The sequence below is a fragment of the Bradyrhizobium yuanmingense genome, from assembly GCF_029167105.1.
Taxonomy (GTDB): Bacteria; Pseudomonadota; Alphaproteobacteria; order Rhizobiales; family Xanthobacteraceae; genus Bradyrhizobium; species Bradyrhizobium yuanmingense_A.
Genome location: NZ_JARFML010000032.1, coordinates 1 through 56194, shown reverse-complemented (window position 1 = coordinate 56194; position 56194 = coordinate 1). Strand labels below are relative to the sequence as shown.

The 56194-nt window shown below is 65.2% G+C and carries 52 protein-coding genes and 1 pseudogene (1 of these 53 cut by a window edge); 22 read left to right on the top strand and 31 right to left on the bottom strand.

Translation table 11 applies throughout. The features are described from left to right. Positions 1 to 625, bottom strand: the 5' portion of a protein-coding gene (locus tag P0R31_RS31435) for a 50S ribosomal protein L11 methyltransferase (protein WP_275518435.1). Its footprint begins 263 nt before the window's first position; 625 of the gene's 888 nt are visible here — the first part of the coding sequence; it begins with the start codon at positions 623 to 625; its stop codon lies beyond the left edge, outside the window. 164 nt (positions 626 to 789) lie between these two features. Here P0R31_RS31435 and P0R31_RS31430 point away from each other — a divergent pair, with 164 nt between their 5' ends. Next, on the top strand, positions 790 to 945 hold the full coding sequence (locus tag P0R31_RS31430) for a Flp family type IVb pilin (RefSeq protein ID WP_124160098.1): 156 nt from the start codon (positions 790 to 792) through the stop codon (positions 943 to 945). A 272-nt stretch (positions 946 to 1217) separates the two neighbouring features. Here the strand turns inward: P0R31_RS31430 and P0R31_RS31425 are convergent, their stop codons facing one another. Then, positions 1218 to 2828 carry a phytoene desaturase family protein gene (locus tag P0R31_RS31425; protein ID WP_275518434.1) on the bottom strand — a complete coding sequence of 537 codons (1611 nt, stop codon included), beginning with the start codon at positions 2826 to 2828 and terminating at the stop codon, positions 1218 to 1220. A gap of 216 nt (positions 2829 to 3044) precedes the next feature. Here P0R31_RS31425 and P0R31_RS31420 point away from each other — a divergent pair, with 216 nt between their 5' ends. Next, positions 3045 to 5324 (top strand): fused MFS/spermidine synthase, encoded by a 2280-nt coding sequence (locus P0R31_RS31420; RefSeq protein WP_275518432.1) that lies wholly within the window; start codon positions 3045 to 3047, stop codon positions 5322 to 5324. Between the two features lie 16 nt (positions 5325 to 5340). Here the strand turns inward: P0R31_RS31420 and P0R31_RS31415 are convergent, their stop codons facing one another. The 4 genes from P0R31_RS31415 to P0R31_RS31400 form a co-directional block, all read right to left on the bottom strand. Further along, positions 5341 to 6276, bottom strand: a complete 936-nt coding sequence (locus tag P0R31_RS31415) for a glycerophosphodiester phosphodiesterase (RefSeq protein ID WP_275518431.1) — start codon at positions 6274 to 6276, stop codon at positions 5341 to 5343. Between the two features lie 98 nt (positions 6277 to 6374). Continuing rightward, entirely contained in the window at positions 6375 to 7184 is an 810-nt protein-coding gene (locus P0R31_RS31410; protein WP_275518430.1) for a L,D-transpeptidase, read from the bottom strand. Positions 7185 to 7347: 163 nt separating this feature from the next. Continuing rightward, the gene (locus tag P0R31_RS31405) at positions 7348 to 8109 is read right to left on the bottom strand and encodes an ABC transporter permease (protein ID WP_275518428.1); all 762 of its coding nucleotides are present in this window, start codon (positions 8107 to 8109) and stop codon (positions 7348 to 7350) included. Beyond that, positions 8106 to 9029, bottom strand: a complete 924-nt coding sequence (locus tag P0R31_RS31400) for an ABC transporter ATP-binding protein (protein WP_057026493.1) — start codon at positions 9027 to 9029, stop codon at positions 8106 to 8108. Before P0R31_RS31400 ends, P0R31_RS31405 begins: the two co-directional genes overlap by 4 nt. Positions 9030 to 9316: 287 nt before the next feature. On the opposite strand from P0R31_RS31400, the gene P0R31_RS31395 reads away from it, so the two are divergent. Beyond that, a complete protein-coding gene (locus tag P0R31_RS31395; protein WP_275518427.1) occupies positions 9317 to 10036 on the top strand; it encodes a hypothetical protein in 720 nt (239 codons plus the stop codon). 30 nt (positions 10037 to 10066) lie between these two features. Here P0R31_RS31395 and P0R31_RS31390 read toward each other — a convergent pair whose 3' ends face one another. Continuing rightward, on the bottom strand, positions 10067 to 11245 hold the full coding sequence (locus P0R31_RS31390; protein ID WP_275518424.1) for a cytochrome P450: 1179 nt from the start codon (positions 11243 to 11245) through the stop codon (positions 10067 to 10069). Positions 11246 to 11254: 9 nt separating this feature from the next. Further along, a complete protein-coding gene (locus tag P0R31_RS31385) occupies positions 11255 to 12463 on the bottom strand; it encodes an ABC transporter substrate-binding protein (RefSeq protein WP_275518422.1) in 1209 nt (402 codons plus the stop codon). A 170-nt stretch (positions 12464 to 12633) separates the two neighbouring features. On the opposite strand from P0R31_RS31385, the gene P0R31_RS31380 reads away from it, so the two are divergent. Together P0R31_RS31380 and P0R31_RS31375 are read left to right on the top strand one after the other, a co-directional pair. Continuing rightward, the gene (locus P0R31_RS31380) at positions 12634 to 13050 is read left to right on the top strand and encodes a MarR family winged helix-turn-helix transcriptional regulator (protein ID WP_275518421.1); all 417 of its coding nucleotides are present in this window, start codon (positions 12634 to 12636) and stop codon (positions 13048 to 13050) included. Between the two features lie 175 nt (positions 13051 to 13225). Next, entirely contained in the window at positions 13226 to 14167 is a 942-nt protein-coding gene (locus P0R31_RS31375) for a LysM peptidoglycan-binding domain-containing protein (protein WP_275518420.1), read from the top strand. Positions 14168 to 14258: 91 nt separating this feature from the next. Here the strand turns inward: P0R31_RS31375 and P0R31_RS31370 are convergent, their stop codons facing one another. Beyond that, on the bottom strand, positions 14259 to 15332 hold the full coding sequence (locus P0R31_RS31370) for a tartrate dehydrogenase (protein WP_275518419.1): 1074 nt from the start codon (positions 15330 to 15332) through the stop codon (positions 14259 to 14261). 105 nt (positions 15333 to 15437) lie between these two features. Between P0R31_RS31370 and P0R31_RS31365 the strand changes: the two genes are divergently transcribed. Continuing rightward, a complete protein-coding gene (locus tag P0R31_RS31365; RefSeq protein ID WP_275518418.1) occupies positions 15438 to 16262 on the top strand; it encodes an aspartate dehydrogenase in 825 nt (274 codons plus the stop codon). A 4-nt stretch (positions 16263 to 16266) separates the two neighbouring features. Here P0R31_RS31365 and P0R31_RS31360 read toward each other — a convergent pair whose 3' ends face one another. The 9 genes from P0R31_RS31360 to P0R31_RS31320 all read right to left on the bottom strand — a co-directional run bounded on the left by P0R31_RS31360 (position 16267) and on the right by P0R31_RS31320 (position 24508). Next, positions 16267 to 17571, bottom strand: a complete 1305-nt coding sequence (locus tag P0R31_RS31360; protein WP_275518417.1) for a PQQ-dependent sugar dehydrogenase — start codon at positions 17569 to 17571, stop codon at positions 16267 to 16269. Positions 17572 to 17710: 139 nt separating this feature from the next. Continuing rightward, the gene (locus tag P0R31_RS31355; protein ID WP_275518416.1) at positions 17711 to 17920 is read right to left on the bottom strand and encodes a hypothetical protein; all 210 of its coding nucleotides are present in this window, start codon (positions 17918 to 17920) and stop codon (positions 17711 to 17713) included. A 146-nt stretch (positions 17921 to 18066) separates the two neighbouring features. Continuing rightward, positions 18067 to 18693, bottom strand: a complete 627-nt coding sequence (locus P0R31_RS31350) for a methyltransferase family protein (protein WP_275518415.1) — start codon at positions 18691 to 18693, stop codon at positions 18067 to 18069. A gap of 26 nt (positions 18694 to 18719) precedes the next feature. Then, a complete protein-coding gene (locus tag P0R31_RS31345; protein ID WP_275518414.1) occupies positions 18720 to 19751 on the bottom strand; it encodes an NAD-dependent epimerase/dehydratase family protein in 1032 nt (343 codons plus the stop codon). 27 nt (positions 19752 to 19778) lie between these two features. Further along, the gene (locus P0R31_RS31340) at positions 19779 to 20297 is read right to left on the bottom strand and encodes a DUF962 domain-containing protein (RefSeq protein WP_343299348.1); all 519 of its coding nucleotides are present in this window, start codon (positions 20295 to 20297) and stop codon (positions 19779 to 19781) included. Positions 20298 to 20468: 171 nt separating this feature from the next. Continuing rightward, positions 20469 to 21134 (bottom strand): OmpA family protein, encoded by a 666-nt coding sequence (locus P0R31_RS31335; RefSeq protein ID WP_275518410.1) that lies wholly within the window; start codon positions 21132 to 21134, stop codon positions 20469 to 20471. Next, a complete protein-coding gene (locus P0R31_RS31330) occupies positions 21134 to 21550 on the bottom strand; it encodes a hypothetical protein (protein WP_275518409.1) in 417 nt (138 codons plus the stop codon). Before P0R31_RS31330 ends, P0R31_RS31335 begins: the two co-directional genes overlap by 1 nt. An 88-nt stretch (positions 21551 to 21638) precedes the next feature. After that, positions 21639 to 21926 carry a type II toxin-antitoxin system HicB family antitoxin gene (locus P0R31_RS31325; protein WP_275518408.1) on the bottom strand — a complete coding sequence of 96 codons (288 nt, stop codon included), beginning with the start codon at positions 21924 to 21926 and terminating at the stop codon, positions 21639 to 21641. An 8-nt stretch (positions 21927 to 21934) separates the two neighbouring features. Continuing rightward, a complete protein-coding gene (locus tag P0R31_RS31320; RefSeq protein ID WP_275518407.1) occupies positions 21935 to 24508 on the bottom strand; it encodes an ATP-dependent helicase in 2574 nt (857 codons plus the stop codon). Positions 24509 to 24744: 236 nt separating this feature from the next. Between P0R31_RS31320 and P0R31_RS31315 the strand changes: the two genes are divergently transcribed. Continuing rightward, positions 24745 to 24918, top strand: a complete 174-nt coding sequence (locus P0R31_RS31315) for a DUF1328 domain-containing protein (protein WP_157284741.1) — start codon at positions 24745 to 24747, stop codon at positions 24916 to 24918. Between the two features lie 16 nt (positions 24919 to 24934). On the opposite strand, the gene P0R31_RS31310 is transcribed toward P0R31_RS31315, so the two are convergent. Beyond that, on the bottom strand, positions 24935 to 25441 hold the full coding sequence (locus P0R31_RS31310) for a thioesterase family protein (protein WP_275518406.1): 507 nt from the start codon (positions 25439 to 25441) through the stop codon (positions 24935 to 24937). An 87-nt stretch (positions 25442 to 25528) separates the two neighbouring features. Here P0R31_RS31310 and P0R31_RS31305 point away from each other — a divergent pair, with 87 nt between their 5' ends. Continuing rightward, the gene (locus P0R31_RS31305) at positions 25529 to 26953 is read left to right on the top strand and encodes an FAD-binding oxidoreductase (RefSeq protein ID WP_275518405.1); all 1425 of its coding nucleotides are present in this window, start codon (positions 25529 to 25531) and stop codon (positions 26951 to 26953) included. Between the two features lie 43 nt (positions 26954 to 26996). Here P0R31_RS31305 and P0R31_RS31300 read toward each other — a convergent pair whose 3' ends face one another. From P0R31_RS31300 to P0R31_RS31290, 3 genes are read right to left on the bottom strand one after another with little or no spacing between them, the layout of a single operon-like run. Further along, positions 26997 to 29414, bottom strand: a complete 2418-nt coding sequence (locus tag P0R31_RS31300) for a patatin-like phospholipase family protein (RefSeq protein WP_275518404.1) — start codon at positions 29412 to 29414, stop codon at positions 26997 to 26999. Further along, positions 29411 to 30565 carry a hypothetical protein gene (locus P0R31_RS31295; RefSeq protein WP_275518403.1) on the bottom strand — a complete coding sequence of 385 codons (1155 nt, stop codon included), beginning with the start codon at positions 30563 to 30565 and terminating at the stop codon, positions 29411 to 29413. The genes P0R31_RS31300 and P0R31_RS31295 overlap by 4 nt, the downstream gene beginning before the upstream one ends. Continuing rightward, entirely contained in the window at positions 30562 to 32016 is a 1455-nt protein-coding gene (locus P0R31_RS31290; protein WP_275518401.1) for a metallophosphoesterase, read from the bottom strand. Before P0R31_RS31290 ends, P0R31_RS31295 begins: the two co-directional genes overlap by 4 nt. 107 nt (positions 32017 to 32123) lie before the next feature. On the opposite strand from P0R31_RS31290, the pseudogene P0R31_RS31285 reads away from it, so the two are divergent. From P0R31_RS31285 to P0R31_RS31275, 3 genes and pseudogenes are all read left to right on the top strand, one after another. Then, positions 32124 to 32309: pseudogene (locus P0R31_RS31285) on the top strand (FAD-binding oxidoreductase); the annotation flags it as partial. A gap of 102 nt (positions 32310 to 32411) precedes the next feature. Continuing rightward, complete coding sequence (locus P0R31_RS31280) at positions 32412 to 33692, top strand: Spy/CpxP family protein refolding chaperone (protein WP_275518399.1); 1281 nt, start codon at positions 32412 to 32414, stop codon at positions 33690 to 33692. A gap of 34 nt (positions 33693 to 33726) precedes the next feature. After that, positions 33727 to 34092 (top strand): hypothetical protein, encoded by a 366-nt coding sequence (locus P0R31_RS31275; protein WP_275518398.1) that lies wholly within the window; start codon positions 33727 to 33729, stop codon positions 34090 to 34092. A gap of 51 nt (positions 34093 to 34143) precedes the next feature. Here P0R31_RS31275 and P0R31_RS31270 read toward each other — a convergent pair whose 3' ends face one another. Continuing rightward, the gene (locus tag P0R31_RS31270) at positions 34144 to 35625 is read right to left on the bottom strand and encodes a caspase family protein (protein ID WP_275518396.1); all 1482 of its coding nucleotides are present in this window, start codon (positions 35623 to 35625) and stop codon (positions 34144 to 34146) included. Positions 35626 to 35770: 145 nt separating this feature from the next. Beyond that, complete coding sequence (locus P0R31_RS31265; protein WP_275518395.1) at positions 35771 to 36691, bottom strand: LysR family transcriptional regulator; 921 nt, start codon at positions 36689 to 36691, stop codon at positions 35771 to 35773. A 95-nt stretch (positions 36692 to 36786) separates the two neighbouring features. On the opposite strand from P0R31_RS31265, the gene P0R31_RS31260 reads away from it, so the two are divergent. The 3 genes from P0R31_RS31260 (at position 36787) to P0R31_RS31250 (ending at position 38496) form a co-directional block, all read left to right on the top strand. After that, a complete protein-coding gene (locus tag P0R31_RS31260; RefSeq protein ID WP_275518393.1) occupies positions 36787 to 37230 on the top strand; it encodes a DoxX family protein in 444 nt (147 codons plus the stop codon). Between the two features lie 72 nt (positions 37231 to 37302). After that, positions 37303 to 37506 (top strand): hypothetical protein, encoded by a 204-nt coding sequence (locus tag P0R31_RS31255; protein ID WP_275518478.1) that lies wholly within the window; start codon positions 37303 to 37305, stop codon positions 37504 to 37506. A 12-nt stretch (positions 37507 to 37518) separates the two neighbouring features. Beyond that, entirely contained in the window at positions 37519 to 38496 is a 978-nt protein-coding gene (locus P0R31_RS31250; protein WP_275518392.1) for a hydroxyacid dehydrogenase, read from the top strand. A 6-nt stretch (positions 38497 to 38502) separates the two neighbouring features. Here P0R31_RS31250 and P0R31_RS31245 read toward each other — a convergent pair whose 3' ends face one another. Beyond that, the gene (locus tag P0R31_RS31245; protein ID WP_275518391.1) at positions 38503 to 39669 is read right to left on the bottom strand and encodes an ABC transporter substrate-binding protein; all 1167 of its coding nucleotides are present in this window, start codon (positions 39667 to 39669) and stop codon (positions 38503 to 38505) included. Between the two features lie 289 nt (positions 39670 to 39958). Here P0R31_RS31245 and P0R31_RS31240 point away from each other — a divergent pair, with 289 nt between their 5' ends. The 5 genes from P0R31_RS31240 to P0R31_RS31215 all read left to right on the top strand — a co-directional run bounded on the left by P0R31_RS31240 (position 39959) and on the right by P0R31_RS31215 (position 47619). Next, a complete protein-coding gene (locus P0R31_RS31240) occupies positions 39959 to 42388 on the top strand; it encodes a bifunctional diguanylate cyclase/phosphodiesterase (protein ID WP_275518390.1) in 2430 nt (809 codons plus the stop codon). Positions 42389 to 42647: 259 nt separating this feature from the next. Beyond that, positions 42648 to 43943 carry an MFS transporter gene (locus tag P0R31_RS31235; RefSeq protein WP_275518476.1) on the top strand — a complete coding sequence of 432 codons (1296 nt, stop codon included), beginning with the start codon at positions 42648 to 42650 and terminating at the stop codon, positions 43941 to 43943. A 156-nt stretch (positions 43944 to 44099) separates the two neighbouring features. After that, the gene (locus tag P0R31_RS31230) at positions 44100 to 46682 is read left to right on the top strand and encodes an EAL domain-containing protein (protein WP_275518389.1); all 2583 of its coding nucleotides are present in this window, start codon (positions 44100 to 44102) and stop codon (positions 46680 to 46682) included. A 107-nt stretch (positions 46683 to 46789) separates the two neighbouring features. Continuing rightward, positions 46790 to 47134: a hypothetical protein gene (locus P0R31_RS31225; RefSeq protein WP_275518388.1), complete on the top strand. Its 345-nt coding sequence runs from the start codon at positions 46790 to 46792 to the stop codon at positions 47132 to 47134. A 248-nt stretch (positions 47135 to 47382) separates the two neighbouring features. After that, entirely contained in the window at positions 47383 to 47619 is a 237-nt protein-coding gene (locus P0R31_RS31215; RefSeq protein WP_275518385.1) for a DUF6894 family protein, read from the top strand. Positions 47620 to 47652: 33 nt separating this feature from the next. Here P0R31_RS31215 and P0R31_RS31210 read toward each other — a convergent pair whose 3' ends face one another. From P0R31_RS31210 to P0R31_RS31200, 3 genes are all read right to left on the bottom strand, one after another. Further along, entirely contained in the window at positions 47653 to 47886 is a 234-nt protein-coding gene (locus P0R31_RS31210) for a hypothetical protein (RefSeq protein WP_275518383.1), read from the bottom strand. A 51-nt stretch (positions 47887 to 47937) separates the two neighbouring features. After that, entirely contained in the window at positions 47938 to 48180 is a 243-nt protein-coding gene (locus P0R31_RS31205) for a transcriptional regulator (RefSeq protein ID WP_275518382.1), read from the bottom strand. Positions 48181 to 48276: 96 nt separating this feature from the next. Then, complete coding sequence (locus tag P0R31_RS31200; RefSeq protein WP_275518474.1) at positions 48277 to 48486, bottom strand: cold-shock protein; 210 nt, start codon at positions 48484 to 48486, stop codon at positions 48277 to 48279. A 438-nt stretch (positions 48487 to 48924) separates the two neighbouring features. On the opposite strand from P0R31_RS31200, the gene rpsU reads away from it, so the two are divergent. Next, positions 48925 to 49200 carry a 30S ribosomal protein S21 gene (gene rpsU / locus P0R31_RS31195; protein ID WP_275518472.1) on the top strand — a complete coding sequence of 92 codons (276 nt, stop codon included), beginning with the start codon at positions 48925 to 48927 and terminating at the stop codon, positions 49198 to 49200. Between the two features lie 99 nt (positions 49201 to 49299). On the opposite strand, the gene P0R31_RS31190 is transcribed toward rpsU, so the two are convergent. From P0R31_RS31190 to P0R31_RS31180, 3 genes are all read right to left on the bottom strand, one after another. Further along, positions 49300 to 49578 (bottom strand): DUF1488 domain-containing protein, encoded by a 279-nt coding sequence (locus P0R31_RS31190; RefSeq protein ID WP_275518471.1) that lies wholly within the window; start codon positions 49576 to 49578, stop codon positions 49300 to 49302. A 122-nt stretch (positions 49579 to 49700) separates the two neighbouring features. Beyond that, entirely contained in the window at positions 49701 to 49997 is a 297-nt protein-coding gene (locus P0R31_RS31185) for a hypothetical protein (protein WP_275518381.1), read from the bottom strand. 359 nt (positions 49998 to 50356) lie between these two features. Then, positions 50357 to 50968, bottom strand: coding sequence for a TetR/AcrR family transcriptional regulator (locus P0R31_RS31180; RefSeq protein WP_275518380.1), 612 nt, complete (start codon positions 50966 to 50968; stop codon positions 50357 to 50359). Between the two features lie 128 nt (positions 50969 to 51096). On the opposite strand from P0R31_RS31180, the gene P0R31_RS31175 reads away from it, so the two are divergent. Both P0R31_RS31175 and P0R31_RS31170 read left to right on the top strand, forming a co-directional pair. Continuing rightward, positions 51097 to 52326: a cytochrome P450 gene (locus P0R31_RS31175; protein ID WP_275518379.1), complete on the top strand. Its 1230-nt coding sequence runs from the start codon at positions 51097 to 51099 to the stop codon at positions 52324 to 52326. A gap of 133 nt (positions 52327 to 52459) precedes the next feature. After that, positions 52460 to 56134, top strand: coding sequence for an AsmA family protein (locus P0R31_RS31170; RefSeq protein WP_275518377.1), 3675 nt, complete (start codon positions 52460 to 52462; stop codon positions 56132 to 56134). Positions 56135 to 56194: the final 60 nt, after the last annotated feature.

Here is a 56194-nt window from a genome sequence, read left to right as displayed (position 1 = left end):
GGATCACCCGCACATGGTTGCCAACTTCGTTCAGCGTGGCGTTCTCGGCGGCCACCCGGACCGACGGCGGATCGATGTCGGAAGCCAGCACCGCGCGATGCAGCGCCTTCGCCGCCGCGATCGCCAGCACGCCCGTGCCGGTGCCGAGATCGAGCAGGCTCCTCGGGCGGGAGCTCTTCAGGACATGGTCAAGCAGAAGTAAACAGCCGCGCGTCGTGCCATGGTGACCGGTGCCGAAGGCGAGCGCCGCCTCGATCTCGATGGCGAGTTTGTTCGGCGCCACACGGTCGCGATCGTGGCTGCCGTGCACGACGAAGCGGCCGGCCGGCACCGGGACGAGATCTTCAAGGCTGGCCTTGACCCAGTCCTTGGCTTCGACAGTGTCGAAGACGAGCGTCGCCGCGATCTCATTTCCTGCTGAAGTTGCAACGAGTTCGCGCAGCCATGCCTGATCGGGCGCTGCGGCGAAATGCAACGTGACGTCCCAGCGTCCGTCGGGCCGCTCGAACGCGGCGACCGCCGCATCGCCATCGAAAAACACCTCGGTGAGCACGTCGACGACGTGCTTGGCGTCGGCTTCGCTGCCGATCGCAAAGCTGGCGCGATGGGTCGGGGAAGGCTGCATTCAGGGGTCCGTTGAGTTCAATTTTTGGAACTTTTAACGCCCAGTTTCCGGACAAGTTAAGGGTTCCGCGTTAACGCGCCTGTAGCGGGTGCCCACGTATATTTTCGGATGTACAAGCAAGCCCACGCAGCTTGCAATTGAAACGGAGGCGAGTCTTGAAGCGCATGGTTCAGAAGTTCTGGTCGGACGAGTCCGGTGCAACCGCAATCGAATACGGCCTGATTGCCGCGGGTATCGCCCTGGCGATCATTACCGTGGTGAACGGCCTGGGCACCACCATGAACGAGAAGTTCACTTCGATTAGCACCTCCTTGAAGTAATTTCCGCCGCCATTTCCCAGCGGGGGCTATTTTCTTCAAAGGCTGTTCCTGATCACCGCCCGCTGGGGTTTCCCCTGGCGGGCGAGGTCGTTTTTGCCGCCCGATTTCACAGCTTATCCTCCTGCTTGTCCGGACCTTGTCCACCACTTTTCCCCTGAGCGCCCCGCCGATTTCCCACCGGCTTTCCCAGGATCGCTCCTGGCGGTATCGCCCAGGCCTCCTCTGGCCGCTCACAGGCCTTTCGACAGCCTGTCCACAACCAATCCACAGGCCTATCCACGGCTTCCGAACAGGGCGCGGTGATCCCGCAGGATCGCCTGCGCGGCGTTATGGCCGGGCGCGCCGGTAACGCCGCCGCCGGGATGGGCGCCCGAGCCGCAATGGTAGAGGCCTCTCAGCGGCCCGCGATAATCGGCGTGGCCCAGCATCGGCCGGGCCGAGAACAGCTGGTTCAGCGTCAGCGCGCCGTGGAAGATGTCGCCGCCGAGCAGCCCGAACTGCCGCTCGAGATCGAGCGGAGACAGGATCTGGCGGCCGAGCACGCTCGCCGCGAAGCCCGGGGCGTACTTGTCCACCGTCGCGATCATGAGATCGGCGACCTCGTCGCGATGGTCGTCCCACGATTTTCCGTCGGGAAGCTCCGGGGCGACATGCTGGCAGAACAGGCTCGCGACATGCTTGCCGGCCGGGGCCAGCGTGTCGTCGAGCGTCGAGGAGATCAGCATTTCCACCACGGGCTCGCGGCTCCAGCCCTGCGCGCGCGCATCGCTCCAGGCGCGGTCCATATAGCCGAGACTCGGCGCCAGGATGATGCCGGAGCTGAGGTGATCGCCCCCGCCTGAGAGCGCCGTGAAGGACGGCAGGCGGTCCAGCGCCACATTCATCCGGAAGGTGCCGGAGCCGTTCTTCCAATGCCGCATGCGGGCGAGGAAGTCCGCAGGCAGAGCATCGGCCGCGATCAGTTGCGTGTAGAGCAGCTTCGGATTGACATTGGCCGCCACATACTTTGCGCGGATCGCAGAGCCGTTCTCCAGCACGACGCCGACGGCGCGATCGCGCTCGACGATGACCTCGCGCACACCGGCATCCGTTTCAATCATGACGCCGCGGTCGCGTGCCGCGCGCGCCATCGCCTGCGTGATCGCGCCCATGCCGCCGATGGCGTGGCCCCAGACCCCCTTCTTGCCGTTCACCTCGCCGAAGGCGTGATGCAGCATCACATAGGCCGAGCCCGCGGCGTAGGGGCTGGCATAGTTGCCGACGATGGCGTCGAAGCCGAACAGCGCCTTGACCAGATCATGCTCGAAACGTTCATCCAGCATCTCGCCGGCCGAGCGCGTGAACAGATCCAGCAGGCTGCGGCTCTGTTCCAGCGTCAGGCCGCGCAGAATGTTGGCGCTCTGCAAAGCGTTCACGGCCTCGCGGATCGCGTTGGTGCCAAAACCGTCGAGCAGGTTCGGAGGCGCGCGCAGCACGAACCGCCTGAGCACGTCGGCGATGTCTTCCAGCTCGCGGGCGAAGCCGTCGAGCGCTTCCGCATCATGCGCGCTGAGCCGCGCCACCGAGGCTTTCGTCCGCCCCTCGCCGGTGAGGAGATAGCTGCCATCCGGCGCGGGCAGAAAATTCTGCGCACGCCGCTCGACGATGCGCAGGCCCTGTTCGGCGAGCCTGAGGTCACGGATCACCTGCGGATTGAGCAGGCTCACGGTGTAGGCGGCGACAGAATTGCGAAAGCCGGGGTGAAACTCCTCGGTCACCGCGGCACCGCCGACCACCTTGCGCCGCTCGACCACGCGCACGCGCAGGCCCGCCATCGCGAGATAGGCCGCGCAGGTGAGGCCGTTGTGGCCCGCGCCGATGATGATGACGTCGGTTTCTGACATGAAGAATGCAAGGCCCGGTCTACTGTCATTCCGGGGCTCGCGAAGCGAGAGCCCGGAATCTCGAGGTTCCGGGTCGATGCTGTGCATAGCCCGGAACGACTCTCTTATATCAGGCATTCCTTGCTGCAACATCACGCCACGCTTTATTGCCCGTGCAGGCGCCTTGTGCTCCATTGCGCGCGGTCCGGCGCCCGCCGGGTTTGAGCCGGAGCATTCATGGATTCGATCGTGCAACCCGCCGCCACGGAGCAGCCGTCGTCGGCGCGCAACCGGCTGCTGCTGGCGGTGTACACCGCTGCCATCTTCGTCAGCGCGCTGCTGCTGTTCTCGGTGCAGCCGCTGTTCACCAAGATGGTGCTGCCGCGGCTCGGCGGCTCGCCGGCGGTGTGGTCGGTGGCCATGGTGTTCTTCCAGTCGCTGCTGCTGGCCGGCTATGCCTATGCGCATCTGCTGATGCAGGCGCGGAACCGGATCGTCCCCGTCGCGGTGCATCTGGTGCTGCTGCTCGCCGCCTTCGCGACGCTGCCGCTCGGCATCGCCTCCGCCTATGGCGAGCCGCCGGCTTCGGGCTACGCCTTCTGGCTGCTCGGCCTGTTCGCGGTCTCGATCGGGCTGCCGTTCTTCGCGCTCGCCGCCAACAATCCGCTGCTGCAGGCCTGGTTCGTCCGCACCGGCCATCCGGCCGGCCATGATCCGTATTTCCTCTACGCCTCCTCCAATATCGGCAGCTTCCTCGCGCTGTTGTCCTATCCGTTCCTGCTGGAGCCGATGTTCACCCTGCAGATGCAGAACCGGTTCTGGACCGGTGGCTATGGCCTGCTGATCCTCCTCATCGGCGCCTGCGGCGTGCTGTTGTTGCGTTCGCCGAAGCTGGCGCTGACCGACACGCGGGCCGAAGACGTGAATGCACCCGCGCCCGGCCTCTTGACGCGGCTGCGCTGGATCTTCCTCGCCGCCGTGCCCTCGGGCCTGCTCATCGCCGTCACCGCGCACATCTCGACCGACGTCGCGGCGGCGCCGCTTTTGTGGGTGCTGCCGCTGTCGCTTTACCTCTTGACCTGGGTCGTCGTGTTTCAGTCGCGGCCGCTGCTGCCGCACAAATGGATGCTGATGCTCCAGCCGGTCGCGATCGCGGGTGTCGTCGTCCTGCTGGCTTTCGGCGGCGAGCAGAATCTGCTGCTGACGCTCGGCGGGCATCAACTCTGCTTCTTCGTCATCGCCATGGCCTGCCACGGCGAGCTGGCGCGGACGCGGCCTGCCGCCAGATATCTCACCGGCTTCTATGTCGCGCTGTCGTTCGGCGGCATGGTCGGTGGCTTGTTCGCGGGACTCGTTGCGCCCTTCACCTTCTCCTGGATCGCCGAATATCCGATCCTGGTCGCGCTTGCCGCGCTGTGCCGTCCGTCCGCGAACGAGCGGCTGGCCGCAATCGTCAAATGGTACTGGCTGGCGCTCGCGGCGATCGCGGTGGCGCTCATCGCGCCGTCATATACGACCGGCGGCCTTTTGACCTGGTTCGAGGATCATCGTGTCTGGGTCGCCGGCGCCGTCGGCGTGCTCGCCGCGCTGCTCGCGCTGATCCTCAATGCCGGGCGCTGGAAGATCTTTGCCACCGTCGCGCTGGCGCTGGCGTTGATCCGCGTCTATCCCGCTGACGAGGGTCGCGTCACGACCGTGCGCAGCTTCTTCGGCGTGCACAAGATCGTGGTGACGCCGGGCGGCTATTTCCATGTGCTGATGCACGGCACCACGATTCATGGCGCCGAGCGTTTCCGCAACAATGACGGCACGCCTGTGACCGGCCGGCCCGAGCCGATCACCTATTATCACAAGGACGGCGGCATCGGTCAGGCCGTCAGCGCGATCCGCGAGCGCAAGGGCGCGCCGCTGAAGGTCGCCGCAATCGGCGTCGGCTCCGGCACGCTCGCCTGCGCCGCCGAGCGGGGGGAGGACTGGACCTTCTTCGAGATCGACCAGTCCATGGTCGACGCCGCGCGCGACCCCAGGAATTTCCGCTACATCTCGAGCTGCATGCCGGACATGAAGCCCGTCATCGGCGATGCGCGCCTCACCTTCGCCAAGGAGCCCGACGGCGCCTATGATCTCGTCATCGTCGACGCCTATTCGTCCGACGCGATCCCGATCCACCTTGCGACCGAAGAGGCGATGAAGATCTACAAGGACAAGCTCGCGCCTCACGGCGCCGTGGTGATGCACGTCTCCAACCGGCATCTGGATCTCGAGACCGTCGTCGTCGGCATTGCGGACGCCAACGATCTCAGGAGCTGGGTCTTCAACGAGGATTCCGGCCGCGATTCCGACTACATCTTCTCGACCGACGTCGTCATCTCCGCGCGCGAGGAGGCCGATATCGGCAGGCTCGCATCCTCCAAGCAATGGGAGCAGACCGAAGCCGACGACAGGGCGCGGGTCTGGACCGACGATTATTCCAACATCCTGGGCGCGCTGTATCGGCGCTGGAAGGACGGCGAGTAGGGGACGCGAGCGCGGCCTAAGGCGCCACCGGCGTCCCCGCCGGCAGCGCAATCCCCTTCTCGCCGGCGACCTGCCGCAGCAGGTCCGGCCGGTCCGAGATGATGCCGTCGACGCCGATCTCGATCATCCGCGCCATGTCTTCACGCTTGTTCACCGTCCAGACCACCACGCGCAGCCCGAGCGCGTGAGCCCCCGTAACGAGCGCTGCGGTCACGTCGCCGAAATAGGGCGACCAGATCGCGCCGCCCGCAGCCTTGATCGCCCGCGGCAGCGAGCCGCCGTGATCGGCCGGGCTGAACCCCGCCGTCCACTTCGTCGCCTTGTCGAGCGCCACCGTCGGAGCCGAGCCGCGCTGGATCGTCAGGTACACGGTTGGGATCTTCGGCGCCTGCTGCTGGATGAGCAGCAGGGTCCGCCAGTCGAATGACTGGATCATGACGCGATCCGAGAATCCTTCCGTCTCGATCACCCCGAGCAGCGTCGCGACGAACGCCTGCGGATCAAGCGTCTCATCCGGATGGTTCGGATCGATCTTGGTCTCGATGTTGAAGCGCACCTTGGTGTTGCCGGACTTGCGCACCAGCGCGAACAGTTCGCGCAATGTTGGAATGCGCGTCCCCGGCAGCGCATGCTGGTCGGGGAATTGTCGTGCGTAGGCGCTGTCGGGGCGGATCCGGCCGACGTCATAGGTCCTGACCTCGTCGAGCCGCAGCTTGACGAAGGGCGTGCCGGGCGGAGCGATGTAGGCGCCATCGGGCCGCCGTGCCAGATCGGGATTGAGTCCGCGCTCATGCGCGACGATGACTTCGCCGTCGGCGGTCACGCCGACGTCGAGCTCCAGCGTGTCGACGCCCATCGTCAGCGAATGGGCGAAGGCGGGCAGGGTGTTTTCCGGCAGCAGCGCCCGCCCGCCGCGATGCGCCTCGAGGTCGAAGGCCAAATCAGATCCCATGGCTTGTCCGGCAGTGAGCAGCGAGAGCAGCACCGGGATTGTCGTGGCGCGTGATGGCATGGTGCGTCGACGGTCAAGGGCGGTCGATGGTCGCCGCGTCAGTTCTGATAGTAGTAGCCGCGCGGCTGATAAACCTGCCGCGGCTGCGGCTGATAGTAATAGCCCTGCTGGCCGTAGCTCTGGTCGTAATAGGGCCGCGGCTGCTGCTGATAGACCTGCGCGTCGTAGAGCGGGCGGGTGGCCGAGCGCGGCGCCGGATAGCGCGCGCCGGTGTCGCTGCCGTCGGCCGGGTAGATGTAATTGTCGTCCTGCGGCATGTAGCGCCGCGCGGGCTGCGCCGGCGGGGTCAGGTCCACGGGGGCGCCGGTGATGGTGTATTGGTCTTCAGCCGGCTGCGGGGCGCGGGCCACCGCAGTGTTGTTGCGGCCGCGCGGATTGCGCGCCAGCGCCACCTGTGCCGAGCCGGTCAGCGTCACCGTGGTGTTGAGCACGCCCTGCTGCTGCACCAGCGCATAGAGCGTCGAGGCATTCTGGCGCGACAGGCGCACGCAGCCATGAGATGCCGGCGAGCCGAGCCGGCCGACCGAGTCCGTGCCGTGGATGGCGTGCCCGACCTTGGTGAAGAAGATCGCGTGTGGCATCGGCGCGTCGTCGAATTCCTTGGAATAGTGATCCTCTTCCATGCGGAAGGCCCGGAAGGCGCCGTTCGGCGTCTCGCGCGAGGGGAGGCCGGTCGACACCGGCCAGCGGTAGCGCGCGACCCCGTCGACGGCGACGGTCATCTGCTGGTTGTCCTTGTCGACGGTGATCTCGACCTTGGCCTGCGCGGTGCCCGCGCTCAAAAGCATCAGGGATGTGAAAGCAATAAAAAACGAACGCATCTGACTTCTGGCCTCCGGCCTGTTCATGCTTAGCGCCGCGGCTCTCCGTCCCCCGGCGTGCATTATGCCTGCAGCCCGGCGTTGGTTCCAGCGGCCAGCCTGTCCATCGTTAACCCAGCGCCAGGCGTAAGCAAGGCCGCTTTGTGCCGCGCCGGCCGGCGGCGCTGACATTTTCGCGAGCGCCGCGCGATCAGTTCTTGAGCCGGTATCCGGTTCGGAAAATCCACCAGATCACGATCAGGCAGATCACCAGGAAGGCCAGCGTCATGCCGATGCTGATGGACACGCTGACATCCGCGATCTCGTAGAAGCTCCAGCGGAAGCCCGAGATCAGATAGACGACCGGGTTGAGCAGCGCCACCGTGCGCCAGGTGGGCGGCAGCATGTCGATGGAATAGAAGCTGCCGCCGAGGAAGGTCAGCGGCGTCACCACCAGCATCGGAATCATCTGCAGCTTCTCGAAGCCGTCGGCCCAGATGCCGATGATGAAGCCGAACAGGCTGAACGTCACCGCTGTCAGCACCAGGAAGGCCAGCATCCAGACCGGATGCTGGATATGCAATGGAACGAAGAGCCCGGCGGTTGCCAGGATGATCAGGCCCAGGATGATCGACTTGGTCGCGGCGGCGCCGACATAGCCGAGCACGATCTCGAAATAGGAGATCGGCGCCGACAGGATCTCGTAGATCGTGCCTGAGAATTTCGGGAAGTAGATGCCGAACGAGGCGTTGGCGATGCTCTGCGTCAGCACCGAGAGCATGATCAGGCCCGGCACGATGAAGGTGCCGTAGCTGACGCCCTCGACCTCGGTGATGCGCGAGCCGATCGCCGCGCCGAACACCACGAAATAGAGCGAGGTCGAGACCACCGGCGAGACGATGCTTTGCAGCAACGTGCGCCAGGTGCGCGCCATTTCGAATAGGTAGATGGCACGGATGGCGCGGTGGTTCATGACGTCCTCACGAGGTCGACGAAGATGTCCTCGAGCGACGATTGCGTCGTGTCGAGGTCGTTGAAGCGGATGCCGGCGGCGCGCAAATCGCCGAGCAGGCTGGTGATGCCGGTGCGCTCGCCCTGGGTGTCGTAATCGTAGACCAGCGTCGCGCCGCCGTCACAGAGCTCGAGCTCGTAATGGCTTAGGCTTTCCGGCAACGCCGTCACCTTGTTCTGCAGGTGCAGCGTCAGCCGCTTCTTGCCGAGCTTCTGCATCAAGGTCGTCTTGTCCTCGACCAGCACGATCTCGCCCTTGTTGATGACGCCGATGCGGTCGGCCATCTCCTCGGCTTCCTCGATGTAATGCGTGGTGAGGATGATGGTGACGCCGGACTGCTGAAGCCCGCGCACCACCTCCCACATGCCCTTGCGCAGCTCGACGTCGACGCCGGCGGTCGGCTCGTCCAGGAACAGGATCTGCGGCTCGTGCGACAATGCCTTGGCGATCATCACGCGGCGCTTCATGCCGCCGGAGAGCGTGATGATCTTGTTGTCCTTCTTGTCCCACAGCGAGAGGGCCTTCAGCACCTTCTCGATGTGATCGGGGTTCTTCGGCTTGCCGAACAGGCCGCGGGAGAAGCTCACGGTCGCCCACACGCTTTCGAAGGCGTCGGTGTGCAATTCCTGCGGCACGAGGCCGATCAGCGATCGCGCCTTGCGGTAGGAGGTCTGGATGTCCTCGCCACCGACCAGGACGCGGCCCTCGCTCGGATTGGCGATGCCGCAGATGATCGAGATCAGCGTGGTCTTGCCGGCGCCGTTGGGGCCGAGCAGCGCAAAAATTTCGCCGCGCTTGATGTCGAGATTGACGTTCTTGAGTGCCTTGAAGCCGGACCCATAGGTCTTCGACAGATTGGCGACGGAGATGATGGAAGACATGATGGCCGCGAGGCTGAGGAGCAAAGGCTGGGGGAAGGGGGCCGGACCATCCAGGAGGGCAGGTCGGCGGAGCCCTGAAATAGGAACGCCATTGTCCCTCCGCAATTCCCCGGAGAAAAATGGTCTCAAAACAGGCGCTTTAGTGGCATGTTCCGGGCAAGTGTTGCGCGATGGTCACGGCTTGCCGCTAAGATTGGCGCTCACGCGCCTCTTTGTTGCGTCTGCGAGCGCGCCGTGGCTACGATTCCGGCCAATCGCGAAGCGTATTGTCTCCAGGGAAAAGATCGATGAGACCGAACGGCCGTCACACCGCCGGCGCCAGCCAATTGTCCGCCCTCCGTGTTTGGGCGATGGGCCTGCTCCTGCTGTCAGCTGTTGCCATCAGCCCGACCACCGCCAACGCCGCGCCGAGCCAGGCCGCTGTGGCAACCACGCATGTCTATCTGCTCCGCGGCGTGCTCAACATCTTCTCGCTCGGTCTTGACACGATTGGCGCCCGCCTCCAGGCGCAGGGCATCCCGGTGACCGTCGCCAATTTCGTGTCCTGGTCCTCGCTCGCCGATGAAGCGGCGGCTGCCTACAAGGCCGGTCGGCTCAAGACCATCATCCTGGTCGGCCATTCCTCCGGTGCGACCGCGCTTCCCGACATGATCGCCAAGCTCAATCAGCTCGGCGTGCCCGTGAAGCTCGCGATCGGCCTCGACTCCGTGTTCAAGACCAAGCTCTCGACCGGCGCGGAACGCTACATCAATATCTATATCGGTGACGGCCCCGGCGAGCCGGTGCGGGCCGCGGCCGGGTTCCGCGGCAAGCTCGACAATGTCGACATCCGCGGCACTGGCGTCGGCCACATCTCGATCGACAAGAACGAGGCGATCCAGCGCCGCGTCATCGCCGAGATCGACGCCGCGATCATGCGCTCGCGCGCCCCGGCTGCTCCCGTCGCCGAGCCCGGCGCACCGCGGCCCGCGCGCGCGGCGGCGGCAACGGCGCCGGCACGGAACTGAGCCGTCGCGCATCCTCCAGCGTGATGCCGCCTAAGCTGGCGTCACGCGGACCGGCATGCTCTCCAGCCCGCGCAAGGAATTGTTGAGCCTGCGCTTCGGCTCTGCCGTGAGCTCGATCGTCTTCACGCGCCTTGCGAGCTCGCCGAAGATCAATTCGCCCTCCAGACGCGCGATCATCTGGCCGACGCAGGCGTGGATGCCGGCGCCGAAGCCGACATGGCCGGTCGCGGGCCGCTCGACCTCGAAGCGATCGGCTCTGTCCCACCGCGCGGGATCGCGATTGGCGGAGGCCATGAACAGCAGCACCTTGCGGTGCGCCGGGATCACGTCGCCGCCGATCCCGACATCGCGCGAGGTGGTGCGAAAGAACGTCTGCACCGGTGAATCGTAGCGCAGGCCTTCCTCGAAGGCGTTGCGCGCCAGCTCTGGTTTCTCGTGCAGCTTGCGATATTCGTCCGGATGGGTGGCGAGCGCGAGCAGGGTATTGCCGATGCCATTGACGGTGGTGTCGATCCCGGCAGTGAGGAACGGCCGCACCAGATGCGTCGCCTCGTGCTCGGTGATCTCGCCCTCATCGGCCGCCTGGTAGATCATCATGCCGAGGCTGTCGGGCCGTAGCGCATCGCGCGCACAACATTCCATGATCCAGCTCTGCGCCGCGAGACCTTCCTTCCGCGAAGTTGCGAGGATCTCGTTCTCCGGGCCGAAGCTGTTGAATACGAACGTGCTCCAGGCGAGCAGCTTCTCACGCCCATCGGGGCGGATGCCGATCGCATCCGGAAACACTTTCATCGGATAGGCCTCCGCAAGATCGGTTACGGCATCGAACGTGCCTTTGTCGATCAGCTCCGATACCTTCTTCTCCGCATCGCGCTGGAACGTCTCGCGCAGCTTCCTTGCGACGCCCGGAGATAGCGTGCGGCCGAGCACGCGGCGGCCCTTGTCATGGTCGGGCGGATCGATCTGCAGCGTCAGCGGCTTTGGCAGCGCAGGGTTCATGCCGTGGAGGCCGACACCTTCGCCGCTGATGAACGTCTTCCAGTCTTTCAGCGCTGGCTCGACCTCGGCATAGCCGGCCATCGCCCACACGCCGTAACGCTCCAGCGCGAATGCGGGTCCCAGTGCGCGTAGCGCCGCATAGGCAGGATAGGGATCGATCAGGAAGTCAGGCGCAAACGGATCGACCGGGCTGGATGCGATGCCGCTCATGCTCCGCCTCTATTGCTTGCTGAGCGGGCACTGGCCTTCGCTCTCGGCGCGGAATGCGTCCTCGCCTCTGATGGTGGCGACGACCTTCAGCAGATCCCAGGTGGAGGTCGACTCATCGGGAGCCTTGACCTGCAAAAGATAGAGCGGATGAATCTTGCGTCCATCCTTGCGGATATAGCCCTTGCCGAACAGCGGATCGTCGGTCGGCATCGCCTTCATCGCAGCGACGACGGCCTTGCCGTCCTTGGCACTGCCAGCCTTGTCGACGGCCTTGAGATAGTGAATGACCGAGGCATAGACGCCGGCCTGCATGTCGTTCGGATAGGCCTTCGAGGGAATGCGTTCGGCGAAGCGCTTCGCGAAAGCACGCGTGCCGTCGGTCAGATCCCAGTAGAACGGGTTCATGATCTGCGCGCCTTGCGCAAACTTCAGGCCGAGCGCGGGCAGGCCGTTCATGCCGAGGATCAATCCGACCAGCTTGCGATCCCTGGTCAGCCCGAACTCGGCGGCTTGCTTCATCGAGGTGATGGTGTCGTCTCCGGCATTGGCGAAGCCGATGACGTTCGCTCCTGACGCCTGGGCCTGGAGCAGGAACGAGGCGTAATCGGCCGTTCCAAGCGGATGCCGCACGCTGCCGAGCACCTCGCCGCCGGATGCTTTCACGGCCTCCGCAGCCTGCTTCTCCAGATCGTGGCCGAAGGCGTAGTCCGCAGTGATGAAGTACCACTTCTTGCCGCCTTGCTGCACGATCGCTTTGCCGAGGCCGCGCCCGTAGGAATAGGTGTCGTAGGTCCAGTGCACGGTGTTCGGCGTGCATTTCTCGCCGGTCAGCAGCACCGTGCCGGCGCCGGATCCGACGAACACCTTGTTCTTCTCGGCGCTCATGCCGGCCACCGCGAGCGCGATCGACGAGTTCGGGATGTCGAAGATCGCGTCGACGCTCTCGTTCTCGTACCAGCGCCGGGCGATGCCGATCCCGATGTCGGTCTTGTTCTGGTGATCGGCCGCGACGACTTCCACCGGCTTGCCGGCGGCCTTTCCGCCATAATCCTCGACGGCCATCTTGGCGGCGACGACCGAGCCGATGCCCTGATAGCTCGCGAACGGCCCCGATTGATCGTTCAGGATGCCAATCTTCACGACGTCCTGGGCCAAGGCCGGTGCGGCGGTCAGCACTGCGGCCACCATGCATAATTTATGCAGGAATTTGCTGTTCATTGTCTCCCTCCCATGGGCGGTCTTTGGGCCGCTCTATAATAGTTATATTTTATAGCTATTTTTGAGAGTGTCAATTCGGCCGACGTGTGGCCGCCGGATCGAGGATCATGAGCCCGAGAGCAGTCAGACCCGGAGCGAAGTCCGCTCAGCCATCGGAGACGTCACTGGACTTGCGCGCGCTGCAGCGCACGCCCGGCTTCATGCTGCGGCTCGCGCAGCTGAAATTCTTCGAGGGCTTCTACGAGGAGTTCGCCGCGCTGGGCCTGACGCCGGCGACCTTCGCGATCTTCGTCGTGATTCGCGACAATCCGGGCGTTCCCCCCAGCAGCCTTGCCAGCCTGCTCCGCCTGCGCCTGCCGAACCTGATCAAGATCCTGAACGAGCTGGAATCGTCCGGCTTCATCAAGCGCAACCGCTCGAAGTCCGACCGCCGCGCCGTCGAGCTGATGCTCACGCCGAAGGGCGCCAAGCTCATTGAGGACGGGGCAGGCCTGACGGGGCCGTATAACCGGAAGATGCTGGCCCCGCTCACCGAGGCCGAGCAGCGCACGCTGCTCGAATTGCTCAACCGGTTGCTGCCGCTCTAGCCCCCGGGAGAGGCCCGCCTGAGGCCGACGCTCGCAAACCACGTCCTGCGGCGCGACAGTGGGAGCGGGTGCCGGACGGGAGATGGTCGGTTCCGTGCCCCAAAATCTACCCAATCGGTGGTCACTAAGCCCGGCAGGGGAGGCCGCTGCCTCCCGTGGTGGGACTGCTGGACTGATGATTCATTCGAGGCGACTCCTCGCGCTGGCAGCGATCGTGCTGCTCGCCTTGAGCAGCGGCACGGCCGCTGCCTCACCGCCGAAATCCAAGACCACCGCGGCCGCACCCGCCGCGCCGCCGCCTCCGCCGTTCGAGCCGTTGCCGCCGCCAAAAATCTACCTGTTCCGCGGCGCCATGGGTCCCATCTTCTCGACCGGCATGGATCGGCTCGAAGAGAAGCTAACGAAGGCCGGCTTCTCGGCCAACGTCTACGAATTCACCATCTGCCGGTGGATCGGCGATCGGGCCATCTCCAGCTACAAGGAATCGCCGGCGCCGATCGTGCTGATGGGCCATTCCATGGGCGGGCTGTGCTCGATCGTCATCTCCGAGATGGCGGCCAAGGAGAACATCCCGATCAGCCTCGTCATCGCCATCGATCCCGCGCAAGCGACCGGCGATGTGCCTCTCAACGTCGAGCGCTTCATCAACATCTTCCTGTCCGACAGCGTGCTCGGCGGCGGCGACGTCGTGGCTGTTCCCGGCTTTCGCGGCCATTACGCCAGCTATGACCTCAAGCAGAACGCTCGCGTCACCCACATCAACATCGAGAAGTCCGACGATATCCATCGTCAGATCGTCGAGATGGTGACGCAGCTGCCGCGCATTCCGCCGCAAACGCAGGCCGATGCCGTGCCGCTGCGCTATCTCGTGCCGGCGGATACGCTGGTCGAATTGTGGGATAGTGGCGTGCGGGTGCCGGTGCGCCGCGGCGACACCATGGAGAGTATCGCCGCAGCCAACCGCGTGCCGCTGTGGACGCTGGCGCAGAGCAACTCGCTGCCCGAGAACGCGCAGCTGACGCCGGGCCAGACCATCATCGTCCCCCGCCATCTGACACCGCCTGAACCGGCCGCCGCGATGGCCACGCCGCCGGCGTCACCGGCGGCGCGGAGGTAGGGCCGTTATCTTGCCGCAGAAGGCGGTGCGCTCCCTCTCCCGCTTGCGGGAGAGGTGCAGCGAGTCCTGGGCGACACTCGATCCGATAAGACTAAACATTCGATCCGTGGATCGCATCGATCACGGCGTCCGTGACCTCCTTCGTGGTCGCCTTGCCTCCGACATCCGGCGTCAGCACGCCCGCGGCGCAGACACGCTCGACGGCGGCCATCAGCCGTAAGGCGGCATCCTTCTCGCCGAGATGCTCGAGCATCTGCGCGCCGGTCCAGAACGTCGCGACCGGGTTGGCGATGCCCTTGCCGGTGATGTCGAAGGCCGAGCCGTGGATCGGCTCGAACATCGAGGGGAAGCGGCGCTGCGGATCGATGTTTCCGGTCGGCGCGACGCCGAGGCTTCCCGCCAGCGCGCCGGCGAGATCGGAGAGGATGTCGGCGTGGAGATTGGTTGCGACGATGGTGTCGAGGCTCTTCGGATGCAGCGTCATGCGCACCGTCATGGCGTCGACCAGCATCTTGTCCCAGGTCACGTCAGGGAATTCGCCGGCGACCTCGGCCGCGATCTCGTCCCACATCACCATGCCGTGGCGCTGCGCGTTCGACTTGGTCACGACGGTCAGCAGCTTGCGCGGGCGCGACTGCGCGAGCTGGAACGCATAGCGCATGATCCGCGTGACGCCGACGCGGGTGAAGACGGCGACTTCGGTGCCGACCTCTTCCGGCAGGCCCTTGTGGGCGCGGCCGCCCATGCCGGCATATTCGCCTTCCGAATTCTCGCGCACGATCACCCAGTCGAGATCGCCGACGCCGACATTGCGCAGCGGCGAGGCCACGCCCGGCAGGATCTTGGTCGGCCGCACATTGGCGTATTGGTCAAACCCCTGGCAGATCGGCAGGCGCAGGCCCCACAGCGTGATGTGGTCGGGCACGTCGGGGGCGCCGACCGCGCCGAAATAGATCGCGTCGAACGTCTTCAGCTCGCTGAGACCGTCCGCCGGCATCATCACGCCGTGCTTTTTGTAATAATCCGAGCCCCAGTCGAACGTCTTGACGTTGAAGGCGAGATCGCCGCTGCGTCTTGCGAGAGCCTCCAGCACGCGGACGCCGGCCGAGATCACCTCGGGGCCGATGCCGTCGGCGGGAATGGCTGCGATCGAATGGGTGCGCATGGGGAAGGCTCCGTTCGGGGGAAATCGGCGAATTGCGTCGGTAGAAGGCTGGCTTATACAGAAAACGATGCGGTATGACATCGGTCAGCGAGAAAGCAGGGTGTGATGACCGAACGGAATGTATCGGGTGAATTGCGGGTGGCCGTTGCCGGGCTGGGCTCGATCGGCACCAAGATCGCGACCGCGCTCGATCAGGGCATCGAGGGCCTGTCGCTCGCGGCCGTGGCCGTGCGGGATCCCGCCAAGCATCAAGCCTTCATCGACGGCTTGCGTCGCCCACCGATAATCCTGCCGCTCGACCAGCTCGGCGAGGCCGCCGACATCGTCGTCGAATGCGCGCCGAGCAGCCAGCTGCGTGCGATCGTCGAGCCGGCGGTGAAGCGCGGCAAGGCCGCAATCGTGGTCAGCGTCGGCGGCCTGCTCGACAATTTCGATCTCGTCGATCTCGCCCGCGCCAATGGCGGCCGCATTCTCGTGCCGACCGGCGCCCTGATCGGCCTCGATGCCGTCAACGCCGCCGCAATCGGCACCATCCATTCCGTGAAGATGGTGACCCGCAAGCCGATCGACGGCTTGAAGGGTGCGCCCTTCATCGTCCAGAACAACATCGACATCGACAATCTGCGCGAGCCGCTGAAACTGTTCGAGGGCAGCGCGCGCGAAGCGGCAAAGGGCTTTCCGGCCAACGTCAATGTCGCCGTTGCGTTGTCGCTCGCGGGCATCGGGCCTGATCGCACCCAAATCCAGGTTTGGGCCGACCCGACCGTGACGCGCAACGTTCACCGCATCGAGGTCGAGGCGGATTCGGCGCGCTTCTCGATGGGCATCGAGAACATCCCGTCCGAGAATCCCAAGACCGGCTTGATCACCGCGCTGTCGGTGATCGCGCTGCTCCGCAAGCAGCGCGCCACGCTGTGCGTCGGGACGTGAGCTCCTACGCCCCCGTCACGCGCCAGATCACGTTGCCGACGTCGTCGGCCATCAGTAGCGATTTCCTGTCGGGACCGATCGTGACGCCGACCGGGCGACCGTAGGATTCCCTCTCGTCCGGCGACAGGAAGCCCGACAGGATGTCGCGACCGGGGCCGGACGGCTTGCCGTTCGCGAACGGGATGAACACCAGCTTGTAGCCGGACAGCTTGCTGCGATTCCACGAGCCGTGCTGGCCGATCACCATGCCGTCGCCGAAGCCGGGCAGGGTGCCTGCGGGCATCCAGCACAGGCCGAGCGAGGCTGTGTGGCCACCGAGCGCATAGTCCGGTTGAATCGCCTTGGCGACCATCCCCGGGTCCTGCGGCACGCGGTCGTCCACCGTCTTGCCCCAGTAGCAATAGGGCCAGCCATAGAAGCCGCCGTCGCGCACGGACGTGAGATAGTCGGGCGGCGTCTCGTCGCCGAGCCCGTCGCGCTCGTTGACGACGGTCCAGAGCACGCCGGTCGTCGGCTCCCAGGCAAGGCCCACGGGATTGCGCAGGCCTGCGCCAAAGATGCGGTGCGTGCCGGCGACGAGATCGAGCTCGTAGACCGCGGCGCGGCCTTCTTCGACCTCCATGCCCATCTCGGCGATGTTGCTGAGCGAGCCGACGCCGGCATAGAGCTTCTTGCCGTCGGGACTGGCGAGCAGGCTGCGCGTCCAGTGGCCGGCAGGCTTGAACGTCGTGAGCCGCTTGCCCGGCGCCGTGATGCGGTTGGCATCGGCAACGTACGGGAAAGCCATTACGCCGTCGGTGTTGCCGACATAGAAAGTGTCGCCGACCAGTGCCATGCCGAACGGCTGGCTAAGGTTCTCCATGAACGTGCCGCGCACTTCGGCGACGCCGTCGCCGTCCTTGTCGCGCAACAGCGTGATGCGGTTGGCGGAGACGCCGAGCGCGGCGGCGCGGCGCATCGTCGCCTGCATCGCATAGTGGAACACGCTGCGCGGGGCGCCCGCGATCTGCGTTGCCTCCGCGATCAGCACGTCGCCATTGGGCAGCACCTCGATCCAGCGCGGATGGTCGAGGCCGGTCGCGAACGCATCGACCTTGAGCCCGGGTGCAGCGATCGGCTTCTGTCCGTCGCGCCACCCGCGCGCGGTCGGCATCTTCAAGGTCGGGATCGCACCTTGCGATTTCGCTTCGGGGATGGCGGGCTTCTCGCCCCAGGCCGGCGCGGGCTCGGTGCCCGTCATCTTGCGCCATTGCAGCGCGATGCCGCCGATGAAGGCGACGAACTGCGCGAAGATGCTGGAAAACGTCATGACAAGCCCCCGGTTGCGGGCGCATCCAACTGGCTGACGGGGCCGACGTCAACCTGTGCGGAGCTCAGCAGGGGCCTATTCCCGTGGAATGGCAGCCGATCGAATTTGCATGGGACAGCTTGCGGCGTCGGCCCGGAGATCAACGGCCGATCTGCCGCTCCAGCCGTCGTGCCGCGCGAAAATCATCCAAGTGACGGATGTTCGGCGCCAGCGCCGCTTCCCTGGAGAGCAGATGATAGACCCGCGCCACCGTGCGCTGCTTCTGCTTTGTACGCCCGGGGGGCAGCGCCCGCGCCTTGCGGACGGCGGCGACCGCGTGTGCGCGAAAATAATCGTAGGCGTCCGACATGGCTCGATGCTCTGCGGCCGTTGACAGATGTCGAGGGCTAACGGACCAGCGGAGGTGTGGTTCCTTGGCGAGCCGGATCGTGCGCTCGTGCCCCGGACGCAGCGCCGCGCGTCCGGAACACGAGAGTGAGGCGAGTTGCTACGCGGTCACCGCGGCGACGTGAACGGAATGATCATCGGAACGCGGCGGCAATAGGCGCCATAAGCGTGTTCGCCGAGCTCCTTGGACAGGAACACCTCCTCCATCCGGCCCTTCTGCCACATGCCGAGCGAGATCAGGATCGCGCCGAGGATTGTCGTCACCAAGCCGATCGCGACCCCGGTCACCAGCATGCCGAAGATTAGGCCGGTGTAGATCGGGTGACGGACGATACCGTAAGGGCCGGTGTCGATGACGCGGTGGTCTTCCTTGTGGGTGATGGTGTTGGACCAGAATTTTCCGAGATGCAGCCGCCCCCACCATGCGAAAGCGATGCCGGCGACTGAGAGGACCGCAGCGATGATGATGCCGGTATTGCCGAGCACCCAAAGCGGCTTCCACCCCATGGCTTCCGCAATGAACGGCGTGTACAAGATGCCACCGACCAGGATCGGCAGGCGATAGCGCTGCGACTCCAGCGTCATGACCTGCTTCTTGGTTCGCCCCTGCCAGAACGAGGCGCCGACCCAGCTGACCAGAAAAGCGAGCCAGATCAGGGCGAGCAGTTGCGTCGGCCAGGTCGTGGTCCAGCCACCCCAGGCGACAGAGAGAAGCTTGCTGAAATCGAAAGACATGAAGGTTCTTTGCGTTTGAAGCGGCGTCAGCTCGCGCGCGAGGACAGCGCGTGATGCTTGAGGGCGCCGGAGGGCTGCTGGCCGTTACGGGCGAGCAGGTGGGTGATGGTTTCGCGCAAGACCGGCTCGATCGGACGCGGCGAATAGCCGAGCTCGGTACGGGCTTTGCCGATCGAGAGATCGCTCGCGGCGAGCGCGATCCGCACGCCCTCGGCGGTGCCGTTGGGCGGCCGGCGCGTGATGTGGTCGGCGATGTATTCGAGCATGATCGCGGAGAGCTCGGAGATCTTGCCGGGTACGACGACGGGAAATTGCCGGCGTCCGCTCATCGCCGACATCATGCGCAGGATGTCGCCGAGCGGGACGCAGTCGCCGCCGAGGATGTAGCGCTGCCCGAGGCGGCCGCGTTCCATCGTCAGGACCAGGCCCATGGCGACGTCGCGGACGTCGACCAGGTTGACCGGAAAGTTGAGATGCGGCTGCACCTTCTTCTGCAGGAAGTACCAGAGCATCGCAGTCGGCGGGGTGAGATTGTGGTCGGCGGCGCCTATGGGCATGGTCGGCGTGCCGATCACCAGCGGAAAGCCCGCCTCTGCCGCTTTGGCGGCATGATGCTCGGCGAGCGATTTCGACCGGGTGTAGGCGCCGGGCATCGCCTCGGCCGGCTGCAGCGCCTCTTCGGCGGGAACGCCGTTGAGGTCGGAATAGGGGAACAGGATCGATTCGGTCGAGCAGTGCAGGAAGCGCGAGACGCCGCTCTTCATCGCCGCCGCCAGCACGATTTCGGTGCCGCGGCAATTGACCTCGTGAAAGTCCTGCTTGTTGGCGACCCACATGCCGGGCAGGCCGGCGAGGTGATAGACCTGATCGCAACCGGCGATCGCCGCATCGACCGCGGCACAGTCCAGCACCGAGCCGTGGACGTGCTCGACATCCGCGTTCGCCGCGCTCGGCACACGGACATCGAGAACGCGGACCCGCTGCCCACGGGCGCGGAGCGCTTCTACGAGGTGATGTCCGATGAAGCCACTGCCACCGGTAACCAGGACGAGAGCCATGCAGAAGGTTGCTGTTCGCTTCGAGCGTTATCGGGTTGAAAGGGAATTGGCCGGAAGAGGCGCCAGAATCGCGGCAAGGTCGCGACGGAAACCCAGTGCAATGAATAATTTTGCCATGACGAACATCGGTCCAAGCAAAAGATGCGAGGGGAACGTGAACAACGAGGCCTCGCGCCCCTCAAAAACCTTGTGGCCGATGGCCTGTGCGGCGAGGCCGAGCACCACCAGCGTGGCGAAAATCGCCCACATCGTCGCGGTGCTGACTTGCGCCGCGATGGTCGTCGCAACCGAAAACAACACGACGGAGACGGCCAGAATGCCGAGCCCGAGCGCCGCGTCGAGCAGCAGCCAATAAATCAAGACCGGCAGGGCCAGGATCAGCGCCAGGCTGACGTTGAAACCGAACAGCGGAAGCTTGACCAGCGTCAGCGGCAGCACGGCGCCGGTGAACAGCAGCAGGATGCCGACCACATGCATCGCCGTGTTGCGGGGATCGCGATGGTACTCGACATAAACGGCAAGTTGGCGCTGGAAAAAGCCACCCATTTCGGTCTCATGCAGCACGGGGTCGGGAAGGGCGAACAGAGGCTATAGCACTGGACCGAGCGGTGCACAAACCGGCACTTTTGTCGCGTGAAACCGTCTGCGCGCGCCCGGGACAGGCTGCAAAATAGTCCGCACTTCAAGGGGTTCCGTCAGCCGCGGAGCCGCCTTCGCTCAGCGCTTCTTGGCGGGCTTTTTCGCCGCAGGCGCAGGGGCTGCGGTCGGACGCGGCTCCTCCGGCAGCTTGGCATAAGTCAGGATCTGCAACTGGCCGTTGACGGCGGAGGTCGGCTTGGCCCGATCGAGAAACTGCTCCTCGCCGAGGCCGATCGGATGCAGCCGCTTGGTCGAGATCTTGAAGGTGTTCACCAGGACGTCACGGATCGCATCGGCCCGCCGCTGGCTCAGGATCGCATTGGCCTCGCGCGTCTTCGAATTGGATTCGACGTGGCCGACGATCAGGAAGGTGTAGGGCAGCAGCGAGGCATGAACCAGCGCGTCCGCAATGCGGCCGACGGTCTGGTAGGATGTCGGCTGGATGATCGGCGTGTCGGCGTCGAACTGGATCTGCGCGTTGAAGGCGGGCAGCTTGGCGAGCTCCGGCGCGATCAGCGGCCGGTTCACCGGCCCCGGATCGTTCTTGATCCTGGTCTTGGCGCGCTCCATCACCTGCTGCTTCAGCGCGGGCAGATCGAGCTCGGCGGCCTCTTCGAAATGGTTCAGCTTCGCGACGATGTCGTCGCGGGTCGGCGCCGCCGTCTGCGCGGCGGCGGGGCCCGCGAGCAAAGCGAGGCCCAGCGCGAAGCCCAGTCCCAAGGTGGCGAGTCCGGTCGCGCGCATCAGCGGTACCCCGCGTCGTCTATGGCCCTCAGGCAGTTGTTGCTGATGCCCTTGGGCGTCGAGACCAGGCAGGGGACCGACTTGCTGGTCTCCTTGGTCGAGCCGCCGCAGACCTTGACGATTTCGCGCTGGCAGGCATTCGCCACGGTCACGCGCGCGGCGACGCGCTTCTGGATGGCGTCGAAGACGCCGAAATAGTCGCTCGCGCATTGCGGCGAGAGCACGTCGCGGTTGCGCGACAGGCACTCTTTCAGCCGGTTGGAATCCGGGTTGACGCCGCGGCAATTGGCGACGATCTCAGCGCCGCAGCTCGCCGCCAGCTTGCCGATCGAATCGCCAAAGCTCATGGTCTCCGCCGCCGCAAGCGACGGCATCCCCAATGCCAGCACGATCAATGTGATGGAGCCCCGGACCATGGGGTTTATCTGATACGGGGAAGTTCGCGGTGGTCAAGGGGCGTTCGGCGGAGAACCGTCGAGAGTTGCGCAGTGCGGCGAACAGTCCTCACTCGGCCTCAGCGAGGGGCGGCCAGTCGACCAGGGCGATGGTATGGTTCCTGAGGTCCTCGGCAAACTCCGGATCGGCCTTGAGCTGGTCCAGCGTCCGCGGCGGGGGCAGCTGGCGGCCGTCCTCGATCAGCTCCTGCGCATAGAGCGCCAGCGCCTCGGGCGCATTCTCAAGGGCTTCGTCGACATCGTCGCCGCCGGAGATGCAGCCGGGCAGGTCCGGAAACCACACGCCGACGGCCTCGTCCGGGTCGGTGTTCTCGATGATCGCGACGTACTGAGGCATATCGGGCCTCACGCCCGCTGCACAAAACTGTCCACGACCTTCTTCTCGCCGGCCTTGTCGAAGGCGATGGTGAGCTTGTTGCCGTCGATCTTGGTGACGCGGCCATAGCCGAATTTCTGGTGGAAGACGCGGTCTTCCAGCGAGAATTCGGACGTCGTGCCGGTCGATTTGGCGACCAGCTCGCCTTCAATCGTCAAGGGCCCGCGCCGGCGCGAGGCGAAGCTGCCGAAATCGGGGCCGGATGACGAGGCGGACGAGAACGCTGCGGCCTCTTCCTCGAAGCCGCCGCTTCGGCCGCCGCCGCGATTCCGGTTCGCCTGCGCGCGCTGCCAGCCCGGGGTCGAATAGCTGGAGCCGAACGCCTCCATGTCGTCGAAGCGCGAGGCGCCGTAGCCGCCGCTGCCGCCCCATCCGGAGCCGCCCTTGGATTCGGTGATCTCGACATTGGCCGCCGGCAATTCGTCGAGGAAGCGCGACGGGATCGTGGTCGACCAGGTGCCATGGATCCGGCGATTGGTCGCGAAATAGATCTTTGCACGGCGGCGGGCGCGGGTCAGGCCGACATGGCCGAGCCGGCGCTCTTCTTCCAGGCCGGCGCGGCCCTGTTCGTCCAAGGTGCGCTGGCTCGGGAACAGGCCTTCCTCCCAGCCCGGCAGGAACACGTTGTCGAATTCGAGCCCCTTGGCCGAATGCAGCGTCATCAGCGACACCGCGTCGTCCTCGGCGCCACCCTCGCGGTCCATCACCAGCGAGATGTGCTCCAGGAACCCTTGCAGGTTCTCGAACTCCTCCATCGAGCGCACCAGCTCTTTCAGGTTCTCCAGCCGACCCGCGGCATCCGCCGAGCGATCCTTCTGCCACATCTCGGTATAGCCGCTCTCGTCGAGCACGATCTGGGCGAGATCGGTGTGCGCGGTGACCTCGCGCTGGGCACGCCAGCGGTCGAACTGCGCGACGAGATCGCGAAGCGAGCCGCGCGCCTTCGGCTTCAGCTCGTCGGTCTCGACCACGGCGCGCGCCGCCTCGAACAGGGGAATGCGGCGCTTGCGGGCGTGGTCGTGCAGCTTCTGCACGGTGGCGTCGCCGAGCCCGCGCTTCGGCGTATTGACGATACGCTCGAAGGCGAGATCGTCGGCCGGCGAATTGATGACGCGCAAATAGGCCAGCGCGTCGCGGATCTCGGCGCGCTCGTAGAAGCGCGGACCGCCGATGACGCGATAGGGCAGGCCCAGCGTGACGAAGCGGTCTTCGAACTCGCGCATCTGGTAGGAGGCGCGCACGAGAATGGCGATCTCGTTGAGCTTCTCGCCCTGGCGCTGCAGCTGCTCGATCTCCTCGCCGATGCCGCGGGCTTCCTCTTCCGAATCCCAGGAGCCCGTGACGGTGACCTTCTCGCCGTCCTGGTCCTCGGTGCGCAGCGTCTTGCCGAGCCGGCCTTCATTGTGCGCGATCAGGTGCGAGGCGGCGGCGAGGATGTGACCCGTCGAGCGATAGTTGCGCTCCAGGCGAATGACCTTGGCGCCCGGGAAATCGTGCTCGAAGCGCAGGATGTTGTCGACCTCGGCGCCGCGCCAGCCATAGATCGACTGGTCGTCGTCACCGACGCAGCAGATGTTTTTGGTGGGGGGCCTTTCGTTCGCAGCGGGCAGCGCAACATGATCATTCTCGTCATCAACGGGCCGACGCGAAGCGTCGAGACCCGGTGATCCCTCTTCTGAAGAAGCGATGGATTGCCGGGTCGAGCCCGGCAATGACGAGCTGGAAGAAGGCGCCTGCGACAAGAGCCGCAGCCACAGATATTGCGCGACGTTCGTATCCTGGTACTCGTCGACCAGGATGAACTTGAAGCGCTGCTGGTACTGCCTGAGAATATCCGGGTGCTCGCGGAAGATGCGGATGTTCTCCAGCAGGAGATCGCCGAAATCGGCTGCGTTCAGGATCTTCAGCCGCTCCTGATAGCTCGCATAGAGCTTGCCGCCCTTGCCGTTGGCGAACATCGCGGCCTCGCCCGACGGTACCTGTGAAGGCATCAGGCCGCGGTTCTTCCAGCCGTCGATCAGGCCGGCCAGCATCCGCGCCGGCCAGCGCTTCTCGTCGATGTTCTCGGCCTGCAGCAGCTGCTTGAGCAGCCGGACCTGGTCGTCGACGTCGAGCACGGTGAAGTTCGACTTGAGCTGCGCCAGCTCGGCATGGATGCGCAGGATGCGGCCGCCGATGGAGTGGAAGGTGCCGAGCCATGGCATGCCTTCGACGGCGTGGCCGAGCATCTGGCCGAGCCGGTGCTTCATCTCGCGCGCGGCCTTGTTGGTGAAGGTCACCGACAGGATCTCGGCTGGGCGGGCGCGGCCCTGGCTCAGAATGTGGGCGATGCGCGTGGTCAGGACGCGGGTCTTGCCGGTGCCGGCGCCGGCCAGCACCAGGACCGGGCCATCCAGCGTTTCCACCGCCTCGCGCTGCTCCGGATTGAGCCCGGCGAGATATTTCGGGCCCACTGAGGCGCGCGCACGCGCGGCGATGCCGCCGGCTGCGGGCTGGTGGTCGGGTACGGCTGTGATCTTGCTCGGCTCGGTCATGCGAATCATCGGCCCCACGATGGCACCGCGGGGTGGTGGAAGGGAGCCTTCTTAACAGGGATTGGTGCCTATATGGGGCGCCGGACCGGGTTTTCCACGTGCGCGGCAGGCCGATTTGTTCCAGCTGAGCCTGCGAATTTCGCTCCGGTCGGGACCGGAACTATCGTTCCCGCGTCGAGATTGTCAGGACAGGTGGCGCGGCCAGCCGCGTCGATCGCAGACAACATCAAGACGAGGGTTTGACCATGCTAGGCTGGGTTGTGACGTTTCTGGTTATCGCATTGATCGCCGGCATCCTGGGCTTCGGCGGCGTCGCCGGCGCTTCGATCGAGATCGCCAAGATCATCTTCTTCATCGCGGTTGTTCTGTTCCTGGTCTCGGCCGTCTTCGGCCTCGTGCGCGGCCGCAACAGGATATAGTGCGCCGGATCATGCACTAACGCTTCGAGGGCATCGTCACGCTGCGGCCGATGCCCTCGGGCCGCGTCAAGGCGCTGTGGGACTTGGCGACCCCGGCAATGCGTTGCTGGATGTCGGTCGGAAAAGGCGCGACGCGGCGCGCCTTCATGTCCATGTGCAGCGACATGTTCTCGGACGTCGCCGACAGCCAGCCCTCGGTGCCGTGCCGCATCTCCTCGAATGTGTGCAGCCGCTTGTCGTCGGCGTTCAGCAGCCACACCAGGATTTGCACGGGATCGCCGAGATGGATCTCTCGCAAATAGCGCACGTGGCATTCGGCGGTGAAGGTCGAGCCGTGGCGCTCTGTCTTGTAGACCGGGCCAATCCCGAGCTCGAGCCAGAACTCGTCGATCGCGCGGTCGAACATCACGTTGTAATAGGCCATGTTGAGATGGCCGTTATAGTCGATCCATTGCGGCTCGACCTGCATGATCGAGGAGCGGAACGGCCCCGCATCGGGCGCTGTGGCGGCAGTCTCCGGCATGTTTCCTTCCCAAGCTATGCGTCCGGTCGCTTGACTTGACCGGCTTAATGTCCTTTGCCACGGTCTCTTCTCGTCGGGAGGAATTCCGTGGGTACGACCATCACCAATAATCCGCCGCGGCCGGAGCCGAAAGCCCTCGGGAGCGCGCTGGAGCAGCTTGCCGCGCGCTTCGGCAACCGCCTGATCACCTCGCAGGCCGTGCGCGAGCAGCACGGCCATACCACCACCTGGATTCCCAACCAGCCGCCCGACGGCGTGGTGATGGCGCAGGAGACCGCCGACATCCAGGACGCGGTGCGGATCTGCGCGAGACATCGCGTGCCCGTCATTCCCTTCGGCACCGGCACCTCGCTGGAAGGGCAGGTCAACGCGCCCGCCGGCGGCATCTCGATCGACCTGCGCGACATGAACAAGGTGCTCGCGGTGCATGCCGAGGACCTCGACTGCGTGATCGAGCCCGGCGTCACCCGCAAGGCGCTCAACGAGCATCTGCGCGACCAGGGCCTGTTCTTCCCGATCGATCCCGGCGCGGATGCCTCGCTCGGCGGCATGGCCTCGACCCGCGCCTCCGGCACCAATGCGGTGCGCTACGGCACCATGCGCGACAGCGTGCTGGCGCTGAAGGTGGTGCGCGGCGACGGCGAGATCATCACGACGGGCACGCGCGCAAAGAAATCCTCGGCCGGCTACGACCTCACGCATCTGTTCGTCGGCGCCGAGGGCACGCTCGGCATCATCTCCGAATTGACCATCCGCCTGCGCGGCATCCCCGAGACGATCGCGGCCGGTGCGGTGTCGTTCGAGACCGTGCACGGCGCCTGCCAGGCCGTGATCCTGGCGATCCAGACCGGCATTCCCGTTGCGCGCATCGAGCTGCTCAATGCCGCGCAGGTCAAGGCCTGCAACGCCTATTCGAAGCTGACGCTACCGGAGACGCCGCTGCTGCTGATGGAATTCCACGGCAGCGAGATCGAGGTCGCCGAGCAATCCAAGGCCTTCGGCGAGATCGCGAGGGAATGCGGCGGCGGGGATTTTTCCTGGACCACCAAGCCGGAGGACCGCACCAGGCTGTGGCAGGCGCGGCACGATGCCTATTGGTCGGTGAAGGCGCTGCGGCCCGGCGACAGCATCGGCGTGGTCGCGACCGACGTCTGCGTGCCGATCTCGCGGCTCGCCGACTGCGTCAGCGAGACCGAGGAGGATCTCAAACGGCTCAATTTGCTGTCGCCGATCGTCGGCCATGTCGGTGACGGCAATTTCCACTGCTCGCTGGTCTGCGACACCAATGATGCCGAGGAGATGGCGCGGGGCGAGGAGTTCATGCATCGCCTGGTCGAACGTGCGCAGGCGATGGACGGCACCTGCACCGGCGAGCACGGCATCGGCCAGGGCAAGCAGAAATATCTGAAGGCCGAGCTCGGCCCCGAGGCGCTCGATGCGATGCGGGCCCTGAAGCAGGCGCTCGATCCGCTCAACATCTTCAACCCCGGCAAGATCGTGCCGGCCTACTAGTAGGTATCGATTGCCGCGCCCAAGATGCCTACGTTTCTAACGATCAGGCCGCCGTCGGCCTTGGATAAGGCAGCCGCAATGCCTGGGTGCGGGGCTTTCTTTCGAATTGATCGGCGAGCGCGCTATCGCAGATCAAATAACCGAGATTGATCAGGTCGAACTTGTCTACCGCATCTACCTTCGCGAAGCGCGTGGGCAATGCGGCGAGGTGGGCGGCGCGCTTAGCGTCGAAGCCTTCGCCGTACTCAGCGATGTTGCGAATGGACCAATAGGCGCCGTTCCTTGTTTGCGACAGGAATGCATCGATGACCTGCCGTCGTCGTAGGCTACGCAATTGATGATCGATCACTTCGACCGTGCGGATGGACTGTCTGGCCCAGTCCGTGTCCGGCTCTGGGTCGTCGGCAGACTCCACCGCGCCATCGCAGATGAAGATGGTTTGATGGCGCCGCCAGGCTGCTTCGAGCCCCAGGTTGTCGATGATACTGCCCGTCGCCAGATAGACGCGTTCGCGGAAGCGGGCGTCCTTCGTCTCTGATGGCTCCCATTTAGCATTCTCCAATTTTAGAATAAGAGGCGAAAGCACGGGGGGAAGCGCATTGGATGCCGCCACCGCAGTAGCGAGCTTCACTTTGGGGGTGCGGATCAGGCCGGTGTTGATGTCGCCCATATAGGCTTTGGAAAAGCGGAAGAGCGAGACGCGTTGTAGATTTGTCGCGCTCAAGACCACGATGGGCTCGTCCGGAAGATCCTGAAGCGTCTGATTTCCGAACAGGACCTGCAACTTGTCCGCCATGAGATCCGCCGCGTTCGACCAGGGCGTTGTCAGACCGAGCAGGATCGCGCTAACGTCAATGTTGTAATCGGCAAACTCAAGCAGCGGATTGACAATCATGTCGGCGAAGTTGCTGGCGACACCCCGGCTGTCAAAGCTAAGATCCTTCCAGCGCATACCTAGAAAGCCCGCTACGACCGCGCCGCCGGCGACACCCGAGAAGCGCCCGACCTGCGTGAGATATCCAAGTTCGTTCAGCCGCCATACGGCGCCGACACCGAACAACATTGCCCGGTAGCCTCCTCCCGAGAGGCACACCGCTATGTCTTTGCCTGGCAGTGACGGCGCTTCCTCGAACTCCACGTGCTGGGAAAGAACGGGAGAGGACGATCTCGTCTGCTCGCGCCGAGACTTCCAGTTCCACAGCACCAAGCCGACGGTGTCGTGGCCGATTCCAAAGCAGGGCACGAGATTGCCGAAACCGTCGACCACATTGATCGGCTTCAGCAAGCCTGCGGCGAGTAGGCTCGCCGTTGTGCGTTCGAAGTCCAGCAGTGAGCTTGCGAGGCGCTCCCTGAGTTCGGAGACGGCCTTGATGTCCGTCGTCACGGTGCCGTCCGGCTGACGGCGGATTAACTCGCAAAGCACCTCTTTCCATCGGCTCGCTTCTTGCTCCGCGGCTACCGGCGAGAGGCCAGAGGCTGTTCCTTGCTTATAGAGCGCTTTCTGGACAAAACGCTCGATTGATCCTTCGACGTCTCCGAGTTCGGCCAGATCGGCGCGAGTGATGATGTTGGCAGCGCGCGAACGCATGAGCTCGTAGAGTTCATTGAAAGCGATCTGCAGTGCGCCGAGTCGCCCGAGCGGCGCGTGGCTCAGTTGATCGATGGCTGCATCGACGACGCCATCTTCGATCGAAAAGCCATACTGCTCCGAGGGGCGAATCAGCGCTTCTTTGATCTGTGTCTTGTCCAATTCGCTGAGATAGTAGTCACCGATAGCCGATCCCGTTAGGCCAAGGGGCAGATGTGACACAAACCGACCAAGATATTCCGTGCGCAGCGACACGAGCACCTTCATCGCAAATTGCGCCAGCGAGAATTCGGACAGGAATTCGAAGAACAAGTTCCTTTGTGGTGAGTCAAGCGCCGGATTGGTCAGCGTGAGGATCTCCTCACCCTGATCGACGATCAAGACAAGCGTTTCGGGAACGATAAGGCTGAGCCGTTCCAGCACTTCCAGAAGCGTGCGCGGTTGGCGGCTCGCGGCGCGAACGAAGGCAGCGGCGTCCTTCTCTTCGGGATTAGGGAGCGCCGAGCGTAGGTTCAATGTCCGCGAACCTGCCGGCGTTTCGACGCTGATCTCGTTCGATGTGAATTCGAATATGGCGTTCGCAAGCTTAGCCAGGGGATCCGCGGTACAACTGATAAACACGTCACGGCTCTTGCCTCTCCGTGCGAACGCCAATCGGGTATCGTCTTGTTCGAGGAACGGGATGATACCGGCACGCAGGAATGAAGATTTACCGCAACCTGTGAGCCCATGAAGAATCAGAATTCGTGTGCTGCGGTCGGCCAATTTGGCACCGCAGCGGCGTATATCCCGATCGCGGCCTGCAAAGAGGGCAGTGTCAGCTTCCGTGTAGGATGACAGGCCCTTGTAAGGGGACAGTGACTCAGGCGTCATCTACGGTCTCCAAGGCGGCCGGAGCCGATGATGCCGGTTGAGTAATTGTCGTTGACGTCGCTCACGGCGGGGACGTCGTCTTTTAGCATCCGGAAGCTCGGATGAGCGTAGATCGCATAGATCAGACTGAGCGGGAAGTGATCACGATAGAGACGGTGCATGGCCTCGCCGAGCGTTACACCATCACGAAACAGAAGATGAAGGAGCGATGTGCTGAAGCGCAGCGCGAACACGTCGGGGACGTCAGTCTCCGTTCCGATGAAGCCGACAAGGCCAGTCGTGCTGGATGGCAACAGGAACGTGCCCCTGGCATCTCCGGCTCCAGTCCGGCAACCGTTGATGAAAATGAGACAGCCAGCCTCGGTCTCGCGCTTCGTCCCGGCGAGCAGCACCAGCAACCGAGTTGCCGTGATTGTCTCATCTGGCCCGAGGGCAAGCTTATTGGGGCTCGCGTGGCAGTAGAAGTAAAGCAAGCCGATCTGCGAGGCGTGCGCACGCCATGCCTGCTCGAGCGAGGCGGCCGTGTTGATCGGCGTGCCGTAGCGCTGGTCTATCCAATCGAAGAAGCTGCGTTCGTGCTCAGATGTGACCTGCTCTCGAGCCTTGTCGAACACCGTTTGATGAGCCACACGGAGGACCCCCAGTGACGAGGCATTGCCGATCTGGTCGGGTCGTATGCCGATGTGGCGGACGGTTGCGTCATGCGCGAAGCACCAGAAGTCGCCGTAAAGCTCCCACCGCTTACGTCGGTCGAATCCCTGCCAGTCCTCCGGAAGGAGTTCGGGATCGGCCGGGTAGATCAGGCCCCAGGGAACCAGAACATTCTCCGACACGCGGAATTCGAGGCGGAACGGTTCTCGCAGATTCGCATAGTGAGCTTTGACACGACCGGCGTCTTCTTCACCTCCGACTTGGATGAACAAAACGTCGTAAAGCTGTCTTCCCTTTCGGGCTAGCTTCTTCAAGATTGGCGCCGCTGTCTCGATTTCCGATTTCAGAGAGTGATTGACCAGCTCGAGCAAGACGCTGCGGATTTCTTCCGCGGATTCGTCCACCGCCTGCCGGCTGATGGTGTACGGGGTCCATTCGCTCCAAACGACGCGGAGCTGACCGGCGACGTGATCGCTGATCTCGACGTAGACGGTCTTCACTCTCTTGCCCTCTCGCGCCACAGCTCCATAGTCGCGGTCATCTCTCCCGGCTTTACCAGCACATAGCGGAGCGAGTAGGGAAAGGTCTCGTACGACCTCTGTTGCAGAATGCGCCATGGGCGCGACGGCTCCTCCTTCGCAAAACGGTAGTAGCGCGTCCAAGAGCCCGTGTTGAAATAGGTCAAGCCATGCTGCGCACGTTGGAACGGTTCATGGGTGTGTCCCATCACCGCGGTGTTGATGCCGCCGATCGCGGCATTCGCGGCGCCGTCGTAAAGATCTTCGGTCTCGTTGATGCTGTAGGCTTCCTTCAAGCTCAATGTGCCGGGTTCGGTCCCGAGCAGGGCTTGGTCGTGTTCGCCCAGGTTGGCAACGAGAGCCGGTTCGCGGGCCAGATGGTCCAAGAGGGGCGCGATCGCTGCCGGATCGTCGGCGAGGAAGTCGAGCGAAGTATCGAGCGCGAATCCGCTGTCTTGTAGTCTCCTGGCAAGCTCGTTGCGTTCTGGATCAGTAGCGGACCTAATCCACCTCACCAGGGGATTGGATGGGCCGACGTTTGCCGGAGGATCAATTCCAAGCAGATCGTCCGAACGCGTGAAGGCAGTGTGCGTGACGTATCCCAGCATTTTGGTCACGGCGATTGCGGCATCGAGCGGTGCCCAGCCCGGCGTCAAGGCTGAGGCCCCGAAGATGCGCAGGAAGCGCGAGAATGGTTTCACGTTGTCGACGTAGGGATAGCGCGCATCCAAGCCGTTCAAAAATCGAATCAGAAAACGCGTTCCGACGCACTCGACGAGCCGGTGGTCGCCATTCCTGGCTGCCAAAATCGGAGGCTCGTCGATGCTCCAGCGCTCGTGGCCGTTGACGCGGAATGAGTTGACTTTGTCGTAGCGATGGCCATGCTCGATCAGGAGCCATTCCAGTCCCGCCGGTCGATAACCGCGATCGAGGCAAAAATGGATCCGATTGGAATCGGCGTGCAGGCCCAATCTCCCAATAATGCGAGATCGAACGGCTGGCCAGAAGAAATCAGGGTCGTGATTTCCCGGAAGGATCGTCAGGCGGTGGCTCTGGCTCGCCAGAAACTGCTTCAGAGCATCGAGCGTTCGTGGATGAGCACGTTCGATGTTCGCGAGTTTTTCGAGCGATTGCGCTTGCGTGAAACAAAGCGGAGTTCCGTCAATTGCTTCGTCTTCCAGCGCGGAACCCTCCCAGGGAGATGCCTGCACGAAATCGAGGAAGTCGCCATTGAGAACAAGTTCAGCCGGCCCATGCAGATTTCCGAACCAATCAAGGAATTCAATGAGCTGTGTCTCCAGCTCGTCATCGAAGTCGTCGAGCATTCCATCGCTGATGTGAAGATCGCTGATAATGGCGAGCCAACGGTGCATCTTAGTAATTGCCCGCACGGCGCTGAAAAATCGCCGGCCATTCATGAAAGCCAAATTCAATCACAAATTGTTAGAAAGGTCCATACCGCGGTGCGGCGGCAACCAATGGTTCGGACGTCCGGCGTTGAGATGGAGCGAACCTGATACGTGCCTTTAGACGTCGGTTGCGCCTGGTTGAGCGCGCGCAGGCGATGGACGGCACCTGCACCGGCGAGCACGGCATCGGCCAGGGCAAGCAGAAATATCTCGAGGCCGAGCTCGGCCCCGAGGCGCTGGATGCGATGCGGGCGCTGAAGCAGGCGCTCGATCCGCTCAACATCTTCAACCCCGGCAAGATCGTGCCGGAGGCCTAAGGGCCGGGTGCATCTTTGACCGGGAACTTTCGGCAATCCCGCCGGTTCCAATTCCCGCCAATTTCCGATGCTCAATGGCAGGGCTTTGCGCGGGAGGGTGCGATGGTGCGACCGATCATGGGAATTGCCGCAATGGCCTTTGCCTGCATGCTTGCGGGGGCCGCGTTCGCGAAGGGCGGACACGGCGGCGGCCATGGAGGTGGCCATGGCGGCGGGCGCGGCGGCGGTCACCACGGCGGCCATTTCCGCGGCCACGGCGGCGGGCATGCGCATGGCGGGCATCAACGCGCCATCCGGTTCACAACCGGTGCCCGACGTGGCGGCCCGAACTTCGGTCAGATCCGCAATGCCGCGATACGGCCGGCGAACTTCCGCAACGCCTGGAACGCCAGCGCCTTCCGCAACGGCCGGCTGATCAGCAATCCGGCGGCTCGTGCGCAGATCGCCGCAGCGGCGGCACTCGCCGGCTGGAGCGGTGCAAGCAGCGGATGGTGGCAACATCCCGGCGGCGGCTACGGTTGGGTCGGGCCGCTGTTCTGGCCGTTCGCCTATAACGACCTCTACGATTACACGATCTGGGGCGACGGGCTCGCCTTCTGGGGCTACGGCTATCCGGACATCTATGCCGGCATTTTCGGTCCCTATGGCTATGATCGGCTGTCGGCTTATCTGCCGCAGCAGCCGCAGGGACGGCGGCGGGCGCGCAGCGCGCCGCTCGATCAGCTCTGCGGCAGCGAACGGCGCGCCATCGTCGGCCTGCCGATCGATCAGATCGCGGCGGCGGTGCAGCCGACGGCTGCACAAGGCGCCGCTCTCGATGCGCTCGGCAATGCTTCGATCGACGCGGCGGCGCTGATCCGCACCTCCTGTCCGACGCAGGCCGCAGCGACGGCGCCCGGCCGGCTCGCCGCCATGCAGCAGCGGGTCGAGGCGATGCAGAAGGCCGTCGATCTGGTTCAGCCTGCGCTCGACACGTTCTACGGTTCGCTCAACGACGAGCAGAAGGCGCGCTTCAATGCGCTCGCCGACGATCAGCGTCGTGCCACCGCATCGAACAATGCGGCGCAGACTTGCGCTGTATCCGCCGCGTTCGATTGGCCCGGCGCCATGATCGAAGAACGGCTTCGTCCCAACGACACCCAGCGTGCGGCGCTCCAGGTGCTCCAGGACACCAGCGCCAAGGTCGGCACATCGCTCAAGGCGTCCTGCGAGCCCAATGAGGTGATGACACCGCCGGCCCGCATGGCTGCGATCCGCAAGCGCCTCGATGTCATGCTGGACGGGATCAAGTCGGTTCGGGCGGCGCTCGATGATTTCTACGCCACGCTCAACGACGAGCAGAAGGCGCAGTTCGAGGCGATCGGCCCGCGCCGCATGTCCTGAACGCCGCGAGCAATTGAAGACCATTGGTGGGGCAATGAAGTGGTTCGCGAGGCGAGAGCCGGCAGACGTCTGGGACGAGCCGATCGGGGGGCCGCTCGGCGACATCGAAGCAGCCGACCGGATTCGCAACATCTGCCAGGCTGCGCGGGCGATCGCCGAAGCCGCCGCAGCTTCGGCGCCGACCAGCACGCGCGAGCGCTATGAGCGCGCAGCCCGCGCTGCGATGGAGATCGCGATGAAGATCTCCGACGATCTGATGCGCGACGACGCCGTGAGCCGCATCGTGGATCTCTGCATGAAGGCCGAGGACATCAAGACGGCGCAGATCTTGTCGCGTGCGATCCAGGCGGGCTGGATTCGAGAAGCCGTGCTCCGGGACCATCCGGCCCTGTCGCAATGAGTTCGGCTCGCGCGATTGGCGCGAGCCGAATGCTGCCGGTGCCGGACCGGCTCAGTATCTGCGGTAGCCGCCGCTATTATGGTCGCCGCCGCGGCCGCCCATTCCCATGCCGAGGCCGATTCCCACGCCGATGCCGATGCCTTGCATCACGGCCTCCGGCGGCGGGCCGCGATCCGGCGGCGGCGCGCGCTCGTAGACCACTTGCTCGGACGGCGGCCGTCGCTTGGGCGGCGTCTCGACCACCTTGCGCTTCGGCGGGGTCTCGTCGACGCGCTTCTTGATCACGGGCGGGACCGACGGGTTGACCGGTGTTGCCGGTGTCGCGGGCGTCGAGCACGGGCAGGTCGGCGCCATCGCGACCGCGACGGGCGTCGCCGCGGCGGCGACGGGCACGGCGTAGTTGCGGTTCTGCACGCGCAGCAGCAGCCGGCGCGCGGTTGCCGCGAGATCGCTGCTGCCCCAGTTCGCGAGATATGCCTCGAACGAGGCGCGGGTGTTGATGGCGGTGGCACGCTCCCACGCCAGCATCTGGCGACGCCGCTCCAGCACGGTGCGAAGGCGCGGCGTGCGGGTGTCCTGGGCGTACAGCTCGATATAGGCCTGATACGCCTCCACGGTGTCCTCGGTGATCACGAGCTCATAGGCGACCATGGCCGGCTTGCCCTGCAATGTCTTGCGCCAGTCTTCGACGCTGCGCGTACCGCCGGCGAGCGCCATGGCGGATGCGCCCGGAAGAGCGGGCGTGCTGCCGCCGCTCTCGCCGAAGAACCTGAAATCGGTGGTCAGCGAGGAGCTTTCCCAAGGGATCTGCCGGCCGTCGGTCGACTGCGCCACCGCGACGCGAATGCGCTTGAACATCTCCTCGATCGGCAGGTTCGGTTGCTTGGCGACCGTCAGCACGGCCGTCGTGTAGGGGCTGTCGATGCCGTTGCCGTCCTCGGCCTCGGCGCCGGGCGAGGTCGAATAGGAGATGAACGAGCCGGGCGCGCCGGCCTTGGTATCGACGATCGCAAGCCCGTGGCCGGCGCCGCTGAGCGCGGGGAACGGGTTGTTGCGGCAGGCATCGAGCATGAAGATGCGCGCCCGCGTCGGCAGCGCGCCGAGCGTGTTGAGCATGTCGTTCAGCCGCACGCCCTGCAGCGGGATGTCGGCCTCGCGCTTGGGATCGAGATCGATGGGAACCAGATAGTTCTCGCCGTCGATCTGAAGGCCGTGGCCGGCATAGAACACCAGCGCGACGGTTTCGGGGCCGCTGGCACTGACCTTGCCGGCGAAGTCCGAGATCGCCGCGCGCATCTCGGTCTGCGCCAGATTGGCCGCCGTGGTGACGGTGAAGCCGGCACTGCCGAGCAGCTCCGTCATGCCCTTGGCGTCGTTGGCGGCGTTCGGCAGCTCCGGCACGGTGCGATAGGCCGATTGGCCGATCACCAGCGCAAGCCGCGCTTCGGCGGCCGCGTCCGTGGGCGTCACCAATTGAGTAAGTGCGAGAAGACCGGACGCAAGAAGAAAATTCGAAAAGACTGGACGGCGCATGATGTCACCTCCAACGGCAATGCGCACGATGATGACACCTTTTCTAAGTCCGCGCCATGAGGGCGTCTGTGCGCTGGATCACGTTACCCCGTGCGACAAATCGGGCAGTGGATCTGGCCGGAGCTGCGCCTCAGACCTTGCGCCGTCACGGCAGTCCGCGGTCCCAGGGCGTCACCGGCGCAAAGCGCGCGGCGAGAAAGTCGATGAAGGCGCGCACCTTGGCCGGCGGGCGGCGATCGGGCAGATAGACCGCATGCACGGCCGACGTCTGGATCTCTGGCTGGTCGAGCGAGAGCGCGACGAGCGCGCCTGAGCGCAAATCGTCGGCGATGATGAAGGTGGGTTGTCGCGCAAGGCCGAGGCCGGCCAGCGTCGCCGCGCGCAGCGCATCGCCATTGTTGGCACGCAAGGTGCCGCTGACCTGGACGCGGATCTCGCCCTCGACGCCGAATAGCCATTCCGCCGCGCTCGCCTGCTGCGAAAGCGTGTAGCCGAGGCAATTGTGCCGGGCGAGGTCGGCGACGGTGCGCGGTGTGCCGTGCCTGGCAAGATAGGAAGGTGCGGCACAGACCACGAGGCGGTTCGGCGCGAGCTTTCGGGCCACCATGCTGGAGTCGCGCAAGCTGCCGATGCGGATCGCGAGGTCCCAGCCTTCCTCGGCGAGGTCGACGAGGCGATCGTTGAGACCGAGCTCGACGGTGACCTCGGGATGGATTGCCGAGAACTCCGCGATTGCAGGTGCAATCTGCCTCGTACCGAACACGACGGGGACGTTGACCCGCAGCAGCCCGCGCGGCTCGACGCGTTCACGCGATATCGCCGAGTCGGCGGCCTCCATGTCGGCGAGAATGCGCTCGGCGGATTCCAGATAGTTCCGTCCGGCCTCGGTGATGGAGAGCCGCCGCGTGGTGCGGTGGAACAGTTTTATGCCGAGCCGCGCCTCCAGCGAGGCGACATGCTTGGTCACCATGGTCTGCGACAGCCCCATGGCCCGTGCCGCGCCGGAGAGGCTGCCGGCCGCGGCAACCTTCGCGAAGACCTCCAGGCTGGTCAGGCGGTCGAGCAAGCCGATCTCACTCTGTTGGTGTGAGGTATATTTCAAAAATACCAGATTATCGCCCAGATGAGAATAGATCATCTTGCGGCGCAAAGGAGACCGCCATGATCGATTCCCGTACCGCCCCTTACGCCGCGCTGGTGCTGCGCGTGACCCTGGGCGCGCTGTTCCTGGCCCATGCCAGCCTGAAGCTGTTCGTGTTCACGCCGGCTGGTACCGCAAAATTCTTCGGTAGTCTCGGCTTCCCGCCCGAGCTCGCCTATCTCATTATGACCGTGGAAGTGCTCAGCGGTGTCGCGCTGATCCTCGGCGTCTGGACTCGCTATGCGGCGCTCGCGGGCATTCCGATTCTGCTCGGCGCGATCTTCTCGGTGCACGGCGCGGCCGGCTTCTTCTTCACCAATCCGAAGGGGGGCTGGGAATTCCCCGCCTTCTGGGCGATCGCGCTCGCCACGCAAGCCCTGCTCGGCGATGGCGCCTATGCGCTGCGTCCCTCGCCTGATGTCGCCGCGGCGGGCGGCCAGCTCAGCGGCGCGCATTCGCGCTGACATCACTGCATTCGCTCAAATGTTGCGAGCCGCGGGATCACGATCCCGCGGCTTTCGTTCGTCGTCTGCCTTGTGCAATCCAATCGATATGCGTTCTGCATCATCGGCGTTCACGCTGATCTTGCGGCGGGTGGGCGCCTGCTGATCGGCAACGTGCCGATCGAGCAGACGGTGAAGCCGATCCTGGGCTGTCCTGGCCTCCTGTTCCTCTGCCTGCTAGTCATTGCCTTCGTACCATGGCTCTCGACCGCGCTGCCGCGGGCATTCGGCCAGTGAAGGAGTCTTGTCATGAAGGTTCTGCTCGCGCACACCCCGGAGATGCGGCGCAACTATTACGGCGATCGCAGCCTGAACGGCCTTCGCGCGGTCGCCGAGGTAATCCTGCACGAGAAGGATGAGCCGCTGGACGCAGCCAGCCTGGTGCGCGCCGCCAAGGACGCCGACATCATCATCGCCGATCGCATGACCGAAGGCCGCGGCGAGATTTTTTCGCAATTGCCGCGTCTGCGGGCGTTCGTCCGCTGCGCCGTCGACATCCGCAACGTCGACGTGGATGCGGCCTCGCAGGCCGGCGTGCTCGTGACCCGCGCCGGGCCCGGCTTCGTGCAGGCCGTGGCCGAGCTCGCGCTCGGCTTCATGGTCGATCTCTCCCGCGGCGTGTCGCGGACCACCGCAGATTACCAGGCAGGCCGCAAGCCGGAAGCACGGATGGGCCGCCAGCTCGCCGGCAGCCGGATCGGCATCATCGGCTATGGCAGCATCGGGCGCTACCTCGCCGAGATCGCAAAAGTGCTGCGCATGGAGGTATTGGTCTCCGATCCCTTCGTAACCGTCAGCGATACCGCGATCCGGCAGGTCGGTCTCGACGAGCTCCTCGCCGCATCGGACTATGTCGTCTGCCTCGCCGTCGCCAATGCGCAGACGGAGAACCTGATCGGAGAGGCGGCGCTGGCGCGCATGCAGAAGCACGCCGTCTTCATCAATCTCTCGCGCGGCAATCTCGTCGACGAGACCGCACTGGCGCACGCGCTGCGTGAGGGCCGCATCGCCGGCGCCGCCATGGATGTCGGCCGCGCACCGGACCAGATGCCGACGCCCGAGCTAGCCAGGCTGCCGAACGTCATCGCGACGCCGCATGTCGGCGGCCTGACGCCGCAGGCCATCGAATACCAGTCGCTGGAGACGGTGCGACAGGTCGAGGCCATCGCGAGGGGAGAAATCCCGCAAGGCGCCGTCAACGCCGATCGCTGGACGCGGCGGCCGTGAAGGGTCTCAGAGCCGGTCCACCGCCTTGAACGTCCCGTCCTTCTGGATCACCGTCAGGAACACCTTCGGCGGCGTGTCGAGCATGCGTGTGCCGACGGTGACGATGCTGCCGCTGATGTCGAAACGGCCGGTATCGTTGATGGCGCGCAGCAGGCTTGCGCGGGTCGGATGGGGGCCGGCCTTTTCCAGCGCCGCGGCCGCAAGCCGGCCGGACAGATAGCCTTCCAGCGACACGAAGTCCGGCGTCAGTGCCGGGTCGAACGCCTTTTGCGCTGCCTGGTAGTCGGCGACGAGCTTGAGCGAGCGGTCCCAGGGAAACGGCACCACCTGCGAGACGATGACGCCCTCGCCCTCCGGGCCGAGTTCCGCGGCGAGCGCAACGGCGCCGACGAAGGAGATGTTGACGAAGGTTGGACGAGCGCCGCTGCGGCGGGCGAGCTTGATGAACTCCGCGCACGGTCCATAGGTCCCGACCATGACGATGGCTTCGGGGTCGGCGCGCTTGATCATGCGCCAGGCCTGGCCGACCGCGCGGGTGTTGCGCTCGTAAGTGCCTTCGGCGGCGAGCTCGAGCCCGCGCTTGGCGAGCGCCCGCTTCACGCCGACAAGCCCGTCGCGGCCGAAGGAATCGTCCTGGTAGAAGATGCCGATGCGGGTGAACTTGCGATCCTCGGTGAGATGCTTAATCCAGGCTTCCGCCTCCGCGCCGTAGCTGGCGCGGATGTTGACGACGTTCGGAAGCTCGGGATCGCGCAGGAACTCGGCGCCGGTGAACGGGCCGATGAAGGGCACGTTCCGGACACTGGTGATCGGTATGGTCGCCATCGCGGTCGGCGTGCCCACCGCGCCGATCAGCGCGAACACCTTGTCCTCGTCGATCAGGCGCAGCGTCTGCGCCACCGAACGGTCGGGGTCGTAGCCGTCGTCGCTGCTGATGAGCCGGAGCTTGCGGCCATGAACGCCGCCCTTGGCGTTGACCTCGGTGAACGCGGCGACGACGCCTTGCCGCATGCGCTGTCCCAGCGCGGAGGAGGGGCCTTCCAGCGCCGCGGCCTGGCCGAACAGGATCGCATCCTCGCTGATGCCGGCCTCGTCGCCCCTCGCAGCCGGCATGGTCGCAGCCAGAAGCGCGATGGCCAGGACGACGGATCTCGCCGATCGAAATCGATGCATCGGAAGGCTTTGCCGGATCATTGAAGAAACCCTGCGCCACATTAGCCTTGCGAGCCTGAATAGCTCGCTAAGCGGCGCGACGCAGGTAGCCCGTAGTACACCGGGGAAAACCGGTAACTTATGTCCAGAATGCCGGGATCGTTCGCTCACTTCGTTAACTAATTTCCGCATTGCGAAACGACCGTTTTCCAAAATTGTGCAGTTCTTAACCGCCGTCTTGTTCCGATAGCGGCGCCGGCACCTCAACCAGAGGTTCGGTTCGTCGCGGATAGGGGACGGCGGCTTCAAGATGGGCGGTCGCGATCAGAACGATCAGGATCGGAGACGCAGAGGCGGATGGTGGCGTGCCGCGCCGCTGCTCGGGCTCTATCGTCCTGCGCTCGTCGCGGTCTGCGTCGGCCTGCTGTTCTCGATCGTGGGCGCTGCCGCCGTGGCGCGGTGGGAACATCGCGTCAACAGGATCGAGTTCGAGAACGCGGCCGAGACCCAGGCGATCGTCCTGCAGAACGGCATGAACGAGTACATATCGAGGCTTCTCGCGCTGCGCACGCTGTTCGAATCGACCAACGAAGAAGTCACCCGCAGCGAATTCGAGACCTTCAGCGCCCGCCTGTTCGAGCGTCACCCCGGCATGCTGCGCATTTCCTGGTTGCCGCGGGTCAACCGCAAGGAGCGCGCGGAATACGAGGCCGCGGCGGTCCGGGATGGTATGTCGAGCTATCACATCAAGGCGCTGCAGGGCGAGGGCTTCGTCACCGCGCCGCAGAGCGACGAATATTTTCCGGTGTTTTACTCGACGCAGCCGAAGACCTCGTCGGTGTACGGCATGGACTACACGACCGTTCCGGAGCGACGGGCGGTGCTGGAGCGCGCGCGCGACAACGATCGCGTCGCAGCCATGCGCACGCGCCTGTTCGGGCCGAAGGACAGCGACCGGCCGTCCTATGTCCTCGTCGTCGTTCCCGTCTACGCCAAGGGAACCTCGCGCGAGGAGATCGCGGACCGGCGCCGCAATATCGCCGGCGTCGTGGTCGGCGTCTTCGACCTGCCGCTGCTGATCCAGTCCATCCGCGTGACCACCGGAGCCAGCCCCGCGGTCAGCATGACGGTCTTCCCGCCGTACACGGCGCAGATCGTCAGCCTCGAGCAGATGCTGCCGGACTATGCGTCGGCCGCCTCGGCGCTGCGGTCGATGCGGGACATCGCGCGGACCCTGCACTGGTCGGGCAGTCTCAAGATCGGCGACACCGATTGGCAGGTGCGGGCGGTTCCGACCGCAGGCGGTCCGCTGGCAACGTCTTACGACCGCGCGGTTGCGGTCCTCGTCGTCGGCATGCTGCTGACGCTGTCGCTGTCGACCTATCTGATGCTCGCCAGCCGCAATTCGCGGCGGCTGTCGCTGGCGAACCGGCGGGTGCTCGAGCTTGCCCAGACCGACATTCTCACGGGATTGCCGAACCGCGCCTTTTTCCTCACCCGCCTCGACGAGATGAACGGCAAGTTGAGCGTGAGGGGCGAGCCCTTCGCGATCCTGATGCTCGACCTCGACCGCTTCAAGAACGTCAACGATTCCCTCGGCCACGCGGCCGGCGATGCGCTGCTGCGCCAGGTGGCGCAGCGGCTGCAATCCGCACTGCGCGCCAACGACGTGCTGGCGCGGCTCGGCGGCGACGAATTCGCCATCATCCAGCAAGCCGGCGAGCACCAGCGCGCCTGCTCGACCGATCTGGCGGCGCGGATCGCCAAGCTCGTGAGCGAACCGTTCCTGCTGCCCGGACACCGCGTCGAGATCGGCACCAGCATCGGCATCGCGATCGCGCCGGATCATGGCAGCGATCAGGAGCAGCTCCTGAAGAAAGCGGATCTCGCGCTCTACCGTTCGAAATCGGCCGGCCGCAACTGCTTCACTGTTTATGATGAGGCGATGTCGGCCGAGCTGGAGGCCCGCAACACGCTGGAAGGAGATCTGCGCGACGCCATCGCGCGCTGCCAGCTGGAGGTGCACTACCAGCCGTTCGTCGATGCCCTCAGTGGCGAACGACGCGGCTTCGAGGCGCTGGTGCGCTGGCGGCATCCGACGCGCGGCCTGATCCCTCCGGACCAGTTCATTGCGCTTGCGGAGGAGACCGGGCTGATCGTGCCGCTCGGCGAATTCGTGCTGCGGCGCGCCTGCGCGGACGCAGCCGGCTGGCCTGCCGATCTCATGATCGCCGTCAATCTGTCGCCGATCCAGTTCAAGGAAGCCGAGCTGTTCGACATGATCTGCGCGGCGCTCGCCGATTCCGGCCTGCCGCCGCAGCGGCTCGAGATCGAGATCACGGAATCCGTGCTGCTGGAGCGCGGCAGCGAGAATCACGCCTTCATGGAGCGGCTGAAACAGCTCGGGGTCGAGCTCGCGCTCGATGATTTCGGCACCGGCTATTCCTCGCTCAGCTACCTGACCGCGTTCCCGTTCGACAAGATCAAGATCGACAAGTCGTTCATTCGCAACCTGACCCAGCAGCCGCGCTCTTCCGCCATCATCTCCTCGATCGTGACGCTGGCGCGCGGACTGGACATGTCGGTCACGGCCGAAGGCGTCGAGACGCGCGAGGAGTTCGACCGGCTGAAGGCGCTCGGCGTCAATTTTGCGCAAGGCTATCTGTTCGGCCGGCCGCATCCGATCGAGCGGATCCTGTTCGACGCGCCGGTCAAATCCTCACGGCTCGACGCCGCCTGAGCGCACGCCTCGTCCTTCGAGACGACCGCTTCGCGGTCTCCTCAGGATGAGGCTGAGCGGCATCCGTGCCCGTTGAAACGGCTGCCGCGCATTCGGTCCTCATCCTGAGGAGCCCGCCTAAAGCGGGCGTCTCGAAGGATGGCCGCGGGGCCGCTCTCATTTTCAACGGCGTTGCTGCCCAGCGGGCATGCGCGAAAAGCGCTTGACCCGGACATCCCCGGATGGTCCGAAGAACCGTCTAGGGATGAAACAAGCAAATATGCGGCTTCCGTTCTTCTACGGCTGGATCGTCGTCGCCGTGACCTTCGTCACCATGGCGATCGGCGTCAACGCGCGCACCGCCTTTTCGCTGTTCTTTCCACCCATCATCTCCGAGTTCGGCTGGGAGCGCGGCGTCACGGCGGGCGCATTCTCCTTCGGCTTCGTGGTGTCGGGTGTGGTCAGCCCGCTGATCGGCCGCCTGATGGATCGCGCCGGCCCGCGCGCGGTGATGGAACTCGGCGTCGTGCTGATGGGCGGCGGGCTGCTGCTGGCGCCGTTGACCAGCGCGCCCTGGCATCTCTATGTCACCATCGGCGTCATGGTCGGCGCCGGCAGCGTCTGTCTCGGCTATTCCGGCCAGTCGCTGTTCCTGCCGAACTGGTTCATCCGCAAGCGCGGCTTCGCCATCGGCATCGCTTTCGCCGGTGTCGGCATCGGCTCGGTGACGCTGCTGCCATGGGTGCAGCACATGATCGAGCAGACCGGCTGGCGCACCGCCTGCACCGCGATGGGCCTGCTCGTCCTGATCGCGCTGGCGCCGATCAATCTGCTGCTGCACAAGCGTCCGGAGGACATCGGGCTCCAGCCGGACGGCGATGCCGCCCCGGTCGCGGGCGCGGCAAGGCCGGTCTCCAACGTGGTCGATCCCGACTGGGTCAACACCGACTGGACGCTGGCGCGCGCCGTGGCGACCGCGCGGTTCTGGTGGATCTCGCTCGGCTATTTCTGCGGCCTGTACATCTGGTACGCGGTACAGGTGCACCAGACCAAATTCCTGCTCGATATCGGCTTCAGCTCCGGCGTCGCCGTGTGGGCGCTCGGCATCGTCAGCCTGCTTGGCATTCCCGGCCAGATCCTGCTCGGCCATGTCTCCGACCGGATCGGGCGGGAATGGGTCTGGACGATCAGCTGCGCGGGTTTTGCGATCTGCTTCGCCGCACTGATGGCCCTGAAATTCTCGCCGTCATCGTGGCTGGTCTATCTCATGGTGTTCACGCAAGGCGCGCTCGGCTACGGCCTCACCTCGATCATGGGCGCGGTGGTGTTCGAGATCTTCCAGGGCAGGCACCAGGGCAGCATCTTCGGCACGATCATGCTCGCGGCGCTGGCGGGCGGTGCCGCCGGACCGTGGGTCACCGGCTTGCTCTATGATCGCGCCGGCGACTACACACTGGCTTTCGCCGTCGCGATGGTCGTGAGCGGAATGTCGGCGCTCGCGATCTGGCGGGCGGCCCCCGGCAAGGTGCGGGCCGTGGCCGGCCGGCTGCACAAGCTCAAGACGGAATCCGAATAGGTCCAGTATGCATCAAGACATATTCGGCGTATTCGCGAAACGTTAATCATGCCGCCTCATCGCGCGAAGCGAGGGAACTGCAAAAACGTCTTGGACACCATCGGAGCGTTAACCTCTCGCAGATCGCTGCATTTCCCGATGCCGTTGGTTCAGACGATGCCTGCCTCCGATCACCTTGTGACAGAATTTCCTGACGTGCTGCGCACCGCTCTCGAACGCGCCGACGACGGCATCGTCATCGTCGATGAGGCGCATCGCATTACGCATTTCAACCCCGCCGCAGAGCTGATCTGGAAGCTCGCCGCCGCCGAGGTGCTCGGCCGCGATGCCGCCGTCCTCACCCTCAAATGTCTTGAGGCCCGTGCGACTGCGGATGTCCGCGAGGAGATCAGCCTCGTACGACGCGACGGCAGCCGTATCAAGGCGCAGGTCGCGATGTCGTCGGCGACGGTCGACGGCGAGGCCCATCACATCGTGTTCGCGCGTGACGTCACCCTTGATGCTGAACGCCGCGCCAGGATCGGGCTTCTCCACGCGGTGTCCGACCAGACCAACCGCGCGGTGATCATCACCGACGTCGAGCAAAAGATCGTCTACGTCAATTCCGCGTTCACGGCGCTGTTCGGCCATACCAGCGAGGAGGCCGAAGGCGCCCGCGCGGGCGAGCTCATTGCCGGCCGCCACACCGATCGCAAGGCGGTTGCGAAGCTCGTCAAGCGGCTGATGCGTGGCGGTCACGGCGCCGAGGCCGAGGTGCTCGTCTACGACAAGGATGGTGAGGAGATCTGGGTCTCTGCCCGGATCGACGCCTTCCGCGACAAGAAAGGCCGGGTCAAGCACATCTTCGCGCTGCTCGAAGATATCACCGAATCCAGGCAGCTGCGCTCGCTGCAGCAGCTGATCATGGCGGCGCTCGCCGACGAGGCGCCGATCACCGAGATTGCCGATCGGCTGTGCCGCCGCGTCGAGCAGATCGCGCCCGGCGTCGTCTGCTCGCTGCTGCACGTCGATGCCGCCGGCCTGCTCCATCCGCTGGGCGGTCCGAGCCTGCCCGAGGACTATTCCCGTTCGCTCGACGGCATCGCGATCGGTCCCGAGGTCGGCACGTGCGGAACCGGAGCCTTCTACGGCATTCCGGTTCTGGTCGCCGACATCGATGCCGATCCGCGCTGGCAGCCCTACAAGGCGCGGCCGCTCGAAGTGGGCTTGCGCGCCTGCTGGTCGACGCCGATCAAGGCCAAGGACGGCCGCGTCATCGGCACCTTCGGCTTCTATTATCGCGAACCGCGGGCGCCGAGCAGATGGCACCGCCAGATCGTCGATGCCTGCGTCAACCTCGGCGCGTTCGCGATCGAACGCAAGGAGGCGCGCGCCGAAATCGCGCGGCTCGCCTATCACGACATGCTCACCGGCCTGCCGAACCGCGCGCAGCTGCGCCGCCTGATCACGACCGCGATCGATGCCTGTCCGGCCGGAGGCCATGTCGCGCTCGCCTTCCTCGACGTCGATCATTTCAAGGACGTCAACGACACCCTCGGCCACGCCGCTGGCGACGAGCTCTTGATCCTGCTCGCGCAGCGCCTGCGCGAGCAGATCGGTCCCGAAGACATGCTGGGACGACTCGGCGGCGACGAATTCGTCATCCTGCTGCCGCAACGCAATGCCGAGGCCGCCGAGCGGATCGCGGCCGGGATCACCGAGGCCCTGTCCGCACCGTTGCGGCTCGGATCGAAGCTGATGCCGATGTCCGCCAGCATCGGAATCAGCCTCTATCCCGATCACGCCACCGACATCGACACATTGATGCAGCAGGCGGACGCCGCCATGTACATGGCCAAGCAGGCCGGACGCTCGACGCATCGCCTCTTCAGTGCCGAGATGAACGTGCTCGCGGAGCAGCGGCTGGCGCTGATCGCGGCGTTGCGCCGAGCGGTCGTGGAAGGTGCGCTGAGGCTCAGCTACCAGCCGCAGATCCGCAGCCGCGACGGCGCGATCCACGGCGTCGAGGCGCTCGCGCGCTGGCGCGACGCCGAGCTCGGCGACGTCTCGCCGGCGAAGTTCATCCCGCTCGCCGAGGAATGCGGGCTGATCGAGCAGATCGGCCTGTGGTCCGTGCGCGAGGCCTGCCGCCAGATGGCGAGCTGGCGCCGCGCCGCGCTCAACATCCCCTGCGTCTCGGTCAACCTGTCGCCGATCAATTTCCGCAACGTCACGCTGGCCGCACGGCTCAAGGACATCCTGGCCGAGCATGATCTGCCGCCGGACGCGCTGATGCTGGAGATTACCGAAGGCGCGTTCATGCAGGACGGCGCCGCGGCGCTGGAGACGATGAACGCGATCCGCGAGCTCGGCGTCGGCCTCTCGGTGGACGATTTCGGCACCGGCTATTCCAGCCTTAGCCGGCTTGCGCATCTGCCGATCCGCGAGCTCAAGATCGACCGCAGTTTCATGCGCGACATCGAGCAGGACGCGGGCGCGCTCGCGATCGCCACCGCCGTGGTTCGGGTCGGCCAGGGTCTCGGCATGAGCGTGGTCGCCGAGGGGGTCGAGACCGAGGGGCAGCGCAACACGCTGGCCGAGCTCGGCTGCGACATCGTCCAGGGCTTCCTCTACGCTCCGCCGCTGCCGCCGGTCGCCTTCGAGCGTTGGCTGATCGAGCATTGCGCCGAGCAGGCGAGGGCGATGCTGGGGCGGCTTGACCTTGTGGCGGTCAAGGCTGCTGTGAAGCAGTCGGCGTAGCCGCCTTTGAGCAATATTGCCGGACGCTAGGAACGCATCAGTGACCGGCGGCTTGGTCCTTAGCCGGGGGCACGCGCCATGTTCTGTTTGCAAACTGCACGGGCCCAATGAAAAGACCGGAAAGCAGCGCCACCGCACGAGCGGCAGGGTTTCGACCTTCACAACCGCAGCTCAAGGCCATCGCGGCATGGATGGCTTGGCAGAGCGACAGGCTCAGCCTGTCCGAGGCAATCGGCCGCTTGGTGGAACTGGGGCTTGCGGTGAGCGCTGATCCGGATCGCCAGAAGCAGCGCGCTCGCAAGATGGCCGGCGATGCGATCGATCGGATGGGCGACACAACGACGACGGCGGAGGATAGGGCAATGCGTAAGCGCGATCTGCTCGATGGGCCCAAGGAGTTCGATCGGGTACGAATAGATCGGTCCAGGCGCAGCAAGCCAATCCCGGAATAGGACGGACAACAAAGCCGCCGGCACCGGCGGACTTCGAAATCACCAGCGATAGGAGGACGAGCAATGCGACGACATTCCCAATCGCGTGCAGCGACCGAGGCAAACAAGCTCTTCAGGCAGACCGCGACCAAGCCAGCGACCGACTATGAGAAGGCAGAACAGGCCTTCCACGCAAATCGGGAGCGACTGAAGGCTGAACGGCTGGCGAGGGAGGCTGAAAGGCGGAGCCGGTCCGAGAGGACGAGTTAGTGTCGCAATTCTACTTTGACATCTGGGACGGTGAAGCGCTGGTCGTAGACGAAGAAGGTCTCGATTTGGCCAGCCGGCGGGCCGCGGAGATCGAGGCGGCGCTGTCTCTTGCCGACATTGCCAAACAGCGCGAGCCGCTCGCCAGCAGCGACGGCCTCGCCATCAATGTTCGGGATGCGGATGGCCCTGTCCTGACAGCGACATTCGTCTACGAGAAAGTCAGGCCGGTCAATTGAGATCGCCAATGAGATCGCCAGGAGTGCTCGCGCTCACGTGTGAGGCTGGAGCATCGAAAGCACGACAATGCCTTCCTCGAGCTCTCCTGAAGCCAGGCGCTCCCGCGCCATGCGCTCGAACTCCCTGCGATGCTTCTGTAGATAGCTGAAGGCCTGCTTCTGCGTGTTGAATGTCGTTGCAAGCCGGCACATCTGACGATTTGCGCCGGCCGCGAGAAAGAATGTGATGGTTCCGTGATCTGGCTTTATGCGAGGCACGATCTGCACTCTCCGGCATGGGATCGGCACTTCAGATTTCGCCGGCGGCGTCGAAGACGGCTATCGCGCCAGCTTCCTTGTCCGCTTCCTGAGCTTAGGCACCGGCAAAGTCGATCGAAGAGTTTCATCGGCCGCTTCCCTCGCCTGGCGCGCCTCTCGGAGCCGCGCCATGTTCTTGCGAACCTCGATGGCTTGCCTTTCCACGTCCGCCAATGCCCGCGCGCCCTCTTCAGCGGCCAGGCGCTTGCGATCGGAACGCGCAATGCTTTCGGGTGACGGCTCTGCCGGCTTCTTGCTGCTCATCGTTCACCCGGATCCGCAAAGACTAAACCCGCTCAATCCAGGGATTGAGCGGGCAAAGCGACCGTTTCAGTACATCCGTGAAACGGCGCAACAATCTCAAGCCAGCGAGAGGTTCTCGGCGCTGGTCTTGCCTCGCATCTTGTCGGTCTTGATCTCGAAGTTGACCTGTTGGCCTTCGCCGAGACCGGCAAGCCCAGCCCTTTCAACGGCGCTGATGTGAACGAACACATCGTTGCCACCGTCGTTTGGCTGGATGAAACCGAATCCCTTTTGGCCGTTGAACCACTTGACCGTACCAGTCGTCATTGTCTTCTCCAAAGCGCGCAAGCGCATCCCGCGCGACAATCGCGCGGTTATCTTCAACTTCGTCGATGTCTTTGGAAAAGGAGCCCGCAGGCGCATTCAACAAGGCACAGCGGCTAATCGAACGAGCGGAATATATATGATATTCACGCATTTGCAAGGAGCAAAGCCAGTTTGTTTTCCGCGAAGTGGTTCTTCTGTTCCGATCGCGGCGCCTTGCGTGTGTCCGGCGATCCGCGAGCAAGACGTTATCGATTGACACCGCAGCGCGACGGTGGTCACGTGACGCCACCAAGCTGCTCGCTGTGACAAGCAGATCGGCTCGTCCGAAGCCGCGACCAATATCGCGGCTCACTATCCTCACACATCGCAATGAAGCTCCTGCGCAATTGGCTGCCCTGCAGGATGTGTCGCATTCGCAGCCCGAGCCAGGAGGATCAATTGCAGGTACTCGTCAGAGACAACAATGTTGAGCAGGCACTGCGCGTTCTCAAGAAGAAGATGCAGCGCGAGGGTGTCTTCCGGGAAATGAAGCAGCGACGATCCTACGAAAAGCCGTCGGAGAGAAAGACCCGCGAGAAGTCCGACGCCATTCGTCGCGCCCGCAAGCTGGCTCGCAAGCAGGCGATCAGGGAAGGATTGCTGCCCGCGCCACCAAAAAAGAAACCTTTCGAGCGCAAGCCGCCCTTGCCGGAGATCAAGACAAGGCCGGATTAGCGACGATCCGCTTTCCGGATCTCACACCATGCCGCGTCAGCGTGACGCTGCAGAAAAGCCCGACCAGGCTTCGCGGGCTGTCTTCGATGGGCTGAGAACCTATCGCCTGAAATCGATGCCGCGCAGGACGATGCCCGGCGGGGTACCTTCGAATTCTGTGGCGCGATACTTGCTCGCAGCGCACGCTTCGATGCGATCCCGTAGACGGGCGAATTGGGCTTCCCGCTGCTCGGGCCTGACTTGCGCGCCCTGCTCGAGATCGTCCATCGCGGAGGTCGAAATCGCGCAAGGAATCTCTCGCGCGCCGTCGTGCATCGAGAACCTTACGATCATCCGCTCGTATTCATGGCCGATAAAGCGGCCGCTCGTCAGTGTCATGGCCTGCTCCATTACGCGTCGGTGTCTTGGCGCGGCGGCGCCATGCAGTCATTGACCAGCGCCGCGCGCTCTCTTCGGCCCGCGCCAGCATGCGCCCAGAATGCGGGCGGCCGTCGCTCGGCTCAGCCTTCCCCGGAGAGCCGTGCGAAATCGTCGAACAGCGCCGACACGAGCGCGCGGTGGCGCGTGTCCTCGGCGGGCAGGCCTGCAGCATAGAGGTTGAGCAGATGCCGCGCCTTCACCGCGGCCTCCGGCCAGGAAGCCGCAGGTACCGTCATCATGCGGTGCTCGAGATCGGCCTCGCGCTCGCGCAGCTCCCGGGCATGGGCCTCGACCTCGCCCAGCGCGCGGCGCAGGTCGGTGGCCTTTTGCGCGGCCATGCCACGGTGTTTGTCGAGATCGACAGGCCGGTCATTCATTGGCGATGCTCGCGTCCGATGCTTGCGCAAGATCGATGGAGCGCATGAGGAACAAGCGCCTCAACGAGACGGCTTCTCGCAGCAAACGGATGGTCATGCACGCCTGCCTTTCGCAAGTGAAGCCCGCTGCCGACTGCCGCGAGCATGCGCCTTTGGCGCGGCAATAGCCAGCGATATCGTCTCCATACCGGAAAACGAAGAAAGCCAAGGTGACCGCCGCGCCCGTCCCGCAAGGAAGCCGTCTGGCAGCCGGATTTCGGACCTGCGAAGAAGATGCAGTGAGAGCTGCAGCGGCATCCGAGGTTGCGCCGCGCGTGCGCTCAAGCAGCCTCGGGTTCCGTTGCTATCCGAAACACCCGCTAGCCCGACGCTAATCCCGTCCTCCGCCGCAAATCCGTGATCGCGCGCAGGAAACTGTCGGCCGGCGTGGTCTCCGGGTCGATCAGCCGGTGCAGGCGAAAGCCGTCTTCCAGAGCGAGCACGACGGAGGCGATCCAGGGCGGGTTCAGATTGACGTTGCGCCCGTTGCTCTTCGATGTCGCTTCGATGATGTCGGCGACCAGCCTGCGCCGCGCGCGCAGGCGTTTGGCAAGTTCCGGGCGGCGCTTTTCGGCCCGCGCCACGAACAGGATCATCTCCATGTGCAGCAGGGGCGAGCGGCCGAGCGGATCCTGGCGGCTGCGATCCATCGTCTTCAGCGCCGCGATGAAATCGTCGAGATTGTCGTGCTGCGCCAGGATGTCCATGTTGCGCCGGATCGACTGCGCGACATGGTCCTCGAGCATGGCGATGATCAATTCGTCCTTGCTCTTGAAGTTCGAATAGAACGCGCCGCGGGTGAAGCCCGCCGCCGCCGCGATCGCCTCGATGCTGGCGCCGCCGATGCCGTCCGCCTCGAACACGCGCGAGGCCGCCTCGAACAGCGCCTCGCGCGTGTCGTCCCTGGTCGGCCTGGTTCTCACCCTTGACATCGGCGCAGCTTAGGGCAGAATGCAATTCGATACAATAATGTATCGAGTTGATAATCTTCAGGGTGGTTACGCCGGGCGGTGGGCAGCCTTGCGTATGCGTGTCGTGCGGCAATCGATCCGAGGTCACCATGAACGAGCAAGTGCAACCATTTGGCGGACCGCTGTTCAACCCGCTCTCGCCGGATTTCATCCGCGATCCCTATCCGCACTATCAACGGCTGCGCACGGTCGATCCGATCCATGTGACGCCGTTCGGCCAGTTCGTCGCCAGCCGTCACGCGGAGGTCAGCCTCGTGCTGCGTGACAAGCGCTTCGGCAAGGATTTCGTCGAACGGACCACGCGCCGCTACGGCCCGGAGATCATGAAGGAGCCGGTGTTTCGCAGCATGAGCTACTGGATGCTGCAAGCCGATCCGCCGGACCACACCCGCCTGCGTGGCCTCGTCGTGAAGGCCTTCACCGCCCGCCGTGTCGAGGACATGCGGCCGCGGATCCAGGAGATCGTCGACCAGGCGATCGATGCCGTGATCGAGCGCGGCCACATGGACCTGATCGAGGATTTCGCCTTCCGTCTGCCCGTCACTATCATCTGCGACATGCTCGGCATCCCCGAGGAGCATCGCGAGGTGTTCTACAAGAGCTCGCGCGACGGCGGACGGCTGCTCGACCCCGTGCCGCTCTCGCCGGAGGAGATCCGCCAGGGCAACGCCGCCAACCTGATGGCGCAGATGTATTTCCAGCAGCTGTTCGAGCTGCGCCGCAAGAATCCCGGCGACGACCTCATCACCCAGCTGGTGCAGGCCGAGGAGGACGGCAACAAGCTCACCAACGAGGAGCTGACCGCCAACATCATCCTGCTGTTCGGCGCAGGCCACGAGACCACGGTCAACCTGATCGGCAACGGCCTGCTCGCACTCCACCGCAACCCGGATCAGCTTGCGCTCCTGAAAGCGAAACCGGAGCTGATGACGAACGCGATCGAGGAGTTCCTGCGCTATGATTCCTCGGTGCAGATGACCGGGCGCGTCACGCTGGAGGAGATCGAGGACCTCGGCGGCGTGACGATCCCCAAGGGCGAGACCGTGCTGTGCCTGCTCGGCTCGGCCAACCGCGATGGCGCGGTCTACCCCGACAGGCCCGACCGGCTGGACGTCACCCGGGCGAACGTCAAGCCGCTGTCGTTCGGCGGCGGCATCCATTTCTGCCTGGGGGCCCAATTGGCGCGGATCGAGGCCGAGATCGCCATCGCCACGCTGCTGCGGCGGCTGCCGGATTTGCGCATCGACGACATCGAGACCCCGGAATGGCGGCCGACCTTCGTGCTGCGCGGGCTGAAGCGGCTGCCGGCGAGCTGGTGAGGGGGCTTGCGCGTTAACCTCCGCGCGCAACAGTCGCTGTGACTTCGCCACACTTCCCCCTATATAAGGGGCTGTTCCGGCGCGCCTGAGGCCCTCAGCTTCGGCCCAGGCCGGTTTGGCCGAGGGGAGACCCGTGCAGACGACGCTGCTCGGATTGGCGATTGCCTTCATCATTGCGCTGCTGGCCGCGCTGATCGGGCCTTACTACATCGACTGGAACCAGTTCAGGCCCCAGTTCGAGGCGGAGGCCGGCAAGATCATCGGCGTGCCGGTGCGGGTGGCGGGCGAGCTCGATGCGCGGCTGTTGCCGGCGCCGACGCTGCGGCTGCGCGGCGTCACCTTCGGCGGCAACAACGATCTCGGCCGCCTGCGCGCCGACAAGCTCGACGTCGAGTTCAGCCTCGGCTCCCTGATGCGCGGCGAATGGCGTGCCACCGAGCTTTCGGTCGGCGGCATGGCGGTCGATCTTGGCCTGGACGCGCGCGGGCGGGTCGACTTGCCCTCCACCGCGAGCGGCACCTTCAACCTGGCCTCCCTCGCCATCGAGCGGCTGAACCTCACCGGCCGCATCGCCTTGCACGATGCCGCCAGCCGCTCGACGCTGGAATTGAACGACATCGCCTTCTCCGGCGATGTGCGCTCGCTCGCAGGCTCGGTGCGGGGCGACGGCAGCTTCACCGCGCGCGGCGTGCGCTACCCGTTCCGCGTCTCCTCCGGCCCCAGCGCCGACGGCAGCGCGACCCGTCTCCACCTCAATATCGATCCCGGCGAGCGCGCCATCCTCGCCGATCTCGAAGGCGTGCTCGCCTTCGACAACCGCCAGCCGAAATTCGAGGGCGCGCTGACCCTCGCCGTGCCCGTGCCTAAGAAGGCGGGCGAGGCCGGACCGACGCCCTGGAAGCTGGCGACCAGGCTCAAGGCCGATCCGGCCGGCGCAAAATTCGAGCAGATCGACGCGAGCTTCGGCCCGGAGGACACCGCCCTGAAGCTCGGCGGCGTCGGCGACCTCAGGTTTGGCGCATCACCCTTGCTGCGCGCGGTGCTGTCGGCGCGGCAGGTCGATGCCGACAGGTTGACCGCCAAGGACGATGCCGATCCGCAGCGCGTCCTGCCGGCGCTGCGCGCAGGGCTGGCGGCGATCCCGCAGGTGCCGATCCCGGCCCAGATCGAGTTCAATGCCGATCAGATCATGCTCGGCGGCCGTCCGCTTCAGAACATCGCGACCGAGCTTGCGACCGACGGCCGGTCCTGGACCTTCCGGCGGCTGGAGCTGCGCGCGCCCGGCATGACGCAGGTCTCGCTCAATGGCGCGGCTCCCGGCGCCGACAGTTTCAGCGGCCGGCTCAGCGTCGAATCCGCCGATCCCGACACGCTGGTGGCCTGGCTGCAGGGCCGCAGCGAGATCATCCGCCGCAGCACGCGGCCGCTGCGTCTGGCCGGCGACGTCACCATCGCCGCCAATCATCTGGCCATCGACAGGCTGAAGGCCGACATCGACGGCGGCGCCGTCGAAGGCCGCATCGTCTTCGTGCAGACAGGCGCAAGCAAGGGCTCGCGGATCGATGCGGACCTCAGGGCCGACCGGCTCGACCTCGATGCCGCCGTGAGCTTCGTGCGCGCGCTGGCGGGGCCGCAAGGCGAATGGCCGGAAGAGGCAAAGCTCTCGCTCGATATCGGCCGCGCGATCTCCGCCGGCCAGGAGCTGCGGCCGTTCTCAGCCAGGCTCGCCTACAGCCCGGCGTCGCTGTCGCTGGAGCAGCTGCGCTTCGGCCAGGGCGGCGGCGTGACCTCGGAGGCGAGCGGCAGCTTCGACCGCACCAGGACGACCGGCAAGCTCGCGCTGAAATCCTCGGCCAATTCGCTGCGCGAGCTCACCGCGCTGGTCGAGCCGTTTGCGCCCGCGCTGCGCGCGCGCCTCGATGCGCTCCCGTCCTTGCCCGGCGCGACCCGTCTCAAGCTCGATCTCAGCCTCGACAAGAACACCGAGCATGCCGATCGCAGCAATGCCCGCTTCGTGCTCGACCTCGACGCACCGCAGCTCAAGACCACGGCGACCCTGGCCGCGCAGACGCCGGCGGCCGCCATCGGCGGTATCGACCTCGAACGCCTGCGCAACAGCGACTTCACGCTGGACGCGAAGGTCGCGGCGCCGCAGGCCGGCGCCTTGTTGTCACTGTTCGGGCTCGACCGCATTGTGGCCGCGGGTGAGGGCGCCTCGCAATTCGAAGGACGGTTGAGCGGAGCCTGGCGCCGTCCGGTGCAGTTGAGCGCCAAGCTCAGCGGCGGCGGGCTCGATGCCGACGCGCAAGGCAGCGTCGAATGGTCGGAGCCCAAATCGTTCGAACCGAAGGCGAGCGTGAACCTGCGCGTGCGCAACGCCAATCTGGCGCCGCTGCTCGGGACCAGCCCGGCCGACAAGTCGGCGCAGAACGTCAGCCTGTCCTCCCGCCTCACGCTCTCCGGCAATCGCCTGACCTTCGGCGATCTCGACGGAAATGCCGCGGGCTCGCATCTGCGCGGCCATGTTTCGGTGACGCTCGATCAGGACAAGAGCATCGACGGCGAGGTCGGTCTCGACTCGCTCGATCTGGCGCCGGCGCTCGCAATCGCCGTCGGCGCAGCCGGTCGTGAGTCCGGCGAGCCGCTCAGCGCAGGATTGGTCAGCGGCTGGCGCGGCCGCATCGCCTTCCAGGCCTTACGCGGAACGTTGCCCGGCGGCATCGAGTTGCGCCCCTTCGGCGGCACGATCCGGAGCGACGGCCAGTCGCTCGCGTTCGATGCGCTCAAGGGCGGCGTCGGCGGCGGCGACATGTCCGCAAGCCTGGACGCGCGCAATGGCGCGGGTGGTCTTGCGCTGAACGCGCGCATCGAGCTCAGCAACGTCGATGCATCGGCGCTGCGCTATCGCGACCTCGCCCTGCCCAAGGGGCGCGCCTCGGTGCAGATGGCGCTGACCAGCCAGGGCCGCAGCGTCGCGGCCTTGACCGGTGCGCTCGCCGGCAACGGCACGGTGACGCTCGAATCCGCCGAGATCGCCGGCCTCAATCCGCGTGCGTTCGAGATCGCCATCCGCGCCAGCGACGGCGGCCAGGTCAATGACGACAACCGGCTGCGGCAGCTCGTCGAGCCCGCGCTGTCGGCGGGGCGCATCGCGGTGCCCTCGGCGCAGATTCCGTTCACGATCCGCGACGGCCGCCTGCGCATCGGTGCAACGCCGCTGGAAGCGAAGAACGCCCGCGCCATCGTCTCCGGCGGCTACGACATTCCGGCGGACCAGGCCGACATCCGCGCCAGCCTGACGCCGATCATGACCGGGCTTTCCGGCGCTCCGCCCGAGATCCAGCTGTTTGCGGCAGGCCCGCCCGACAGGCTGAGCCGTACCATCGACCTCGCACCGCTGTCGTCATGGCTTGCGGTGCGCACGATCGATCGCGAGACGCGGCGGCTCGACGCCATCGAGCGCGGCGAGCCGCCGCCGGCCACAGCTGCGCTGCCGACGCTGGTGTCTCCCGATGGCGCGCCCGAGCAGGCGCCAGCCAACGTGCCGGTGCCGGGCCAGGACCCGCGCCGCGCGCCGGCAAGGCCCAAGGTGGCGCCGACCCCGAAGGCTCCGCAGGCCGCTCCGGCCGCGCCAAGCCCGCAACTTCCAAGCCCGCAACTTCCGAGCGCGCAACTCCCGAGCCCGCCGCTTGCGAGCCAGCAGCTCGCTCCGCTCCCGCCGCCGATCGACGTGAAGCCGGCCCCGGGCCCGCCGCCCGCCAAGCCCAGGCCGAAGCCGCCGCTGGTGCTGACGCCGCAAAATCCCTAGCGCGCTCTCGGTTTGCCCGGGCCGAGCCGCGGGCTCGCTCACCTCTCCCTGTCTCTTATC

Bases quoted from the DNA above. Each gene is read 5' to 3' on its own strand.
- P0R31_RS31385 (WP_275518422.1), bottom strand. From the start codon at position 12,463: ATGAACAGCAAATTCCTGCATAAATTATGCATGGTGGCCGCAGTGCTG.
- P0R31_RS31405 (WP_275518428.1), bottom strand. From the start codon at position 8,109: ATGAACCACCGCGCCATCCGTGCCATCTACCTATTCGAAATGGCGCGC.
- P0R31_RS31320 (WP_275518407.1), bottom strand. From the start codon at position 24,508: ATGATTCGCATGACCGAGCCGAGCAAGATCACAGCCGTACCCGACCAC.
- P0R31_RS31365 (WP_275518418.1), top strand. From the start codon at position 15,438: ATGACCGAACGGAATGTATCGGGTGAATTGCGGGTGGCCGTTGCCGGG.
- P0R31_RS31260 (WP_275518393.1), top strand. From the start codon at position 36,787: ATGATCGATTCCCGTACCGCCCCTTACGCCGCGCTGGTGCTGCGCGTG.
- P0R31_RS31280 (WP_275518399.1), top strand. From the start codon at position 32,412: ATGGTGCGACCGATCATGGGAATTGCCGCAATGGCCTTTGCCTGCATG.
- P0R31_RS31275 (WP_275518398.1), top strand. From the start codon at position 33,727: ATGAAGTGGTTCGCGAGGCGAGAGCCGGCAGACGTCTGGGACGAGCCG.
- P0R31_RS31415 (WP_275518431.1), bottom strand. From the start codon at position 6,276: ATGGGATCTGATTTGGCCTTCGACCTCGAGGCGCATCGCGGCGGGCGG.
- P0R31_RS31410 (WP_275518430.1), bottom strand. From the start codon at position 7,184: ATGAACAGGCCGGAGGCCAGAAGTCAGATGCGTTCGTTTTTTATTGCT.
- P0R31_RS31340 (WP_343299348.1), bottom strand. From the start codon at position 20,297: ATGGGTGGCTTTTTCCAGCGCCAACTTGCCGTTTATGTCGAGTACCAT.
- P0R31_RS31185 (WP_275518381.1), bottom strand. From the start codon at position 49,997: ATGAATGACCGGCCTGTCGATCTCGACAAACACCGTGGCATGGCCGCG.
- P0R31_RS31360 (WP_275518417.1), bottom strand. From the start codon at position 17,571: ATGACGTTTTCCAGCATCTTCGCGCAGTTCGTCGCCTTCATCGGCGGC.
- P0R31_RS31250 (WP_275518392.1), top strand. From the start codon at position 37,519: ATGAAGGTTCTGCTCGCGCACACCCCGGAGATGCGGCGCAACTATTAC.
- P0R31_RS31190 (WP_275518471.1), bottom strand. From the start codon at position 49,578: ATGACACTGACGAGCGGCCGCTTTATCGGCCATGAATACGAGCGGATG.
- P0R31_RS31335 (WP_275518410.1), bottom strand. From the start codon at position 21,134: ATGCGCGCGACCGGACTCGCCACCTTGGGACTGGGCTTCGCGCTGGGC.
- P0R31_RS31230 (WP_275518389.1), top strand. From the start codon at position 44,100: ATGCCTGCCTCCGATCACCTTGTGACAGAATTTCCTGACGTGCTGCGC.
- P0R31_RS31235 (WP_275518476.1), top strand. From the start codon at position 42,648: ATGCGGCTTCCGTTCTTCTACGGCTGGATCGTCGTCGCCGTGACCTTC.
- P0R31_RS31425 (WP_275518434.1), bottom strand. From the start codon at position 2,828: ATGTCAGAAACCGACGTCATCATCATCGGCGCGGGCCACAACGGCCTC.
- P0R31_RS31400 (WP_057026493.1), bottom strand. From the start codon at position 9,029: ATGTCTTCCATCATCTCCGTCGCCAATCTGTCGAAGACCTATGGGTCC.
- P0R31_RS31395 (WP_275518427.1), top strand. From the start codon at position 9,317: ATGAGACCGAACGGCCGTCACACCGCCGGCGCCAGCCAATTGTCCGCC.
- P0R31_RS31375 (WP_275518420.1), top strand. From the start codon at position 13,226: ATGATTCATTCGAGGCGACTCCTCGCGCTGGCAGCGATCGTGCTGCTC.
- P0R31_RS31175 (WP_275518379.1), top strand. From the start codon at position 51,097: ATGAACGAGCAAGTGCAACCATTTGGCGGACCGCTGTTCAACCCGCTC.
- P0R31_RS31345 (WP_275518414.1), bottom strand. From the start codon at position 19,751: ATGGCTCTCGTCCTGGTTACCGGTGGCAGTGGCTTCATCGGACATCAC.
- P0R31_RS31310 (WP_275518406.1), bottom strand. From the start codon at position 25,441: ATGCCGGAGACTGCCGCCACAGCGCCCGATGCGGGGCCGTTCCGCTCC.
- P0R31_RS31300 (WP_275518404.1), bottom strand. From the start codon at position 29,414: ATGACGCCTGAGTCACTGTCCCCTTACAAGGGCCTGTCATCCTACACG.
- P0R31_RS31205 (WP_275518382.1), bottom strand. From the start codon at position 48,180: ATGAGCAGCAAGAAGCCGGCAGAGCCGTCACCCGAAAGCATTGCGCGT.
- P0R31_RS31350 (WP_275518415.1), bottom strand. From the start codon at position 18,693: ATGTCTTTCGATTTCAGCAAGCTTCTCTCTGTCGCCTGGGGTGGCTGG.
- P0R31_RS31355 (WP_275518416.1), bottom strand. From the start codon at position 17,920: ATGTCGGACGCCTACGATTATTTTCGCGCACACGCGGTCGCCGCCGTC.
- P0R31_RS31245 (WP_275518391.1), bottom strand. From the start codon at position 39,669: ATGCATCGATTTCGATCGGCGAGATCCGTCGTCCTGGCCATCGCGCTT.
- P0R31_RS31330 (WP_275518409.1), bottom strand. From the start codon at position 21,550: ATGGTCCGGGGCTCCATCACATTGATCGTGCTGGCATTGGGGATGCCG.
- P0R31_RS31430 (WP_124160098.1), top strand. From the start codon at position 790: ATGGTTCAGAAGTTCTGGTCGGACGAGTCCGGTGCAACCGCAATCGAA.
- P0R31_RS31370 (WP_275518419.1), bottom strand. From the start codon at position 15,332: ATGCGCACCCATTCGATCGCAGCCATTCCCGCCGACGGCATCGGCCCC.
- P0R31_RS31200 (WP_275518474.1), bottom strand. From the start codon at position 48,486: ATGACGACTGGTACGGTCAAGTGGTTCAACGGCCAAAAGGGATTCGGT.
- P0R31_RS31390 (WP_275518424.1), bottom strand. From the start codon at position 11,245: ATGAGCGGCATCGCATCCAGCCCGGTCGATCCGTTTGCGCCTGACTTC.
- P0R31_RS31225 (WP_275518388.1), top strand. From the start codon at position 46,790: ATGAAAAGACCGGAAAGCAGCGCCACCGCACGAGCGGCAGGGTTTCGA.
- P0R31_RS31240 (WP_275518390.1), top strand. From the start codon at position 39,959: ATGGGCGGTCGCGATCAGAACGATCAGGATCGGAGACGCAGAGGCGGA.
- P0R31_RS31270 (WP_275518396.1), bottom strand. From the start codon at position 35,625: ATGCGCCGTCCAGTCTTTTCGAATTTTCTTCTTGCGTCCGGTCTTCTC.
- P0R31_RS31180 (WP_275518380.1), bottom strand. From the start codon at position 50,968: ATGTCAAGGGTGAGAACCAGGCCGACCAGGGACGACACGCGCGAGGCG.
- P0R31_RS31420 (WP_275518432.1), top strand. From the start codon at position 3,045: ATGGATTCGATCGTGCAACCCGCCGCCACGGAGCAGCCGTCGTCGGCG.
- P0R31_RS31315 (WP_157284741.1), top strand. From the start codon at position 24,745: ATGCTAGGCTGGGTTGTGACGTTTCTGGTTATCGCATTGATCGCCGGC.
- P0R31_RS31325 (WP_275518408.1), bottom strand. From the start codon at position 21,926: ATGCCTCAGTACGTCGCGATCATCGAGAACACCGACCCGGACGAGGCC.